This is a genomic window from Polaromonas sp. P4_F4 (genome assembly GCF_056401355.1).
The window spans coordinates 111,639-168,157 of sequence record NZ_JBFUJO010000007.1; the positions used below are offsets into that span (position 1 = coordinate 111,639).

At 60.8% G+C, this 56,519-nt stretch carries 51 protein-coding genes, 1 other RNA gene and 1 pseudogene (2 of these 53 cut by a window edge); 29 read left to right on the forward strand and 24 right to left on the reverse strand.

Annotated features, from left to right (window positions below; genetic code table 11):
• Positions 1-2,764, forward strand: partial view of a hydantoinase B/oxoprolinase family protein gene (locus tag AC1DUR_RS09940; RefSeq protein WP_477718738.1) — the 3' portion only. 872 nt of this gene lie to the left of the window's left edge; only the last 2,764 of its 3,636 coding nucleotides appear in the window; its start codon lies beyond the left edge, outside the window; the stop codon is at positions 2,762-2,764.
• A 65-nt stretch (positions 2,765-2,829) separates the two neighbouring features.
• Complete coding sequence (locus AC1DUR_RS09945) at positions 2,830-3,375, forward strand: DinB family protein (protein ID WP_477718739.1); 546 nt, start codon at positions 2,830-2,832, stop codon at positions 3,373-3,375.
• 99 nt (positions 3,376-3,474) lie between these two features.
• Here the strand turns inward: AC1DUR_RS09945 and AC1DUR_RS09950 are convergent, their stop codons facing one another.
• The 13 genes from AC1DUR_RS09950 to gyrA all read right to left on the reverse strand — a co-directional run bounded on the left by AC1DUR_RS09950 (position 3,475) and on the right by gyrA (position 18,490).
• A complete protein-coding gene (locus AC1DUR_RS09950) occupies positions 3,475-4,020 on the reverse strand; it encodes a ComEA family DNA-binding protein (RefSeq protein ID WP_477718740.1) in 546 nt (181 codons plus the stop codon).
• Between the two features lie 129 nt (positions 4,021-4,149).
• Entirely contained in the window at positions 4,150-5,157 is a 1,008-nt protein-coding gene (gene rfaD / locus AC1DUR_RS09955) for an ADP-glyceromanno-heptose 6-epimerase (protein WP_477718741.1), read from the reverse strand.
• Between the two features lie 52 nt (positions 5,158-5,209).
• A complete protein-coding gene (rfaE1, locus tag AC1DUR_RS09960; RefSeq protein WP_477718742.1) occupies positions 5,210-6,154 on the reverse strand; it encodes a D-glycero-beta-D-manno-heptose-7-phosphate kinase in 945 nt (314 codons plus the stop codon).
• A 167-nt stretch (positions 6,155-6,321) separates the two neighbouring features.
• Positions 6,322-7,467 carry a lipopolysaccharide assembly protein LapB gene (lapB, locus tag AC1DUR_RS09965; RefSeq protein WP_477718743.1) on the reverse strand — a complete coding sequence of 382 codons (1,146 nt, stop codon included), beginning with the start codon at positions 7,465-7,467 and terminating at the stop codon, positions 6,322-6,324.
• A complete protein-coding gene (locus tag AC1DUR_RS09970; RefSeq protein WP_477718744.1) occupies positions 7,457-7,738 on the reverse strand; it encodes a LapA family protein in 282 nt (93 codons plus the stop codon). The genes lapB and AC1DUR_RS09970 overlap by 11 nt, the downstream gene beginning before the upstream one ends.
• Before the next feature lie 60 nt (positions 7,739-7,798).
• Positions 7,799-8,113 (reverse strand): integration host factor subunit beta, encoded by a 315-nt coding sequence (locus AC1DUR_RS09975; RefSeq protein ID WP_011482723.1) that lies wholly within the window; start codon positions 8,111-8,113, stop codon positions 7,799-7,801.
• Positions 8,114-8,176: 63 nt separating this feature from the next.
• Positions 8,177-9,862: a 30S ribosomal protein S1 gene (gene rpsA, locus AC1DUR_RS09980; RefSeq protein WP_477718745.1), complete on the reverse strand. Its 1,686-nt coding sequence runs from the start codon at positions 9,860-9,862 to the stop codon at positions 8,177-8,179.
• A gap of 159 nt (positions 9,863-10,021) precedes the next feature.
• The gene (locus AC1DUR_RS09985) at positions 10,022-12,028 is read right to left on the reverse strand and encodes a bifunctional 3-phosphoshikimate 1-carboxyvinyltransferase/cytidylate kinase (RefSeq protein WP_477718746.1); all 2,007 of its coding nucleotides are present in this window, start codon (positions 12,026-12,028) and stop codon (positions 10,022-10,024) included.
• A 10-nt stretch (positions 12,029-12,038) separates the two neighbouring features.
• Complete coding sequence (locus tag AC1DUR_RS09990; protein WP_477718747.1) at positions 12,039-12,917, reverse strand: prephenate dehydrogenase; 879 nt, start codon at positions 12,915-12,917, stop codon at positions 12,039-12,041.
• 52 nt (positions 12,918-12,969) lie between these two features.
• Complete coding sequence (gene pheA, locus AC1DUR_RS09995; protein WP_011482727.1) at positions 12,970-14,052, reverse strand: prephenate dehydratase; 1,083 nt, start codon at positions 14,050-14,052, stop codon at positions 12,970-12,972.
• Positions 14,053-14,135: 83 nt separating this feature from the next.
• A complete protein-coding gene (serC, locus tag AC1DUR_RS10000) occupies positions 14,136-15,242 on the reverse strand; it encodes a 3-phosphoserine/phosphohydroxythreonine transaminase (RefSeq protein WP_477718748.1) in 1,107 nt (368 codons plus the stop codon).
• A complete protein-coding gene (locus AC1DUR_RS10005; RefSeq protein WP_477718749.1) occupies positions 15,239-15,814 on the reverse strand; it encodes a DUF2059 domain-containing protein in 576 nt (191 codons plus the stop codon). Before AC1DUR_RS10005 ends, serC begins: the two co-directional genes overlap by 4 nt.
• Before the next feature lie 33 nt (positions 15,815-15,847).
• Entirely contained in the window at positions 15,848-18,490 is a 2,643-nt protein-coding gene (gene gyrA / locus AC1DUR_RS10010; protein WP_477718750.1) for a DNA gyrase subunit A, read from the reverse strand.
• Positions 18,491-18,745: 255 nt separating this feature from the next.
• On the opposite strand from gyrA, the gene ompA reads away from it, so the two are divergent.
• From ompA to AC1DUR_RS10040, 6 genes are all read left to right on the forward strand, one after another.
• On the forward strand, positions 18,746-19,390 hold the full coding sequence (gene ompA / locus AC1DUR_RS10015) for an outer membrane protein OmpA (RefSeq protein ID WP_477718751.1): 645 nt from the start codon (positions 18,746-18,748) through the stop codon (positions 19,388-19,390).
• 67 nt (positions 19,391-19,457) lie between these two features.
• Positions 19,458-20,165: a bifunctional 2-polyprenyl-6-hydroxyphenol methylase/3-demethylubiquinol 3-O-methyltransferase UbiG gene (gene ubiG / locus AC1DUR_RS10020; RefSeq protein WP_477718752.1), complete on the forward strand. Its 708-nt coding sequence runs from the start codon at positions 19,458-19,460 to the stop codon at positions 20,163-20,165.
• A gap of 17 nt (positions 20,166-20,182) precedes the next feature.
• Positions 20,183-20,848: an HAD family hydrolase gene (locus tag AC1DUR_RS10025; RefSeq protein ID WP_477718753.1), complete on the forward strand. Its 666-nt coding sequence runs from the start codon at positions 20,183-20,185 to the stop codon at positions 20,846-20,848.
• A 12-nt stretch (positions 20,849-20,860) separates the two neighbouring features.
• Positions 20,861-21,247, forward strand: a transfer-messenger RNA (tmRNA) gene (gene ssrA, locus AC1DUR_RS10030).
• A gap of 268 nt (positions 21,248-21,515) precedes the next feature.
• The gene (locus AC1DUR_RS10035) at positions 21,516-22,118 is read left to right on the forward strand and encodes a DUF4337 domain-containing protein (RefSeq protein ID WP_477718754.1); all 603 of its coding nucleotides are present in this window, start codon (positions 21,516-21,518) and stop codon (positions 22,116-22,118) included.
• Positions 22,119-22,173: 55 nt separating this feature from the next.
• The gene (locus AC1DUR_RS10040) at positions 22,174-22,893 is read left to right on the forward strand and encodes a pseudouridine synthase (protein ID WP_477718843.1); all 720 of its coding nucleotides are present in this window, start codon (positions 22,174-22,176) and stop codon (positions 22,891-22,893) included.
• Between the two features lie 28 nt (positions 22,894-22,921).
• On the opposite strand, the gene AC1DUR_RS10045 is transcribed toward AC1DUR_RS10040, so the two are convergent.
• Entirely contained in the window at positions 22,922-23,638 is a 717-nt protein-coding gene (locus AC1DUR_RS10045; RefSeq protein WP_477718755.1) for a DUF2726 domain-containing protein, read from the reverse strand.
• A gap of 725 nt (positions 23,639-24,363) precedes the next feature.
• Here AC1DUR_RS10045 and AC1DUR_RS10050 point away from each other — a divergent pair.
• The 7 genes and pseudogenes from AC1DUR_RS10050 to ntrC form a co-directional block, all read left to right on the forward strand.
• Positions 24,364-24,465 (forward strand): annotated as a pseudogene (locus AC1DUR_RS10050) (sterol desaturase family protein); the annotation flags it as partial.
• 122 nt (positions 24,466-24,587) lie between these two features.
• On the forward strand, positions 24,588-25,514 hold the full coding sequence (locus AC1DUR_RS10055) for an EI24 domain-containing protein (protein ID WP_477718756.1): 927 nt from the start codon (positions 24,588-24,590) through the stop codon (positions 25,512-25,514).
• A gap of 34 nt (positions 25,515-25,548) precedes the next feature.
• Entirely contained in the window at positions 25,549-26,373 is an 825-nt protein-coding gene (locus tag AC1DUR_RS10060; protein WP_477718757.1) for a competence/damage-inducible protein A, read from the forward strand.
• A gap of 221 nt (positions 26,374-26,594) precedes the next feature.
• Positions 26,595-28,010 (forward strand): type I glutamate--ammonia ligase, encoded by a 1,416-nt coding sequence (gene glnA / locus AC1DUR_RS10065; protein WP_477718758.1) that lies wholly within the window; start codon positions 26,595-26,597, stop codon positions 28,008-28,010.
• A gap of 192 nt (positions 28,011-28,202) precedes the next feature.
• Complete coding sequence (locus AC1DUR_RS10070; RefSeq protein ID WP_477718759.1) at positions 28,203-28,715, forward strand: hypothetical protein; 513 nt, start codon at positions 28,203-28,205, stop codon at positions 28,713-28,715.
• A 29-nt stretch (positions 28,716-28,744) separates the two neighbouring features.
• Positions 28,745-29,845 (forward strand): nitrogen regulation protein NR(II), encoded by a 1,101-nt coding sequence (glnL, locus tag AC1DUR_RS10075; protein ID WP_477718760.1) that lies wholly within the window; start codon positions 28,745-28,747, stop codon positions 29,843-29,845.
• 69 nt (positions 29,846-29,914) lie between these two features.
• Complete coding sequence (ntrC, locus tag AC1DUR_RS10080; RefSeq protein WP_477718761.1) at positions 29,915-31,411, forward strand: nitrogen regulation protein NR(I); 1,497 nt, start codon at positions 29,915-29,917, stop codon at positions 31,409-31,411.
• Positions 31,412-31,602: 191 nt separating this feature from the next.
• On the opposite strand, the gene AC1DUR_RS10085 is transcribed toward ntrC, so the two are convergent.
• Positions 31,603-34,578: an ATP-binding protein gene (locus AC1DUR_RS10085; protein WP_477718762.1), complete on the reverse strand. Its 2,976-nt coding sequence runs from the start codon at positions 34,576-34,578 to the stop codon at positions 31,603-31,605.
• Positions 34,579-34,679: 101 nt separating this feature from the next.
• Positions 34,680-36,365: an ATP-binding protein gene (locus AC1DUR_RS10090; RefSeq protein ID WP_477718763.1), complete on the reverse strand. Its 1,686-nt coding sequence runs from the start codon at positions 36,363-36,365 to the stop codon at positions 34,680-34,682.
• A gap of 359 nt (positions 36,366-36,724) precedes the next feature.
• On the opposite strand from AC1DUR_RS10090, the gene AC1DUR_RS10095 reads away from it, so the two are divergent.
• From AC1DUR_RS10095 to AC1DUR_RS10110, 4 genes are all read left to right on the forward strand, one after another.
• Positions 36,725-37,342 carry a LexA family protein gene (locus tag AC1DUR_RS10095; RefSeq protein ID WP_477718764.1) on the forward strand — a complete coding sequence of 206 codons (618 nt, stop codon included), beginning with the start codon at positions 36,725-36,727 and terminating at the stop codon, positions 37,340-37,342.
• Positions 37,343-37,681: 339 nt separating this feature from the next.
• On the forward strand, positions 37,682-38,638 hold the full coding sequence (locus AC1DUR_RS10100; protein WP_477718765.1) for a LysR family transcriptional regulator: 957 nt from the start codon (positions 37,682-37,684) through the stop codon (positions 38,636-38,638).
• Between the two features lie 189 nt (positions 38,639-38,827).
• Positions 38,828-39,808: a Bug family tripartite tricarboxylate transporter substrate binding protein gene (locus AC1DUR_RS10105; protein WP_477718766.1), complete on the forward strand. Its 981-nt coding sequence runs from the start codon at positions 38,828-38,830 to the stop codon at positions 39,806-39,808.
• A gap of 11 nt (positions 39,809-39,819) precedes the next feature.
• Entirely contained in the window at positions 39,820-41,424 is a 1,605-nt protein-coding gene (locus tag AC1DUR_RS10110; protein WP_477718767.1) for a gamma-glutamyltransferase family protein, read from the forward strand.
• Between the two features lie 268 nt (positions 41,425-41,692).
• On the opposite strand, the gene xth is transcribed toward AC1DUR_RS10110, so the two are convergent.
• From xth to AC1DUR_RS10130, 4 genes are read right to left on the reverse strand one after another with little or no spacing between them, the layout of a single operon-like run.
• Positions 41,693-42,475, reverse strand: coding sequence for an exodeoxyribonuclease III (gene xth / locus AC1DUR_RS10115; protein WP_477718768.1), 783 nt, complete (start codon positions 42,473-42,475; stop codon positions 41,693-41,695).
• 43 nt (positions 42,476-42,518) lie between these two features.
• Positions 42,519-43,115 (reverse strand): DUF4337 domain-containing protein, encoded by a 597-nt coding sequence (locus tag AC1DUR_RS10120; protein ID WP_477718769.1) that lies wholly within the window; start codon positions 43,113-43,115, stop codon positions 42,519-42,521.
• Position 43,116: 1 nt separating this feature from the next.
• On the reverse strand, positions 43,117-43,611 hold the full coding sequence (locus AC1DUR_RS10125) for a dihydrofolate reductase (RefSeq protein ID WP_477718770.1): 495 nt from the start codon (positions 43,609-43,611) through the stop codon (positions 43,117-43,119).
• 3 nt (positions 43,612-43,614) lie between these two features.
• Positions 43,615-44,469, reverse strand: a complete 855-nt coding sequence (locus AC1DUR_RS10130; protein ID WP_477718771.1) for a thymidylate synthase — start codon at positions 44,467-44,469, stop codon at positions 43,615-43,617.
• A gap of 372 nt (positions 44,470-44,841) precedes the next feature.
• Between AC1DUR_RS10130 and AC1DUR_RS10135 the strand changes: the two genes are divergently transcribed.
• The 5 genes from AC1DUR_RS10135 (at position 44,842) to AC1DUR_RS10155 (ending at position 48,649) form a co-directional block, all read left to right on the forward strand.
• Positions 44,842-45,513 (forward strand): dioxygenase family protein, encoded by a 672-nt coding sequence (locus AC1DUR_RS10135; RefSeq protein WP_477718772.1) that lies wholly within the window; start codon positions 44,842-44,844, stop codon positions 45,511-45,513.
• A gap of 134 nt (positions 45,514-45,647) precedes the next feature.
• Entirely contained in the window at positions 45,648-45,995 is a 348-nt protein-coding gene (locus AC1DUR_RS10140) for a hypothetical protein (RefSeq protein ID WP_477718773.1), read from the forward strand.
• A gap of 127 nt (positions 45,996-46,122) precedes the next feature.
• Positions 46,123-46,953, forward strand: a complete 831-nt coding sequence (locus tag AC1DUR_RS10145; RefSeq protein WP_477721532.1) for an alpha/beta hydrolase — start codon at positions 46,123-46,125, stop codon at positions 46,951-46,953.
• Positions 46,954-47,083: 130 nt separating this feature from the next.
• Positions 47,084-47,584: a GFA family protein gene (locus AC1DUR_RS10150; protein WP_477718775.1), complete on the forward strand. Its 501-nt coding sequence runs from the start codon at positions 47,084-47,086 to the stop codon at positions 47,582-47,584.
• A gap of 54 nt (positions 47,585-47,638) precedes the next feature.
• Complete coding sequence (locus tag AC1DUR_RS10155) at positions 47,639-48,649, forward strand: CapA family protein (RefSeq protein ID WP_477718776.1); 1,011 nt, start codon at positions 47,639-47,641, stop codon at positions 48,647-48,649.
• 47 nt (positions 48,650-48,696) lie between these two features.
• Here AC1DUR_RS10155 and AC1DUR_RS10160 read toward each other — a convergent pair whose 3' ends face one another.
• Positions 48,697-50,118, reverse strand: a complete 1,422-nt coding sequence (locus tag AC1DUR_RS10160) for an FAD-binding oxidoreductase (protein WP_477718777.1) — start codon at positions 50,116-50,118, stop codon at positions 48,697-48,699.
• Positions 50,115-50,504 (reverse strand): DUF2069 domain-containing protein, encoded by a 390-nt coding sequence (locus tag AC1DUR_RS10165; RefSeq protein WP_477718778.1) that lies wholly within the window; start codon positions 50,502-50,504, stop codon positions 50,115-50,117. The genes AC1DUR_RS10160 and AC1DUR_RS10165 overlap by 4 nt, the downstream gene beginning before the upstream one ends.
• 93 nt (positions 50,505-50,597) lie before the next feature.
• Between AC1DUR_RS10165 and AC1DUR_RS10170 the strand changes: the two genes are divergently transcribed.
• From AC1DUR_RS10170 to AC1DUR_RS10185, 4 genes are all read left to right on the forward strand, one after another.
• The gene (locus AC1DUR_RS10170) at positions 50,598-51,812 is read left to right on the forward strand and encodes a YihY family inner membrane protein (protein ID WP_477718779.1); all 1,215 of its coding nucleotides are present in this window, start codon (positions 50,598-50,600) and stop codon (positions 51,810-51,812) included.
• A 118-nt stretch (positions 51,813-51,930) separates the two neighbouring features.
• A complete protein-coding gene (locus tag AC1DUR_RS10175; protein WP_477718780.1) occupies positions 51,931-52,167 on the forward strand; it encodes a hypothetical protein in 237 nt (78 codons plus the stop codon).
• A 618-nt stretch (positions 52,168-52,785) separates the two neighbouring features.
• Positions 52,786-52,968 (forward strand): DUF3606 domain-containing protein, encoded by a 183-nt coding sequence (locus AC1DUR_RS10180; RefSeq protein WP_477718781.1) that lies wholly within the window; start codon positions 52,786-52,788, stop codon positions 52,966-52,968.
• 357 nt (positions 52,969-53,325) lie between these two features.
• On the forward strand, positions 53,326-53,736 hold the full coding sequence (locus AC1DUR_RS10185; RefSeq protein ID WP_477718782.1) for a thioredoxin family protein: 411 nt from the start codon (positions 53,326-53,328) through the stop codon (positions 53,734-53,736).
• A gap of 55 nt (positions 53,737-53,791) precedes the next feature.
• Here the strand turns inward: AC1DUR_RS10185 and AC1DUR_RS10190 are convergent, their stop codons facing one another.
• A complete protein-coding gene (locus tag AC1DUR_RS10190; RefSeq protein WP_477718783.1) occupies positions 53,792-54,598 on the reverse strand; it encodes an alpha/beta fold hydrolase in 807 nt (268 codons plus the stop codon).
• Between the two features lie 98 nt (positions 54,599-54,696).
• Entirely contained in the window at positions 54,697-55,998 is a 1,302-nt protein-coding gene (locus tag AC1DUR_RS10195; RefSeq protein WP_477718784.1) for an O-acetylhomoserine aminocarboxypropyltransferase, read from the reverse strand.
• A gap of 176 nt (positions 55,999-56,174) precedes the next feature.
• Here AC1DUR_RS10195 and AC1DUR_RS10200 point away from each other — a divergent pair, with 176 nt between their 5' ends.
• Positions 56,175-56,519 carry the 5' portion of a CBS domain-containing protein gene (locus tag AC1DUR_RS10200; RefSeq protein WP_477718785.1) on the forward strand. 123 nt of this gene lie beyond the right edge of the window, so only the first 345 of its 468 coding nucleotides appear in the window; it begins with the start codon at positions 56,175-56,177; its stop codon lies off the right edge, out of view.

Genomic DNA, 56,519 nt, shown 5'->3' on the forward strand with positions numbered 1-56,519 from the left:
TGACATGGGCGGCACCTCGACCGACGTGTCGCACTACGCGGGCGAGTTTGAGCGCGAGTTTGAAACCCAGGTGGCCGGTGTGCGCATGCGCGCCCCTATGATGAGCATCCACACCGTGGCGGCTGGCGGCGGCTCCATCCTGAAATTTGATGGCGAGCGTTTTCGCGTCGGGCCGCAAAGTGCCGGGGCTAACCCGGGGCCCGCCAGTTACCGGCGCGGCGGGCCGCTGGCCGTAACCGATGCTAATGTGATGGTGGGCAAGATCCAGCCGCGTTACTTTCCAAAAGTGTTCGGTCACCAGGCCAATGAGCCGCTGGATGCCGAGGCGGTGCAGGCGCGGTTCGCCGAACTGGCCGAGCAGACCGGCCGCCCTGTCGAGGTGGTGGCTGAAGGCTTTATCAGCATTGCGGTGCAGCAGATGGCCAATGCTATCAAGAAGATTTCAGTGGCTCGCGGCTATGACGTGACACGCTACACGCTGCAGTGCTTCGGTGGCGCGGGTGGGCAGCATGCCTGCCTGGTGGCCGATGCGCTGGGCATGACACGGGTGTTTGTGCATCCGCTGGCAGGGGTGCTGTCTGCCTACGGCATGGGCCTGGCAGACCAGAACGTGATCCGCGAGCAGGCGGTGGAGCTCAAGCTGACGGAAGCGGCGCTCACAGAGATCGCCAGCAAGCTTCATGGACTGGCCACAATGGCGCAGGCTGAGTTGCAGCGCCAGCAGGTGAGCACCGGCGCCATCACCATGCATCAGCGCGTTCATGTCCGCTATGAGGGCAGCGACTCGGCGCTGGTGGTGCCTTTCGGGACGCTGGACCAGATCGAGACCGGGTTTGAGGCCGCCTACCGGCAGCGTTTTGCCTTTTTGATGCAGGGCAAGGGCCTGGTGGTGGAAGCCGTGTCTGTGGAAGCCGTGGTGGCTGGCGACGCCCCCGCCGAGCCACGGCACGCGACGCATGAGCCGCGCGAAGTGCCGCGTCGCGAGACTGTCAGGATGTATTCGGGCGGACAGTGGCATGACGCTGCGCTGGTCGTGCGCGAAGACCTGCGGCCGGGTGACATCATTTCCGGTCCGGCCATCATTGCCGAAAAGAATGCGACGACCGTGGTGGAGCCCGGCTGGGAAGCCGCCCTGACGGCGCTGGACCACCTTGTGCTGGACCGCCGCGCCGAGCGCTCCATCACCTTTGCGGCGGGCACCACGGTGGACCCGGTGTTGCTGGAGGTGTTCAACAACCTCTTCATGAATATTGCCGAACAGATGGGCCTGCAGCTTCAGAACACCGCTTACTCGGTCAACATCAAGGAGCGGCTGGACTTCAGCTGCGCGTTGTTTGACACTGAAGGCAACCTCATCGCCAACGCGCCGCACATGCCGGTCCACCTGGGCTCCATGGGCGAGAGCATCAAGACGGTGATCCGCGAGAACGCCGGCAAGATGCAGCCGGGCGATGTGTATGTGCTCAACGACCCCTACCATGGCGGTACCCACCTGCCTGACATCACCGTGATCACGCCGGTGTACCTGGGTACGTCAACGCAGCCAACGTTTTACGTCGGTTCGCGGGGACATCATGCGGATATTGGCGGCATCACGCCGGGATCGATGCCGCCTTTCTCGACGTTGATCGAAGAAGAGGGCGTGCAGATCAACAACGTGAAACTGGTCGAACGCGGCGTGTTGCGGGAAGCCGAGATGCTCGCCCTGCTCAAGAGCGGAAAATACCCGAGCCGCAATCCGCAGCAGAACATGGCGGATCTGAAAGCCCAGATTGCCGCCAATGAAAAAGGTGTGCAGGAGCTGCGCAAGATGGTCGACACGTTCAGCCTGGACGTGGTGCTGGCCTACATGCGTCATGTGCAGGACAACGCCGAGGAGTCGGTGCGCCGCGTCATCACGCGCCTGAGCAACGGCGAGTTCACACTGCCGCTGGACAACGGCGCGCAGATCAAGGTGGCGATTCGTGTTAATCCCAAGGGGCGTAGCGCCCAAATTGATTTCACCGGCACCTCGCCGCAGCAGACCAACAACTTCAACGCGCCGACGGCGGTGTGCATGGCGGCCGTGCTGTATGTGTTCCGCACGCTGGTGGACGACGACATTCCGCTCAACGCGGGCTGCCTGAAACCGTTGAAGGTCATCATCCCGCCAGGCTCCATGCTCAATCCGAATCCGCCGGCATCGGTGGTGGCGGGGAACGTGGAAACATCCACCTGCATCACCAATGCGCTTTACGGCGCGCTGGGCGTGATGGCGGCCAGCCAGTGCACCATGAACAACTTTACCTTTGGCAATGCGCGGCACCAGTATTACGAGACCATTTCCGGCGGCTCGGGCGCTGGCGGCGTTACGGATGAGTCAGGCCGCCTGGTTTCGGGCTTTGACGGCACGTCGGTGGTGCAGACCCATATGACCAATTCGCGCCTGACCGATCCCGAAGTACTGGAGTTCCGCTTTCCGGTACGGCTGGAGAGCTACGAGATCCGCCCGGGTTCAGGCGGTGCGGGCCGCTGGCAAGGCGGCAATGGCGGTGTGCGCCGCGTGAGGTTCCTGGAGGCCATGACGGCCAGCATTTTGTCGAATGGACGCAAATATGGCGCCTTTGGCATGGCCGGCGGCGAAGCGGGGCAGGTGGGCCGCAACGTCGTTGTACGGGCCGGTGGCCAGACGGAAACGCTGGACCACATCGGCCAGGCCGAGATGCAGCCGGGAGATGTGTTTGAAATCCATACACCGGGTGGCGGGGGGTTTGGAAAGGCCTGAGATTGTGAAATAAGCAAAGCAGCTATCTAATCAAGGCAGGACTAATCAGGACAGGAGCAACTGCCATGGCGACGGTGTTTTCCGATCATTACCGTTTTTTGGCCCACTACAACCGCTGGATGAACCGGCGTCTGTATGACGCCTGCGAGTCGCTGTCTGATGATGAGCGAAAGCGTGAGCGCGGTGCTTTTTTTGGCTCGATTCACAGGACGCTGAACCACCTGATCGTCGCCGACCAGATCTGGCTACGCCGACTTGCCCAGTGCGGCCTGGACAACGACATCAGGATGGCCAGCCTGAATGCCAGGGTGCTGGACCTGCCCGCCGGTAGCCGCCTGAACACGGTCGTGTTCGACGACTGGAAAGCGCTGCGTGCCAAGCGCGAGCAGCTCGATGCCGCCATCGAGAACTGGGTGGTGGAGATGCCCGATGTTTTCCTGCAGCTCACCATGCGCTATGGCAACAGCAGTGGCGTTGAGCGCACGCATCCGGTCTGGCAGGCGATGACGCATTTTTTTAACCACCAGACGCATCATCGCGGGCAGGTCAGCACGCTGCTCATGCAGGCCGGTGTCGATGTTGGCGTGACCGACCTGATTGCGCTGGCCTAGGCATCATGGTCGCCAAATACTGACAAGGGGCGGAGAGAGCAAAAAGGCATCAAAAAACCCGCCAGAGGGCGGGTTTTTTGGGCCGGTAGACTTTGAAGGTTACTTCTTGGCAGCGCTGGCAGCAGGCTTGGCAGGCTCAGCCTTGGCTGCTGCTTTGGTTTCGGCCTTGGCTTCGACTTTTGCGTCGGCTTTGGGTGTCACGGCGGCCTTGGCGTCTTTGGCGGTTTCTTTCACAGCTTCCTTGGTGGCGACAGCGGCGCCCTTGACGGTTTCCTTAGTGGCCACTGCAGCGTCCTTGGCTTTTTCGGTCATGGGCTTGTCAGTTTTCTTGGCATCGGCTTTGGCTTTGGCGTCAGCCTTGGCTTCGGCGGCGCTGGCACCCTTGTAAGCTGCGCCACCAACTGTAAGGCCTTCAGCGGAAAACTTGGCGGCGCTTTTGTCGCCTACGCCTTTGACGCGTGCGATGAAGTCGTCCCAATTCTTGAACTCGCCTTTTTTACGCTCGGAAATAATCAGCTTGGTGGTGACAGGACCGATGCCCTTGATGCCGTCGAGTTCGGCTTCAGTGGCTTTGTTGACATCGACCGCCGCAAACGCTGCGACGAGGGACATCGCGGCAAGAAAAGCCAGCAATTTCTTGAACATGAGAAAACTCCTCAAAGATTGAATTGAACCAGACGCGTGATCCACCCTTGTGAACAAGGATGTCCTGTTCAATAACGTGCGGTTTCGGGCCGGGTTGACCTGCCCAAGGCGTTTTCGCTCGGGGAAACCCTAGATTTTTGTGCTGCCCAGCCATTGCATGTAGGCCGCCACACCGGTCTGCACGTCGGCAAAGGCATGCTGGCAGCCGGCAGCGCGCAAGGCGTGCAGGTCGGCCTGGGTATAGCTCTGGTACTTGCCCACCAAGGCGGGGGGAAAGGAAATGTAGTCAATCAGCCCGCCGCGCACCGCGTCTTCGAGGCTCAGGGCCGCCGCGTTTTGGCCCTGGCGCAAGGTGTTGACGACGGCCAGGGCCACATCGTTGAAGGGCTGCGCCCTTCCGGTGCCCAGGTTGAAAATGCCGGACTTTTCCGGGTGGTCCAGAAACCAGAGATTGACGGCGACCACGTCGTCGATGAAAACAAAGTCGCGCATCTGGCCGCCAGCCTGGTATCCGCCGTAGTCGCCAAACAGCTTGACCTTGCCCTCGGTCTGGAACTGGTTGAACTGGTGAAAGGCGACGCTGGCCATGCGACCCTTGTGCTGCTCTCGCGGGCCGTAGACATTGAAGTACCTGAAGCCGGCGACCTGGGTGGCGGCGTTTTCAAGCCGGGGGCCAAGTTCGCGCCGCATCCGCTGGTCAAACAGCAGCTTGGAATAGCCGTACACATTGAGCGGGCGCTCGAACTCGGGGGATTCGCTGAAGGTGTCGGAGCCGCCATAGGTGGCGGCCGAGGAGGCGTACAACAGGCGCGTGCCCTGCTCCTGGCAGGCATGGAACAACTCGCATGACAGCGTGTAGTTGTTGTCCATCATGTACTTGCCATCGGACTCCATGGTGTCGCTGCAGGCGCCTTCGTGGAACACCGCTTCGACCGGGCCAAAAGCGCCTTCGGCAAACAGGTCATAAAAGTCGTCGGCATCGACGTAGTCGGCAATTTTCAGGTCGGCCAGGTTGCGGAACTTGTCGCCGTGGGTCAGGTCGTCGACGGCAATGATGTCGTCAATGCCGCGGTCGTTGAGTCCCTTCACGAGGTTGCTGCCGATGAAGCCGGCGGCGCCGGTGACTACGATTTTCATGGGGAAATTCCTCGGTTTCAGTGCGCTAACGGCGTTAATGGCGCTAATGGCTTCAAGAGGCGGCAAAGAGTTCGTTGTAGTTCACGGTGGCGGTACCGAACTTGCCCACCACGATGCCGCCGGCACGGTTGGCAATAGGCACCGCCTCACGCAGGCTCAGGCCGGCAGCCAGCATGGCGGCGAGCGTGGCAATGACGGTGTCACCCGCACCGGTGACGTCGAACACTTCGCGGGCCACCGCCGGGACGTGAAGTTCACCTTGCTCATCAAACAGGGTCATGCCTTCCTCGCTGCGGGTCAGCAGCAGAGCCTGTAGTTTGAGCGAGGTGCGCAGGTTATGCGCTTTGACCCGCAAATCGGCCTCATTGTTCCAGGGGCCAATCACATGCTCCAGCTCGGCGCGGTTGGGAGTGATGACGCTGGCGTTCTTGTAGCGTTTATAGTCCGAACCCTTGGGGTCGACCAGCACGATCTTGCCGGCAGCGCGCGCCTGGGTAATCATCAGGACGATGTGCGCCAGTCCACCCTTGCCGTAGTCTGAAAACAGCACGGCTTCGTGCTGCAGGTGCAGTTTTTCAAACGTGGCGGATTGCGACGCCAGCACTTCGTTTTCCGGTATGTTCTCAAAATCGAGGCGCAGCAGTTGCTGCTGGCGCCCGATCACGCGCAGCTTGACGGTGGTTTTAAGTTTCGCATCGCGGCCAAAGTAGGGCGTGATGCCGGTTTGGGCCACCAGTGCTTCGAGGTGGTGGCTGGCTTCATCATCGCCCACCACGCTCAGCAGCGAAGCCTGCGCGCCCAGCGTGACGATGTTGTAGGCCACGTTGGCGGCCGCACCAATGCGCTCTTCCGTGCGGGTCACGCGAACAACAGGAACCGGTGCCTCCGGTGAAATACGGTCCACGGCACCGTACCAGTAGCGGTCCAGCATGGCGTCACCCACGACCAGCACGCGGGCCTTGGCGATTTTTTCAGGGGATAGGGAAAGTGTTGTCATGTCTGTTTGTTTTCAAGCCGGATCAACGCTCAGTGACCGCTTTTCTTTTCCAGCGGACACCACGGAACCGGCTTTGCCGGGCCGCAGGTGTCGCCCCCTGCAAGGGGGAGGGAGGCATAGCCTCCACGGGGGTGTGCCAAAAACTCTCCACGGGGGTGTTCATAGCTTCATAACTCTTCAATGCGGCGTGTCGGGTAACTGTCCCAAGCCTGACAGCCCGGGCAGTGCCAGAAATGCTGGGTTGCCTCGAAGCCGCAGGCAGCGCAGCGGTAGCGCATCAGCGGCTTGGTGGCTTGGTCCAGGGTGCGTTGCACCAGCGCGTGCTGGTGTTCATTTTCGAGCTTTTCACCAGCAATCCATTTACCGGCCGCCACCAGGGAGGTCTGGTGCTCGAGATGTCGCACATACCACTGGCGGGCCGCCACCGGGTCTGTTTCAAGCTTGACGATTGCCTCAATCACGTCGATGGACGGCATTTGCGCATAGCTGGCCTCCAGCAGCGCCCGGGCCGCGGGTTGCTGGCCACTGCTTTGCGCCATGTTGGCCAGCAGGCCGGCGGCCAGCGGCAGGCCCTGCGGTGCGGTTTTCTGCAGCTTCAGCAGCGTCTGCATGGCGTCCTGCGGTTGGCTCAGCTGGTTTTGCAGCTTGGCCAGCTCCATCAGCGGGCGCACCGATGCAGGGGCCATGGCCGCGGCTTCATGCAGGGCGCTCAATGCCTTGGCGGTATCGCCGGCAGCCGTGCTGGCGTTGGCCTGCTCGCACAGGTAGTGCGCTTGCCGGGTGCTGAAATTGCCATGGCTGGAACTGTCCAGCCGCGCGGCGATTTCGGTGGCGTTGGCCCAGTCGCGTGAACGCTCATAAATGGACAGCAAGGCGAGCCGCGCCTCTTCTTCAAACGGAGTGCCCTCGAGTTTGCGCAGGGCGATCTCGGCGCGGTCCAGCAAGCCGGCTTTCAGGAAATCCAGCGCCAGCGCGTGTTGCGCGCGGTCGCGTTCCGGCTGGGTCAGGTCGCCGCGCGACATCAGGTGCTCATGCACCCGTACGGCGCGCTCGTATTCGCCGCGCCGGCGAAACAGGTTGCCCAGCGCGAAGTGCAGCTCCGAGGTGTCGGGATCGTTCTGGACGGCCTCAATGAACGCATCGATGGCCTGGTCCTGCTGTTCGTTCAGCAGGAAGTTGAGGCCCTTGAAATAGGCCTTGGGGGCCTGGCGGTTTTCTATACGCAGTTGCCGCAAATCCAGCCGTGATGCCAGCCAGCCCAGTGTGAAGGCGATCGGAAACCCGAGCAGAACCCAGGTGAAGTCAAATTCCATGGTGAAGCGTGGAAGCGTCGTCAGTCAAATTGGTGGAGGCCCCGAAGGAGGGGTGGCGTGCCGCTTTGCGTCTTTTCCACCAGCGCGGCATCATGACCAGAATACCCAGCGCCAGGCCGCAAGCGAAGGCGGCCAGAACAACCAGCACCAGAGGCGCCTGCCACAAGGTGCCAAAAAAGAAATGCACCGCAACCGTCTGCTGGTTGTTCAGTGCAAAAGCAAAGAGCGTAAAAAAAATGGCTGCCTTGAGCAGCCACATCAGGTATTTCACTGGCAATCCCCCTAGTGGTCTGGCGATTGTAGCCAGCCCACCGTGGGAAAACCTGAAACCTTATCTGGAGTCCGTGACCGTCAGCAATTCCTCGGTTCGTGCATCCACGGCTTCCCGCAACGCCTTGCCCGGTTTGAAATGAGGTACCCGCTTTTCCGGAATGGCCACACTTTCCCCGGACCGGGGGTTGCGACCCATACGGGGCGGACGCCGGTTGATGGAGAAACTGCCAAAGCCCCTGATCTCAATCCGGTGGCCGCGCACCAGCGCGTCGCTCATCGCATCAAGAATGGTCTTGACGGCATATTCGGCGTCGCGGTGCGTCAGCTGGCTGAATCGGGCTGCCAGTTCTTCTACGAGGTCGCTTCGGGTCATGGATGAAGATGCTGTGCAGCGATGCGACCCGCCTGGGGCGCATCACACCGCTGCGCGGTCGCTTTACTTCTCGTTGTTTTCCATCTTGGCGCGCAGCAGGGCGCCCAGGTTGGTCAAGCCGGCGTTTTCACGCGAGGACTGCTGGCTCAGGTTGGCCATGGCCTCCTGCTGGTCTGCATTGTCCTTGGCTTTGACCGACAGCTGGATGTTGCGGGTCTTGCGATCCACGTTCACCACCACGGCGGAGACTTCGTCGCCTTCCTTCAGTACGTTGCGCGCGTCTTCAACGCGGTCACGGCTGATTTCGCTGGCGCGCAGGTAGCCAATGATGTCTTCGCCCAGATCGATCTCGGCGCCTTTGGCGTCAACGGTCTTGACCTTGCCGGTCACGATAGCGCCCTTGTCGTTGATCGACACGAACGTGGTGAACGGGTCGGAGTCCAGCTGCTTGATGCCCAGGGAGATGCGCTCGCGGTCGACGTCGACTGCCAGCACGATGGCTTCAACTTCCTGGCCTTTTTTGTAGTTGCGAACAGCGGCTTCGCCGGGTTCGTTCCACGAGAGGTCAGACAGGTGCACCAGGCCGTCGATGCCGGCAGCCAGGCCCACAAAGACGCCGAAGTCGGTGATCGACTTGATCGGGCCCTTGACGCGGTCGCCGCGCTTGGTGTCCTGGGCAAACTCTTGCCACGGGTTGGCCTTGCACTGCTTCATGCCCAGGCTGATACGGCGCTTGTCTTCGTCGATCTCGAGGACCATGACTTCGACTTCGTCGCCCAGCGCCACGAGCTTGCTCGGTGCTACGTTCTTGTTGGTCCAGTCCATTTCGGACACGTGGACCAGGCCTTCGATGCCGGGTTCGAGTTCCACAAACGCGCCGTAGTCGGCGATGTTGGTGATCTTGCCGAACAGGCGTGTGCCTTGCGGGTAGCGGCGGTTCACACCCATCCATGGGTCGTCGCCCATCTGCTTCAGGCCGAGGGACACGCGGTTTTTCTCGGTGTCGAACTTCAGGATCTTGGCCACGATTTCCTGGCCAGCCGTCACCACTTCGCTTGGGTGACGCACGCGGCGCCATGCCATGTCGGTGATGTGCAGCAGGCCGTCAATGCCGCCCAGGTCAACGAACGCACCGTATTCGGTGATGTTCTTGACGATGCCCTTGACTGCAGTGCCTTCTTTCAGGGTTTCCATCAGCTTGGCGCGCTCTTCGCCCATGCTGGCTTCCACCACGGCGCGGCGGCTCAGCACCACGTTGTTGCGCTTGCGGTCGAGCTTGATGACCTTGAATTCCATGGTCTTGTTCTCGTACGGAGACAAGTCCTTGATGGGGCGGGTGTCGATGAGCGAGCCGGGCAGGAAGGCGCGGATGCCGTTAACGAGGACGGTGAGGCCGCCCTTGACCTTGCCGCTGGTCTGGCCGGTGACGAACTCGCCGGATTCCAGGGCTTTTTCCAGGCTCATCCACGATGCCAGGCGCTTGGCCTTGTCGCGGCTCAGCAGGGTGTCGCCATAGCCGTTTTCGACGGAGTCGATGGCCACGGACACGAAGTCGCCGACCTGGACTTCAAGTTCGCCCTGGTCGTTTTTGAATTCTTCGAGGGGGACATAGGCCTCGGATTTGAGTCCGGCGTTCACAACCACGTGGTTGTGATCGATGCGCACTACTTCAGCAGTAATGACTTCACCGGAACGCATTTCGGAGCGTTGCAGTGATTCGTTGAATAGATCGGCAAAAGATTCAGACATGATTTTCCTAATCCACAGAACAGGGTTCCAATAGCGGGATTGCTATTGTTTTTATAGCTGCTTGCGGCGGTTTTGTGCGGCCAAACGTCTAATAAGGCCGCGGGTTGCGTTAATGAACCTGCTGACCAGTGCGTCGTGATGAGGTGAGCGCGTCGGGGGTCAGAAGGGCCGGCTGCCTTCCCACCAGTCAATCACCTGATCTACCGATTTTTCGATCGACAGATAGGAGTTATCCAGCGGGCGGGCGTCATCAGCAGGTTTCAAAGGGGCGACTTGCCTGGACATGTCACGGGCGTCCCGAGCCTCTAAATCTTGCTGAATCCCGGCGATTGTAGCCGAAATTCCCTTTGAAATCAATTGCTTATGCCTGCGTTCAGCCCGGTGCAGGGCGCTTGCAGTCAGGTAAACCTTCAATGGCGCCTCGGGAAATATGACGGTTCCCATGTCCCGGCCATCCGCCACCAGCCCCGGCAGGCGCCGAAAGCTGTGCTGGAGTTCCAGCAGGGCGCTACGCACCTCGGGGTGGGCCGACACTTTGGAGGCGGCCATGCCCGCAGCCTCGGTGCGGATGGCTTCGGATACGTCTTCGGCACCCAGGAATATCCGGTCGCCCCGAAAGCGGACCGGCAGCGTCCGGGCGATGCGCGCCACACCGGCACCATCCTCCAGCGGCACGCCGGCGCGCGTGGCGGCAAAGGCGCTTAAACGGTACAGGGCGCCGGAATCGAGGTAGTGGTAGCCAAGCCGGTGGGCGGCCAGTGCAGCCAGCGTACCCTTGCCCGAGGCCGTCGGGCCGTCGATGCAGATGACGGGGATGTGCGCGGTTGCGGCTTCGGACACGGCAAACAGGGCCTCGAAATAATCGGGGAAGGTCTTGGCGACGCACTTGGGGTCGAGAATCCGTACCGGCAACTGGGCCGGATTGAAGGCCGCCAGCGAAAAGCACATGGCGATGCGGTGGTCGTCGTAGGTGTGGATGGCCGCGGTTTTCCACACCAGGGGCGGCGTGATCTTGAGGTAGTCCGCGCCTTCCTCCACCGTGGCGCCGAGCTTTTGCAGCTCGCAGGCCATGGCTGCAATGCGGTCGGTTTCCTTGACGCGCCAGCTTGCGATGTTGCGCAGCGTGGTCGTGCCATCCGCGTAAAGCGCCATGACGGCCAGCGTCATGGCGGCATCGGGGATATGGTTGCAGTCCAGGTCGATGGCCTTGAGCGGCCATCCTTCGCCGGGTTTACCGCGCGAGATCCGCAGCGAGTTGGGCGTGCTCTCAATCTGCGCGCCCATCATTCGGGCGGCTTCAATAAAGCGGATGTCCCCCTGGATCGAGTCGGCGCCCACACCCAGAATTTCTATATTATTTTGCCCTGCGGTCGGCTCGGAAATTGCACCGAGTGCTATGAAATAGCTGGCGGACGAGGCATCCCCCTCAACATGGATTTCACCGGGCGACTGGTACTGGCTGCCGGCCGGGATAGTAAACCGCTGCCAGTTGTCGGCGCCCAGCGGCCGCTGGACGTGAATGCCGAAGCGTTTGAGCAGGTTGAGGGTGATCTCGATGTAGGGGCGGGAAATCAGTTCGCCCACCACTTCAATGTGGATGTCCTGTCTGGCCACCAGCGGCAAAGCCATCAGCAGCGCTGTCAGGAACTGGCTGGAAACATCGCCCCGCACCCGGATGGGCTCTTCGAGCTTTAGCTGGGCGGGACGCAGACGCAGCGGCGGGTAGCCCTCATTGCCGAGGTACTCGATGGAGCAGCCCAGTTGCCTGAGCGCATCGACCAGATCGCCGATGGGTCTTTCGTGCATGCGGGCAACGCCCGAGAGTTCGAACTCGCCACCGAGCAGCGCCAGGGCGGCCGTCAGGGGGCGCATCGCGGTGCCGGCGTTGCCCATGAAAAGCGTGGCTTTGGCCTGTCCGACCTGGCCACCAAGCCCGTCGATGACGGCGGTGGTTCCATGCTGTTCCACGCTGCAGCCCAGCTGTTTCAGGGCCGCCAGCATCACGGCGGTGTCGTCAGAGGCCAGCAGGTCGTGCACCGTGGTCTGTCCCCGGCTCAGTGCGGCCAGCAGCAGGACGCGATTGGAAATGCTTTTGGAGCCGGGCAGGCGGACTGTTCCTCCCGCCCGGGCCAGTGGCGGAATATCCAGGTACTCAATATCGAACATGGACCAGGACTTATTTATGGGATTTGTGCGAGGACATGCGCCAGTTGGCGCGCGTTTCGCTGGCTTGCTCGATCAGCACCTCCAGCACATCACCACTGCCACCGGAAATCAGCTGCTCCAGTGATTGCAGGGTGTCCTGGAAGATTTTGGACTGCGCCAGCAGTTCTTCGCGGTTGGCAATCAGGATGTCGCGCCACATTTTGGGGTCGCTGGCCGCAATCCGCGTGAAGTCGCGAAAGCCGGGCCCCGCCAGGGACAGGTAGTCCTTGCCTTCCTGCTGGCCCGAGATGCCGTTCATCAGGGCAAAAGCGATCAGGTGGGGCAGGTGGCTGACCGCTGCGTAGGCCGCATCATGGGCCTGCGGCGACATCTTCAACACATGGCATCCCAGGGCGGTCCACACCTCGGTGGCCTTTTGCAGCTGGACGGTGAAAGTCCGCTCGATGGGCGTCAGGATGACCTGCTTGCCGCTGTACAGGTCCGCGTCCGCATGCTCGACGCCGGAGACTTCCTTGCCGGTGATGGGGTGGCAGGGAACAAAGGCGCCGACGTTGTCGCGCAGGACGCGGCGCGCCGCATCCACCACATCCCGTTTGGTCGAGCCCACGTCCATGATCAGCGTGCTGGGCCCCACCAGATGCCGGATGGCCTTGAAGGTCGCTTCGGTGGCGGAAACCGGTACGGCCAGCAGCACGATATCGGCGCCCGAGACTGCGAGCAGGGCGGAAGGCGCTTCCACGTCGATCACCCCCATCTGGCGGGCGCGCTCGGTGGTGGAGGGGGATTTGCTGTAGCCAACGATGCGCTTGACCAGGCCGGCACGTTTGAGCGCGAGCGCGAAGGAACCGCCCATGAGGCCGCATCCGATGAGACCTAACTGTTCAAACATGAAGCGGTACCGGAAATTTTTGTAATTCTTGCATGGAGCTCTTGCTTGCGCCTCAATCGCTGACGGGGTAGGTGCCGAGAACCTTGTAAAACGCGCACAGTTGCTGCAAATCAGCCAGCGCTGCCTTGACGTGGGGCTGGGACGGGTGGCCTTGCAGGTCAATGTAGAAATAGTATTCCCACTGGCCCGATCGTGCCGGACGTGACTCGAAGCGGGTCATCGAAACCCCGTGGGTTTTCAGCGGCACCAGGATGTCGTGCACGGCACCCGGGCGGTTGGGCACTGACACCACCAGGCTGACGCAGTCCTTGCCGGAAGCGGGTGGGGAGGGCAGTGTTTGCGGCAGGCAAACCACGGCAAAACGGGTGCGGTTGAAGGCGTCGTCCTGGATAGCGTGGGCCGCCGTGTGCAGGCCGAATTGCGCTGCCGCCCGATCGCTGGCGATGCCGGCCCACGCCGGATTGGTCGAGGCCAGGCGTGCACCTTCTGCGTTGCTCGACGCGGCCCGGCGTTCCGCATTGGGCAGGTGGGTGGTCAGCCAGCCCTGGCACTGTGCCAGGGCCTGAGGATGTGCATACACGGCCTCGATGTCGTCCAGGGAGTCAGACAGCCGCAGCAGGTTGTGCCGCACCATCAGGCTGATCTCGCCGACGATGTGCAGCGGCGAGTTCAGGAAGAGGTCAAGGGAGCGCGACACTACGCCTTCGGTGGAGTTCTCAACCGGCACCACGCCATAACCGGCACTGCCCGCCGCCGTGGCACGAAACACTTCATCAATGCTGATGCAGGGCACGTGTTCAATGCTGGCGCCAAAAAATTGAAGGGCCGCCTGTTCGCTGAACGTGCCGGCAGGCCCCAGGTAGGCAACGCGCACCGGCGATTCGAGGGCCAGGCAGGCCGACATGATTTCGCGCCAGACGGCTGCAACATGTTCGTTCTTGAGCGGACCGGTGTTGGCTTGCTGGATCTGCTCAATGACCTGGGCAACCCGGTCAGGCCGGAAAAAGGGCGTACCTTCGAGCTTTTTGACATCTCCCACCTGCTCGGCAACTTGCGCGCGGCGGTTCAGGAGTGCCAGCAATTCCTTGTCTATGGCGTCAATCTGGACGCGCAAATCGGCGAGGTTGGCTGTCATATCGGTGCCCGCCCGGCCGTCTGAGCGGCACTGGATGCCCCGTCAAGGGGCTGCGAACAAATGGAGCGTGGAGGCATGTCGTCCTAGGCGTGTTTTTGTTCGAATTCTCGCATGTAGCCGATCAGCGCCTCGATGCCGGCCAGCGGCATGGCGTTGTAAATGCTGGCACGCATGCCGCCGACGGACTTGTGGCCCTTCAGTTGCAGCAGGCCGCGGGCTTTGGCACCGGCCAGGAAAGCCTCGTTGCGCGACTCGTCCCGCAGCAGAAATGGCACATTCATGCGCGAGCGGCACTCGCTGCCGACGCGATTGAAGTACAGCTGGGAACGGTCGATGGCGTCGTAAAGCAGTTGCGCCTTGGCAAGGTTGCGCTTTTCCATGGCGGCAATGCCCGTCACGTCGCCTTCTTTCTGGCGTTTGAGCCATTGAAAAGTCAGGCCTGCAATATAAATCGCATAGGTTGGCGGCGTGTTGTACATCGAGTGGTTGTCCGCCACCGTCTTGTAGTCAAAGGCGCTTGGGCACGCCGGCAGGGCGTGCCCCATCAAATCTTCGCGGACGACCACCAGCGTGACGCCGGCGGGCCCGAGGTTTTTCTGCGCTCCGCCGAAAGCCAGCCCGACCCTGGACCAGTCCACCGGCCGCGAGGCCACATGGGATGAAAAGTCGATGACCAGCGGCGCATCACTTCCCAGGGCTTTGATATCGGGTAGCTCCTGAAATTCCACGCCGTGGATGGTCTCGTTGGTGCAAACATGCACATAGCTGGCGTCGCGCCGCAAATTCCAGCTCGCAGGCGGCGGCAACTGGGTATGGTCGCTGCCTGCATTTGTGGCGGCAATCTGCACGTCGCAGTATTTACGTGCTTCTTTCTGGGACTTGTCGCTCCAGCTGCCAGTCACGACAAAATCTGCCGAGGCACCGCGTGAGAGGTTCAGCGGAACAATGGCGTTTTCCGCCAGGCCGCCTCCCTGCATGAACAGGATTTTGAAGTTGGCCGGAACGGCCATCAACTCACGGAAATCGGCTTCAGCATTTTCGTAAATGGAAATGAACTCCTTGCCACGATGGCTCATCTCCATGACGCTCATGCCACTGCCGTGCCAGTCCAGCATTTCGGCGGCGGCCTGCTGCAAAACCTCTTCAGGCAAATTCGCGGGGCCGGCGGAAAAATTGAAGGGCCGGGTCATTTTTTGGCAGGTGGCTTGCTCGCCCCTGGCGCCGCAGGCGCGGAGCCGACAATTTTCAGTGCGGCATCATCAAACTGCTTGACGCGGGCGACCACATCGGCGCGCGATGCTTCGACCAGCTTCTTTATGAAGATATTGCCCAGCTCCGGTGTGCTGGCCTGGTATTTTTTGATGGCAGGGGATTCAAAAAAGGCAGCGATCTGCTTGAGCTCGTCCACCGTAAAACGCTCCGCATAAGCCGGTACCAGGACGTCGCTGCTGACTTTGCTGACCTGTTTGCCAATCAGCTTGTTGGTGTCTTCGGCATACTTTTTGAGTTCTGCATTGAGATCATCCGACGCTTTTTGCTGTTTGGCCTTGGGTACATTTGCCTCCAGCTTGGGGCCCCAATTGGCGATCAGTTCCTGGGCCGTACTGCCCGCAAGCTGAGCTACGAGCCGGTCAAGCTCTGGGCCTTGCTGCAGGGCGACAACTTTGGTGGCCCATTCGGTTTTCGGGTCTGGCGTTTGCGCATGAATGGCGGTGGAGCAGGCAAGGCCGGCCATCGCCAGAGTGGTGATCAGTTTTTTCATGAATAGCTTCCGGATTGGGATGGATTAAGGTGGTTAGAGCGGAGTGGCGGCGTCTTTGCCTGCGTCGTTCTCCACGTCGTTGTCGTCAAGCGTGGCATCGTTTTCGACGATTCGCTGGAGACCACTCAATTGTGAGCCCTCATCAAGGCCAATAAGCGTAACACCCTGTGTAGCCCTTCCCATCTCCCGGATTTCACTGACCCGCGTGCGCACCAGCACCCCCTTGTCGGTGATCAGCATGATTTCATCGTCGACATGAACCAGCGTCGCGGCAACCACCTTGCCGTTGCGCTCGCTTTGCTGGATCGCGATCATGCCCTTGGTGCCGCGGCCATGACGGGTGTACTCGGTGATGGAGGTGCGCTTGCCATAGCCGTTTTGGGTGGCCGTGAGCACGCTCTGTTGCTCGTCCTCGGCGACCAGCATCGCAATCACGCCCTGGCCCTCTTCGAGTGTCATGCCGCGCACGCCGCGCGCGTTGCGGCCCATGGGGCGCACATCGTTCTCGTCAAAGCGCACGGCCTTGCCGCCGTCGCTGAACAGCATCACGTCGTGTTTGCCGTCGGTCAGGGAGGCGCCGATCAAATAGTCGCCGTCGTCCAGGTCCACGGCGATGATGCCGGCCTTGCGCGGGTTGCTGAATTCGTCCAGCGTCGTCTTCTTGACGGTTCCCATGGAGGTGGCCATAAACACATACTGGTCGGCCGGGAAGCTGCGCTTTTCGCCGGTCAGCGGCAGGACCACCGTGATTTTTTCACCTTCCTGCAGCGGGAACATGTTGACGATGGGTCGACCGCGCGAGCCGCGCGAGCCGGCCGGCACTTCCCATACCTTGAGCCAGTAGAGCCGGCCGCGGTTGGAAAAGCACAGGATGTAGTCGTGCGTATTGGCGATAAACAGCTGGTCGACCCAGTCATCTTCCTTGGTCGCAGTGGCCTGCTTGCCACGGCCCCCGCGTTTTTGGGCGCGGTATTCGGACAGAGGCTGGCTCTTGATGTAGCCGGAGTGCGACAGGGTCACCACCATGTCGGTCGGCGTGATCAGGTCTTCGGTGCTGAGATCGAACGAGCTGTGCTCGATCTGGCTGCGCCGCGCGCCGAGCTTGGTCTGGCCGAACTCCAGCTTGATCGCGGACAGCTCTTCGCCAATGATGATGGAGACCCGCTCGGGCTTGGCCAGAATATCGAGCAGATCGTCGATTTCGGCCATGACTTCCTTGTACTCGGCCACGATCTTGTCTTGCTCAAGGCCGGTCAGGCGTTGCAGGCGCATCTGCAGGATTTCCTGGGCTTGCGTCTCGGACAGGCGGTACAGTCCGTCGCTGCCCATGCCAAAGGCCTTCTCCAGTCCGTCGGGGCGATAGTCGTCGGCATTGACCACGCCGCCATCGGCGCGGGTGCGGGTAAGCATTTCCCGCACCAGGCTGCTGTCCCATGGGCGCAACATCAGTTCGGCCTTGGCCACCGGCGGCGTGGGTGCATTGCGGATGATGGCAATGAAGTCGTCGATGTTGGCCAGCGCAACCGCCAGGCCTTCCAGTACATGGCCCCGTTCGCGCGCCTTGCGCAAGGTGAACACGGTGCGGCGCGTCACCACTTCGCGGCGATGCGAAAGGAAGACCTGGATCAGGTCTTTCAGGTTGCAGAGCTTGGGCTGGCCATTGACCAGCGCCACCATGTTGATACCGAAGGTGTCCTGCAGCTGCGTCTGTTTGTACAGGTTGTTCAGCACCACTTCGGGCACTTCACCGCGCTTGAGTTCAATCACCAGGCGCATGCCCGACTTGTCGCTCTCGTCCTGGATATGGCTGATGCCTTCGATCTTTTTCTCGTGAACCAGTTCGGCCATGCGCTCCTGCAGCGTCTTCTTGTTGACCTGGTAGGGCAGTTCGTCCACGATGATGGACTGGCGCTGGCCCTTGTCGATGTCTTCAAAGTGGCATTTGGCGCGCATGACCACCTTGCCGCGCCCGGTGCGGTAGCCATCCTTGACACCATTGATGCCATAAATAATGCCGCCGGTGGGGAAGTCAGGTGCCGGCACGATCTCCATCAACTCGTCAATCGAGGCTTCCGGATTCTTCAGCATGTGCAGGCACGCGTCGACCACCTCGTTGAGGTTGTGGGGCGGAATGTTGGTGGCCATGCCCACCGCGATGCCGCCGGAACCATTGACCAGCAGATTGGGCAGCCGGGTTGGCATGACCAGCGGCTCCTGCTCACTGCCGTCGTAGTTGGGGCCGAAGTCGACGGTTTCCTTGTCGAGGTCAGCCAGCAATTCGTGGGCAATTTTGGACAGGCGGATTTCGGTGTAACGCATGGCCGCAGCGTTGTCACCGTCGACCGAACCGAAGTTGCCCTGGCCGTCGACCAGCAGATGGCGCAGCGAAAAATCCTGCGCCATGCGCACGATGGTGTCGTAGACCGACTGGTCGCCGTGCGGATGGTATTTACCAATCACGTCACCGACAATACGGGCGGATTTCTTGTAGGGCCTGTTCCAGTCGTTGTTCAACTCGTGCATGGCAAACAGCACGCGCCGATGCACCGGCTTGAGGCCATCCCGCGCATCGGGCAGTGCGCGGCCCACAATTACGCTCATCGCGTAATCGAGATAGCTTCGTCGCATTTCCTCTTCAAGACTGATGGGCAGGGTTTCTTTGGCGAACTGGGTCATGAGAGGCCTGGTTGGGATTTTTCAAGATTCTTGAGGGGAATCCGCAATTTTAAGGCTTGAGTTTATAGCGCCCCGTTTGTGGTGAGTCAGCAACAAATGATTAAGAATCTAATTTCCGTGTCGGATGAAGCCGATAGCTTGCTTGAAGCTTAGAGTAGCTGTGGCACAATCGTTGTAACGCTTTGAGTGATGGTCACTCACGGCGTGTAAATCACTAATCGCAGCAAGTCTGCGGCTTTTCTCTAGAGGAGAACCATGAAGAAACTCAACAAAGTGGCAATGTTGTTTGCTTCCGCAGCGCTTGTTACCGCCGCTGGTGCACAAACGATCGACAACTGGAAAAATGGCAACGGTGAACTGGTCTGGAAAAACGGTACCAATGAACTGTGCTGGCGCGATGCCAACTGGACGCCTGCTACTGCAGCTCCTGGCTGCGATGGCGCTATTGTTCCGCCTGCTCCGGCTCCTGCTCCTGTCGCTGCTCCCGCTGCTCCTGCTCCTGCAGCAGCTCCGGCACCAGCCCCAGTTGCTCCTCCTGCCGCGACCAAAGTTACTTACGCCGCTGATGCATTCTTCGACTTCGACAAGTCCGTTCTCAAGCCAGAAGGCAAAGCCAAGCTGGACGACCTGGTCGGCAAGATCAAGGACATCAATCTGGAAGTGATCATTGCTGTGGGTCACACCGACTCCGTCGGCAGCGATGCATACAACCAGAAGCTGTCGGTTCGCCGTTCGGAAGCTGTCAAGGCTTACCTGGTGTCCAAAGGCATTGAGAAAAACCGCGTTTACACCGAAGGCAAAGGCGAGAAACAGCCTGTTGCTGACAACAAGACCGCCGAAGGCCGCGCGAAAAACCGTCGCGTGGAAATCGAAGTTGTTGGTACCCGCGCCAACAAGTAATCCTCTCGGGATCGCTTGAAAACCGCGCTTCGGCGCGGTTTTTTTATGCCTCAACGATAATTGCGACATGCCTACAAGCCAAAACTTTGACCCCGCCGAACTGGCCAAATTCTCTGATCTGGCCCATCGCTGGTGGGACACCGAGAGCGAATTCCGTCCCTTGCATCAGATCAACCCCTTGCGGCTGGGCTGGATTGAGGAGCTGGCCCCGTTGACCGGCCGTCGTGTACTGGATGTGGGCTGCGGCGGCGGCATTCTGGCCGATGCCATGGCCCGCAGGGGCGCCGAGGTGCTCGGGATTGATCTGGCAACCAAAGCACTCAAGGTTGCCCAGCTTCATGCCCTGGAGGCCCAGACCGAGGGAGTCGAGTACCGCGAAATCAGCGCCGAGGCGCTGGCTGCGGAGCAACCCGCCAGTTTTGACGTGGTGACCTGCATGGAAATGCTTGAGCATGTACCGGATCCGGCGTCCATTGTGAAGGCCTGTGCCACCCTGGTCAAACCTGGAGGGCATGTGTTTTTCTCGACCATCAACCGCAATGCGAAGGCCTTTCTGTTTGCCATCGTCGGTGCGGAGTATGTGCTGAACCTGCTACCGCGTGGAACCCATGAATACGCCAAACTGATCAAACCCAGCGAACTGGCTGGCTATTGCCGGACCAACGAACTGACGTTGCAGCAGACCAGAGGCATGGAGTACAACCCTTTGACCCGGCATTACTGGCTCAGCGCCGACACCAGCGTCAATTACCTGCTGGCGACCCAGAAAATCTGAGCGAAACCGTGACACCCATGTTCAATGATATTGATGCCGTGCTGTTTGACCTGGACGGTACCCTGATTGATAGCGCACCCGACCTGGGTGCCGCGGCCGACAAGATGCGCACCGACCGGGGGCTGGTCTCGCTACCTTTGTCGCAATATCGGCCCATGGCGGGCGCGGGGGCCCGCGGCATGATTGGCGTCGCATTTGGCCTGACGCCCGACGATGCCGATTTTCCCGCATTGAGAGAAGAATTCTTTGCCAACTACGAAGCCTGCATGACCGAGCGCACCTACGCGTTTGACGGCGTAGCCGAGCTGATTGAAAAAATTGACCAGGCGGGCCTCAAGTGGGGAGTGGTCACCAACAAGTCCGCGCGCTTCACGCTGCCCCTGACGCAGGCCATGCCGCTCTTTGGTAGCGCCCAGGTCATCGTCAGCGGGGATACCACGCCGCATGCCAAACCGCATCCTGCACCTTTGCTGGAAGCGGCGCGCCGGCTCATGGTGGCGCCCGGGCGCTGTATCTATGTGGGCGACGACGAACGCGACATGATCGCCGGCCGGGCTGCCGGCATGCCCACAGTGGCTGCCGCCTATGGTTATCTGGGCGCTACCGCCGATATGCAAGGCTGGATGGCTGACGCCACCATCACAAAACCCACGTTGCTCTTGAATTTGCTGCGGATGCCTTAAACTATCTGTCTTGGGGCTGCACTGGTTTCGACGCGGGTACGGACGCGCAGTGGGGCATGCCGAGCTTAGTGTGCTCGTAAAACAGACTAAAACAAACTAACTGCAAACGACGAACGTTTCGCACTCGCTGCTTAATAACCAGTGAGCCCTACAACAGCAGGCCGATGGGCTGGGCAAGGGGTCTTTAGCGCAAGTTGAAGGCTCCCGGCTGTAGGGTCATACACATCGGCTGGCTTGGTACCGGGCACCTTGGTATCAGGCGAGACAATAGGATGCTGGCAACCTGTATAGCGTGCTGCTGCGCGATATGGGAAGTGAGACTCAAATCAGACGGCTAAGCATGTAGAACTACGCGAAGAAGGCTTGCGGACGGGGGTTCAAATCCCCCCAGCTCCACCATTCAAACAGCCCCCGCCAGTGGAATACCACTGGCGGGGGTTTTTTCAAACCATCTTCTTCGGCCGTTAATTGACGTTGAATTCGCGCGTCATTCGTACGCAGGCTGGGGCGCTTGCTATGACCTGGGCAGACATAAAAATAAGCGGAAAATTCTGGGCTTGCCGACTCGGCGCCTATCTGCTGCTGAACTTCGTTGACGACCCGGCATGGCTGGCGCTGATGTTTTGCTAGGTGTCGCCTTTTCTCATCAATCCCGGTATCAAATCGTATGGAAATAGATCCCAAGGACATCGTCACAGCGGCTGCTGAGACCTCAAGAGACGCGAAGTCGTCACGCCTGAATCCGGCCGTGGCGATCGCCGTCGCCCTGCTGGCCACCTTCATGGGCATCTGCAAGGTCAAGGATGACAATATCGTGCAGGCCATGCAGCAGGCGCAGGCCGACAAGATCGATCATTGGGCCTTTTACCAGGCGAGAAACCTGCGCGAGGAGGTAGCCAAGGCGACGCTGATGCAGTTGCGTCTGCAGGCAGCCGATAAACCCGTGGAAAGACAAGCGGCCTATCAGGAAACCATCGCCCAGTACGAGAAACTGGCGAAGGAGCAGGCGACAAAGAAAGAGGAACTCAGGCTTCAGGCCTTGGCGGACCAGGCCAATTACGATGCATTGAATTTTCACGACGACCAATTTGATCTGTCTGATGCGTTGATCGCGATTGCGATCTCCCTGCTGGCCATCACTTCACTCACGCAGCTGTGGTGGCTTTACGGCTTGAGCCTGGTACCGGCGGGCTTTGGCGTTTTGATGGGCCTTGCCGGGCTGACCGGCTGGACACTTCATCCGACCTTGCTGATCAAGCTGTTAAGTTAGTGCCGACCTCGCTGGCTCGGGGTTTTCGCCCGGCGACAATAGCGTCATGGCGACCATGCAATTACAGGACATTCTTTTCTCCCAGGGCTTTGGCACGCGGCGCGTTTGTGCGGGCCTGATTCAACAGGGTTTTGTGGCCGTAGCCGGTATCCCCTGTACGGAACCGGCCATGGAGTTTGTTGCGGAAAACCTTCGCTTCACGGTGCAGGGGGTGGCGTGGGAGTACCACGAAAAAGCCTACCTGATGCTGCACAAGCCGGCCGGTTATGAGTGTTCGCAGAAGCCCAGTACTTACCCCAGTATTTACACCTTGCTGCCGTCACCGATTCGCCAGCGTGGTGGTGGCGCTGCAGCGGGTGTGCAGGCGGTAGGAAGGCTGGACCAGGACACGACTGGCTTGCTGCTGCTGTCGGACGATGGCAAGTTCATTCACCGCATGAGCTCCCCGAGGCACCATGTACCCAAGGTCTATGAAGTGACGGCAAAGCACGCGGTGGACGACAAACAGGTTCAGAAACTGCTGGCAGGCGTGGTGCTTGATGACGACCCCAAGCCGGTCCGGGCCGCTGCCTGCGAAAAAACCGGCGAACTGCAGTTAAGCCTGACGCTGACCGAGGGAAAATACCACCAGGTCAAACGCATGATTGCGGCCGTGGGCAACCGGGTGGAAGGCCTGCACCGCTCGCAACTCGGGGGGCTGATGCTGCCTGAAGACCTCAAGCCCGGGCAGTGGCGCTGGCTCACCGTGCAGGATCTGGCCAGCATTTCGGCCTGACGCCTGCTTGCGCGGTTGCCCTTCAGCTTCAGGCTACCTGGCGCCCGTCAGTGTGCCTCAACTCACTCGGCATACTGTTGGACTGGATGAGAAATGAATCGTGCCAGTCTGTGGGCATGCTGCTGCTGGTGCTGTCCCGATAGTCATGGGGCGCGTGGCGTTGGCGCATATCGCGTTGCTGAACCAGCGTCTTTTGCAGGTTGGCGCGGGCGGCCGCCACCGCGGCTTGCTCGCGCTTCAGATCCCGGCTTTTCGCGGCCGCTTCCCCGAGGAAGTCATTGCGGAGCTCATCCGGGTTTGGCAGCTTTGATGCGTTGATCACGACATAGGCAATACCGCATTGCGCCAGCAAATTGTGCTTCACATTTTTCGCCTTCTGAGACAGTCCGGAAGACTTGGGCACATCGACACAGCCAACAATCTGGCCATCCAGGGAACACACGGAAAATGTACAGCTGGTGTTTTTGAGCAGGCTGTACCAGTACAGCCCATTTTCACTGGCGTTAGGCCGGACGAAGCGGGTGACCGGCACCTTGATCATGATGTGATGGTCATCAAAAGTCTCGGCCAGCCAGCGCCAGAGTTGCAATTCCTCGCTGTTCACCAACGGCCGCGCATGCAAGGGCCAATGCCTGGGGATGCGACGTTTCTCCTTCGCAATCCAGCGCAATCGCAGCCAGTACCAAAGGGTGAGCACGCCCATCAAGGGCAGCCCCGCCATCAGTAGTTCTGGATTTTTTGTCATTTACGGCTCCCGGTTTGTCACCAATGCTTACAAGTTACGCTCAACAGGAGTAATTGGGTAGGAAAATAATCACACAATTTTAAAAATGTTACTAAAGTTGTCCGATTCTGTGAATTTCGTGATTTAAGTAACGAAAAACGAGTACTTCCCGTCACACTTCAGCAAAATGGCCAGCTACTAATCTTGCCAGAGGTGTCTTTTTGGGGTAGCCCAAGCCTGCGGGTGGCTAGGGTTGACAACCAGGCGACGGGCTTTCTGCGCACTTTTATGGCTTGTGCCACACACATTTGTTGTATGGCAGCCATTAAATGCCGTTTCATTCGTTTCATTGTGTATGTTAGCCGGACGCTCGATAACGTGCCAGACCATTTGGAACGTCTGGGCCTCCTCTGGTCGACTCTGGTCGGTCTGCGGGCGTAGCAGGGACTGACCTCCGCTATTGCACTATTTTGCGCTATTGGTTTTCCGGTCAGGCCTTCCGCCAAAAGAACGCAATGACCCGCAGTGATCCATGGCCATGGGCACTGCTGTAAAACCAGCGCATCCGGTGCTATCAGGAGGCATTGCTGGGCACCGGAAAACCGGTGATCGCTTCAATGGTTTTTTCGGCCTGCACAAGAACACGACGGGAACCAGGTGCGGAGAGCCGACCATAGGCTGCATTTCCAGCCGGTTGCCTTGATATCCGGCGAATTCATTGCCGCAGCCTGAGGGCTTCAAGGATCCCTACGGGCGTGCGTGACCAGGTCGAAAATAACCGTGACTATGGGCGCGGCTTCTGGTCGCAGCAGTGGATGGGCTTGAAGCGGCTGGCCGGCCGCGCATGAGATGTCCCGGCGCTTTTCACATCGTGTGATGCGCCGATTCACGAGGTGGCCGTTTCACGGTGGGTGGCCCGGCGGAACATGCCGTCCCGAAGGCTGCCATGCATTGGCGTTATCCTAGCTCCATGAGCAAGCTTTTAGACTCCTTCTGGCGGGCCGCCATGTACTGCCTGCATCCCCGGGTCATCGCCCTGTCGGTCCTTCCCCTGGTGATCATGGCTGTCATCTCACTCGGCCTGGGCTACTTTTTCTGGGAAGGCGCGCTGGCCGCGGTGCGCAGCAACCTTGAAAGCTATGAACTGGTGGACATGATGGTCCGCTGGCTGGAAGGGCTGGGGCTGAGCGACCTTCGTGTGGTGCTGGCGCCTGTATTGCTGCTGTTCCTGGCCATTCCCGTCATTGTGATTGCCTCGCTGCTGTTTGTGGCAATGTTCATGACACCCGCCATGGTGGCCCTGGTGGCCGAACGACGGTTTCCGCAACTGGAGCGCAAGCGGGGCGGCTCCTTGGTTGCCAGCCTGTTCTGGTCGCTGGGCTCCACCCTGCTCGCTGTGATTGCACTGGTATTGTCGATTCCCTTGTGGCTGATTCCCCCGTTGATCCTGATCCTGCCGCCGCTGATCTGGGGCTGGCTCACCTACCGCGTCATGTCGTATGACGCCCTGGTGGACCACGCGAGCAGTGAGGAGCGGCGCCAGATTTTCCGGGAGAACCGTGCCGTGCTGCTGGGCATCGGGGTGCTCAGCGGCTACCTCGGTGCCGCGCCCAGCCTGATCTGGGCTTCGGGCGCCATGTTCGTGGCGATGGCGCCTATCCTCGTGCCGGTGGCCATCTGGCTATACACCCTGGTGTTTGCTTTTTCGTCGCTCTGGTTTGCCCACTACACGCTCGCCGCCCTGGAGCAGCTGCGCAAGAAAAACAACGCGCTGGCCCCCCATCCGCTCGCGCAGGAGGCTATTAAATCAATCGCGAACGAATTGGCGCCGACTGCTTCCGAGGGGCCGGCGCCCAGCTTCGGCTCGCTGGGCGGCAATCCCCCTGTCCGGCCTTGATGACTGTCCTGCCGCAACCTCACGACTGCCCTGTATGACCACAAACTTTGGACTCGTCATTGTTGGCGATGAAATTCTCTCGGGCAAACGTGCCGACAAGCACCTGCCCAAAACCATCGAGCTGCTGGGTGCCCGCGGCATGCAGCTTGGCTACGCCGACTACGTGGGCGACGACCCGGCCCGCATCACCGCCACCCTGGCGCGCGCCTTTGCGGCGGCGCGTACGTCTGGCGATGTGGTGTTTTCCTGCGGCGGCATTGGCGCCACACCGGACGACCACACCCGGCAATGCGCGGCCAAGGCCCTGGGCGTGGAACTGGCCCTCCACCCCGAAGCCAAAACGCTGATCATGGAGCGCATGCAGGACGTGGCGAAAGAGCAGGGGCTGCCCTATGAGCCCGACCGCGAGGACAACATCCACCGCCTGAATATGGGTGTGTTCCCGGTGGGCGCCCAGATCATTCCCAACCCCTACAACAAGATCCCCGGTTTTAGCTGCCAGGCCGGTGAGGGCGCGGTGCACTTTGTTCCGGGCTTCCCGGTCATGGCCTGGCCCATGATGGAGTGGGTGCTCGACCAGCGCTATCCCCATCTACATCAGAAATCCGCCTACATCGAAAAGTCGGTGATTGTGTTTGGCTCCATGGAGGCCACGCTGACCCCCCTGATGCTCGCTATTGAGGCAGCGCACGTGGGGGTGAAAGTGTTCAGTCTGCCCAGCGTGGATCACCCCGATTACGGCCGCCACATCGAATTGGGCGTCAAGGGCGCGCCGCAGGCGGTGAGCCTGGCTTATCCCGCCTTGCTGGCGGGCTTGCAGAAATTCCAGGTCAAATTAGGCCCTGAGTTGGTGCGCTGAGAGATTGCACCGATATGGTGCATTGATGTGATGAGCCATCTTGGTGCAAAAGCGGCGTACCTCTTTTTGAGATTCTGACTTCGCAACGACAGAATCCGCGCCAGATAACGGCACAATCAGGGGTTTGGCGAAAACCGATCAGCCATCCGCTGTGGCACAAAAAGTGCATTCACCATCCGAAGACAATTTTTTAACAACCATCCAAGCAACAGGAGATTTTGATGGCAAAGACCGTCGCAGACGTCATGAAAATGGTCAAGGAAAACGAAGTCAAGTTTGTTGACTTCCGTTTTACCGACACTCGGGGCAAAGAGCAGCACGTGACGGTGCCTGTCTCCCACTTTGACGAAGACAAGTTCACCTCGGGCCACGCGTTTGACGGTTCATCGATTGCCGGCTGGAAGGGCATTGAAGCCTCCGACATGCAGTTGATGCCTGATCCCAACACCGCGAACATTGACCCGTTCTTCGAAGAAACGACGCTGTTCATGAGCTGCGACGTGCTGGAGCCCAGCGACGGCAAGTCGTATGACCGCGACCCGCGCTCCATCGCCAAGCGCGCCGAAGCCTACCTCAAGGCTTCCGGCCTGGGCGACACCGCCTACTTCGGACCTGAGCCAGAGTTTTTCATCTTTGACGACGTGCGCTGGAACACCGACATGTCGGGCACCTTCTTCAAAATCGAAGAATACGAAGCCCCCTGGAATTCTGGCGCCAAGCTCGAAGGCGGCAACCGTGGCCACCGTCCCACCGTCAAGGGCGGCTACTTTCCCGTGCCACCGGTCGACAGCACGCAGGACATGCGCGCCGAGATGTCCCTGATCCTCGAATCGCTGGGCATTCCGGTCGAAGTGTTCCACCACGAAGTGGCTGGCGCCGGCCAGAATGAAATCGGCACCCGCTTCAGCACGCTGGTGCAGCGCGCCGACTGGACCCAGATGCTGAAATACGTGGTGCAGAACGTGGCCAATGCCTACGGCAAAACCGCGACCTTCATGCCCAAGCCCATCGTGGGCGACAACGGCTCCGGCATGCACGTTCACCAGTCCATCTGGAAAGACGGCAAAAACCTGTTTGCCGGCGACGGCTATGCGGGTCTGTCCGATTTCGCCCTGTACTACATCGGCGGCATCATCAAGCACGCCCGTGCCCTGAATGCGATCACCAACCCCGGCACCAACAGCTACAAGCGCCTGGTTCCCGGCTACGAAGCACCGGTCAAGCTGGCCTATTCGGCCAAAAACCGCTCGGCTTCGATCCGCATTCCATATGTGGCGAATCCCAAGGGCCGCCGCATTGAAGCGCGCTTCCCCGATCCACTGGCCAACCCTTACCTGTGCTTCTCCGCACTGATGATGGCCGGCCTCGACGGCGTCGAGAACAAGATCCACCCGGGCGAAGCCGCGACCAAGGACCTCTACCATCTGCCGCCCGAGGAAGATGCAAAAGTGCCAACCGTCTGCCACAGCCTGGACCAGGCGCTGGACTGCCTCAATGCGGATCGCGGCTTCCTGACCAAGGGCGGTGTGTTCACCGACAGCATGCTGGACGCCTACATTGAGTTGAAGATGGGTGAAGTGACGCGTCTGCGCATGGCCACGCACCCCATCGAGTTCGAGATGTATTACTCCCTGTAAATCAGCTCCCTGCAATCAGGGCTGCAGACTCCCGGCCACTTACTGTTGCTTACGGTTTGTGGCCAAAAAAGGACGGCAAATGCCGTCCTTTTTTATGGCTGGTGGGTAATGGGGGCGCTGACTTTGTGTTTTTACCGCTTTGCAGCATACTGATAGACCGTCCTTTGCCCTTGCGGGCATCTGGAGTTCCGAATGAAAAACACTTTATCGCTGTCCCTCTTGTCCATGCTGCTGGCCGGTGCGGGAAATACCGCATGGGCCCAGCAGGTTTACCGTTGCGTTGCCGCCAATGGTGGCGTGCCCGAGTACATCAACAACACCAAGGATGCCCAGAACCGTAATTGCAAGCTGCTGTCGGGGGGCAATGTCACTGTGGTGCAGGGCAACCCGGTGCCCAGGGCGCCTGTGCGTGTTGCTGCGGCGGCGGCTTCAGGCGGTCCGCGAACCGATGGCAGCCCGGAGCAGCGTGCGCGCGACAGTGATTCGCGCGCCATTCTGGAGTCCGAGCTGAAAAAGGCCGAAGCCCGATTGGCCGAGCAGCAAAAAGAGTACAACAACGGCGAACCGGAAAAGCAGGGCATCGAAGGACGCAACTACCAGCGCTACCTGGACCGCGTGGCTGAACTCAAGGAAAGCATCGCCCGCAACCAGAGCGATATTGCCGGCATCAAGCGCGAGATTTCGCGTCTCCCGGCCGCAAATTAAGCGTTTATCTCCACCGCTTATGGGCCAAAATGGACGGCTTGAACAAGCCACATTTACCCCCTATTTCACTCCCCGTCCCAGCGTCCCCGCGCTTTCAATCGTTTGATCTGCTGGCCACGCTCGTGGCCGTGGTGCGTACCAATGGGGTGGTGGTGTTCGCCAACGCAGCGCTCGAAGACGCGCTGGGCACCTCACGCCGCACCATTGAAGGCTCGCAGCTCCCCGAGTGTTTTACCGAACCGCTGATTCTGCAAAATGCGCTGGAGGGCGCCGGCAGCAATGAGTTTGCAGCCCTGCGCTATGACGCATGGCTCAGGCGCCTGAACCACGAGCCGATGCCGGTCCATGTGGTGGTGGCGCAAACCGATACGCCGGGCGAAGCGATTGTGGAGTTGCTGCCGTTGGAGCAGCAGGCCAAGCAGGACCGCGAGGAACGCCTGATTGACCAGGCGCAGGCCAACAAGGAACTGATCCGCAACCTGGCCCACGAAATCAAGAATCCGCTCGGCGGCATTCGCGGCGCGGCGCAATTGCTGCAAATGGAAATCGACAAGGAGCTGACCGAGTACACACAGGTCATCATTCATGAGGCGGATCGTCTGCAAACGCTGGTCGATCGCCTGCTTGCGCCGCATCGGCGACCGCATCTGGTGGGCGATGTGAATATTCACGAAGTGTGTGAACGTGTGCGCTCGCTGATCCTTGCCGAGTTTCCCAAGGGGCTGCGTGTGACGCGGGACTATGACATTTCGATTCCCGGCTTCCGCGGCGACCGCGAGCAGCTGATCCAGGCGGTACTCAATATCGCCCACAACGCGGCTCAGGCGCTCGCAGAGCGCATGGTGGCAGGCGATGCGCAGATCACTTTCAGGACCCGAATCGCCCGGCAGGTAACTTTCGGCAAGCAGCGCTATCGCTTGGCACTGGAATTGCATGTCATTGACAATGGACCGGGCGTGCCGGACTCCATCAAAGACCGTATCTTCTATCCGCTGGTATCAGGGCGCGAGGGCGGTTCGGGGCTGGGGCTGACATTGGCGCAAACCTTTGTTCAGCAACACCACGGTTTGATTGAGTGCGACAGTGTGCCGGGCCGGACAGATTTCAAGCTGCTGATACCGCTGCCTTGAGGTATGTCTTCCTCCATGGTTTGATAAATAAACGCGATAACGCGAATGGCACGAAAGGGACTGCACAACATGAAACCGATTTGGATCGTTGATGATGACCAGTCCATCCGGTTTGTTCTGGAGAAGGCCCTGCTTCGTGAGGACCTTCCTACGCGCAGTTTCACCAACCCCCGTGAAGTTCTCCTGGCGCTGGAAAACGCGACAGAGGAAGAGGGCCCGCAAGTCCTGGTGAGCGACATTCGCATGCCTGGCGGGTCGGGGCTGGATCTGCTGGAGAAGGTCAAGCAAAAGCTGCCTGGCCTGCCCGTCATCATCATGACGGCGTTCTCCGATCTCGATAGCGCTGTTTCCGCCTTTCAGGGCGGCGCGTTCGAATACCTGCCCAAACCCTTTGACCTCCCAAAGGCGGTGGAACTCATACGCCGTGCTGTGGAAGAAAGCCAGCGCGAGGAGGTGGCCGAAGAGCGCATGGCGGCCGCGCCGGAAATGCTCGGCCAGGCGCCAGCGATGCAGGACGTGTTCCGTGCCATTGGCCGCTTGAGCCAGAGCATGGTGACGGTGATGATCACCGGCGAATCGGGGTCGGGCAAGGAACTGGTGGCGCGCGCGCTGCACAAGCACTCACCGCGCGCCAACGGGCCCTTTGTGGCCATCAACACGGCAGCCATTCCCAAAGACCTGCTCGAGAGCGAACTCTTCGGTCATGAGCGCGGCGCCTTCACCGGCGCGCAGACCATGCGGCGCGGCCGCTTTGAGCAGGCCGAGGGCGGTACGCTGTTCCTCGATGAAATCGGCGACATGCCTTTTGACTTGCAGACCCGCCTGCTCAGGGTGCTGAGCGACGGTCACTTTTACCGCGTTGGCGGACACAACGCCGTCAAGGCCAATGTGCGCGTGATTGCCGCCACGCACCAGGACCTTGAACAGCGCGTCAAGGAAGGGGGGTTTCGCGAAGACCTCTTCCATCGCCTGAACGTGATTCGGCTGCGTCTGCCCGCGTTGCGCGAACGGCGCGAAGATGTGTTCATGCTAACCCGCCATTTTCTGCAGCAAAGCGCCAAGCAGCTGGGTGTGGAACCCAAGCGTATCTCCGATGCGGCGCTGCAGCAGCTGAGCAACTTCGGTTTTCCCGGCAATGTGCGCCAGCTGGAAAACATCTGCCACTGGCTCACCGTGATGGCGCCTGCTCAGGTCATTGAAGCCAAGGATCTGCCACCTGAAGTGCTGGGCGTGCCGCACGAACCAGCGCCGGGGGCGGGCGATAAAGCGCCTCTGGCGTCCGTCCCGCCCACCACGCATGGTTCCGAGCCTGTTGTTCCGGCGGCGCAGTTTTCCACGGTGCCCGCTGGCGAGCAGAATTGGGAAAGCGGGCTTGAAGCTGAAGCCCTGGCGCTGCTGGCGGCGGGTCGCAGCGATGTGTGGGATGTGCTGACACGCCGTTTTGAGTCCAGGCTGATCCAGACGGCCCTGCTCAATACGCGCGGGCGCCGGATTGAAGCCGCCCAGAAGCTGGGTATTGGCCGCAATACCATCACACGCAAAATCCAGGAGCTGCACCTGGAGTAGGAACGGCTGCACTCCATGAGTTTCCATGGGGTGCTGTCCCAGGTTCCAGTGCGTTTTTTCCAGTTTCTGGTTTCCGTCGTCAGTTTCCATCGCAATCGGATTGGCAGGGCTGCTTGGTCGATGGCTGCGGGAATGGCACGTCCGATGAGGGCCGCCGTGCGACACGGACCCGCCAGTATGCTGGCCGGCACTCAAGAGGTGGCGGATCCCTGAACCTCGGCCAGGTAGCGGTTTAGCTCCGTCAATTCCTGCTCGAATTCGATCATGCTGACCACGATGGTCTTCCAGTCGCCATCGCGGCTGGCCCGCTCGATACGTTCACAGACGTTGGCCAGCGCGAGGGCGCCGACCATGGCGCAACCGCCTTTGATGAGATGGGCCAGCCGTTTGACCTGGGCGGAGTCGTCGTCGGTCACTGCCTGTCTCAAGAGCGCGGCGTCTCCCTCATTGGCCCGTTGAAACTCGATGAAAATGTCGCGCTCGACGGCCGCATCGCCCGCAGACACCCTGGCCAGCGCCACATGGTCAATGGGCGTCCTCGCCCGCCGTGCCGCAGGAAAATAGGTGGGCGGTGTGATGGGGGCCGCGGGGATGGGCAGCCAGCGCTCCAGTTTGGCCAGCAGTTTTTTTAGCTCCACCGGCTTGACAAGGTAGTCGTCCATACCCGCAGCGAGGCAAATTTCCGCCTCGCCGCCCATGGCATTGGCTGTGCAGGCAATGATGGGGTAGTGGCGGGAGTCTGTGGCTGCTTCGCGCTCGCGTATGGTCTTGGCCAGTTCGTAGCCATCCATTTCGGGCATGTTGCAGTCTGTCAGGAGCAGCGAAAATCGGCCCGACTTCCACAGGCTCAGGGCTTCGACACCGTTTCTGGCGCTCTCCGCTGCATAGCCGAGCAGGTTCACCTGGCGCATCAACAGCGAGCGGTTGGTGGGATGGTCATCGGCCAGCAGGATGAGTGTGCCCTCTGCCTCGGCCTGTGCCACGTCGGGCGCCGTCCTGCGCGTCTCCAGACTTGCGGAAAACGAGGCCGGGACATCCGGGTTGTCTTCCGGAAGCAATGCGGGGTCCGCGATGGGCAGCGACAGGTCAAGGGTCATGGTGGTCCCTGCGCCCGGCGCGCTCACCATGGTGATGGAGCCGCCCATCAGGGCTGCCAGTCGCCGGCAAATAACGAGGCCGAGGCCGGTGCCCCCAAAACGATGAGTTGTGCTCGACTCGGCCTGGGCAAAGGGCTGAAACAGCAGCCGTTGATGCTCTTCGGAAATGCCGATCCCGGTGTCTTTCACGCTGAACCTCACCCGGTCTTCACCGTCTTGACGCTCGATCAGGTCCGCCGTGATCTCGACCCGGCCATGAGATGTGAATTTGATCGCGTTGCTGACAAAGTTGCCGAGTATCTGCCGCAGCCGTAGCGGGTCCACTGTCAGGGCAGGGCTGAGCGCCGTATCGACGCGATGGGTGACCAGCAAGCGTTTGCTGCTGGCATTGCCAGAGTAAACGTGGTGGACATCTTCGACCAGATCCTTCAGGGATACGATTTCGGGATGAATGTCCAGCTTTTGCGCTTCAATTTTCGAGAAATCCAGGATGTCGTCGATGATCCGCATCAATGACCGGCCGGATTCCCGTATGGCCTTGAGGGTGGTGTATTGGGTTCCGTTGAGCGGGGTGAGGCTGAGCAGCTCCACCATGCCCAGCACACCGTTCATCGGTGTCCTGATTTCATGGCTCATGGTGGCCAGGAAGGCGCTCTTGGCGCGGTTGGCTGCGTCGGCCTCTTGGTGGGCAAGTTCTGCCGCATTCTTGGCGCTGACGATTGCCTGGTCGGCCAGTTGCCGCGCCAGGTTTTCGCGACGAATTTCGCGGTACAAGGCAATAAAAATACAGGCCGCGACCACCATGGTCAGCAGCATGGAGGTCAGCATATAGCGCTGAAAGCGTGTCGAAGCCGCTTCGCGTTTGACCAGCAAAGCCTCTTCCTCGGCGTCCATGTTCTGGATCACCGAGAGAATGGATCGCATCGCGTTCAGGCTCCGCCCCGAGTCAATCAGGGTTTTGGCTGCACCAAACCCCTGGGTCTGGTACAGCTCGATCCCCTGGTCCAGCAGGTCGTGTATGTGGTCGATCAGCGGCTGAAGGGGCGCCAGGTTTTTAACCTGGCGGGCGTTGTCACTGATGAGAAAACCTATTGATTCGGTTTGGGCGGCTATGTTTGAGACCAGATGCCGGTATAGATCGAGTTGCTGGGTCTGGCCGGTAATCAGGTAGTTGCGCTGTGCGAAGCCCGCTTCAGAGATATCACCGTAAAGACGGCTCAGTGCGGCGCGCACCTGCTGCGTGTGGGCTACCTGCTGTGCCGAGTTTGCAAAAACCGTGGTGGCCTTGTAGGTAAGCCCTCCCCCGATCGCCAGCAGCAAAAAAGCGCCGGCAAAGCCGGTGAGGATTTTTCCTTCGATTGATGTGATCGTGAAGGAAGAGGCCGTTTGTTGTGCCATGCGCTTGTGGATTGCCAGCAGTGTGCCCGTGCTGAGAAAAATGAGGGCCACCGCCGTGTTCACCGCTACCGGCGGCAGCACAACATCCGTTGTGAGTTCGCTGGCGTTCCAGGCGTAGCCGATCGCCGAAAGCGTGCCAATGATCAGCGTCACCGCCGTTGCCAAAAATGCCGGCGTGCGCAGGCCGGATCGCGGCAGGATCAGCAAGGCCAGTCCGATGCAGGCGAAAGCCGCGGCGCTGTAAGGCGACATGCGGCCGCGAATCGCGTTGTACGCGCCCTGGCGGTCGAGGAACAGCAACTCGTCAATGCCCAGGCGCCAGCCGAACAGATACTGCCCCAAGGTGGCCAGGCCCAACATGCCGACAAGAAGCGCCAGTGCCTGCGCCCCCTGCTGAAAAAATGCCGTTCGCTGGAGGTCCAGCAACCACAGGGCAGCGCCCGCCGCGATCAGGCCCAGCGCCGTATTGGCTTTCATGTCCACCGCACCCGGCAGCACGCTCTTGAGGAGGGACACTTCCCATACCCAACCCGCCAGGACCGACAGGCCGGTGAGGAGGGTTGCACTGGCGGCCAGCCTGATGATCAGCGTGATCAGCTGTACGGCAGCACCCGGTCTGCCGGTGTCATCTCCCCGGTCACCCTGGCTGGGTTCATGCAAGGTGCTGGACATGGACTGAGCCTTGAAGTGATTCGGGCAGTGAAAAATCCTTCCGTGAGCGATGAGCCGCAAGACCGCTCAGGCCCTGAGGGCGGAGGTGAGGGCGAATGACGTTAAACAGGCAGCGCAAAATGAAACACCGCGCCCTGACCTACCTTGCCCTCGGCCCACACGCGACCGCCATGTCGGGTCACCACGCGGTGGACGATGGGCAAGCCCACCCCGGTCCCTTCAAACTCGTCATCACTGTGCAGCCGCTGAAAAATCTCGAAGAGCTTGTCATACTGGTCCATGCTGAAGCCAGCGCCGTTGTCGCGCACCGAATACACCGCTTCCCCACCGTCAAGGCGGCCACTGACTTCAATCAGGGGGCTGGGGGCACGGCTGCTGTATTTCACGGCATTGGACAGCAGATTCACCCAGACCTGGCGCAGCAGCGCAGCGTCTGCCGGAGCCGGCGGCAGCGAATCCAGCACGATGCGTGGCTTATTGCCTTCCGGATGGCGTTGCAGGATCTCGTCGATGACCTGTTGGGCCAGTCCCTGCATGTTCACGCTGGCTTTGCTGATCTCGCTCCGGCCCAGCTTGGAAAAAGCCAGAAGGTCGTCGATCAGTTTGGCCATGCTTTTGATGTTGTCCCGGATGACCGACACATAGCGCCGACCCTTTTCGTCCAGTCGGCTGGCGTAATTCTTTTCCAGCAGGCCGGCATAGCCGCCAATGACACTCAGCGGTGAGCGAAGGTCATGGGTCGCCGCGGACGTGAAGCTTTCCAGGCTTTTGTGGCTGGCTTCCAGTTCTTCAGCCCGTGCCTTCAGCGCCGCATTGAGGTCGAGGATCTCCGTTTCCATTTCTTTTTGCTGGGTGACATCCTCGGAAATTCCCAGGAGGTGAGTCGCTACGCCGTGCTCGTCCAGCACCGCCACCTTCTTGGTGCGAAGCAGGCGGACTCCCTGGTTGGCCGTCTGCAGGGGCTCTTCAGCGACTTCCATGATTCCGCCGCTGGTCAGGACTTCGCGGTCCTTGGCTACAAAATGATCGCTTTCGTCCTGGGGGAAGAAGTCATGGTCACTTTTTCCGAGCAACTGGTCGCGCGAATATCCGAGCAAGTCCTCGCCTGCCCGATTGAGCCTTACAAACTTCAATTCGGCCGCATCCTTGATGAAGATCATGTTCGGAATGTTCTCGATGATCGAGTCAAGAAAACGGTTCGCCGCCAGCAGCTCAGCAGTGCGTTCGGCCAGCTGTTCACGGCTTTCGTGAAGTTCCCTGTTGCGCTGTGCGGTTGCGTCGTAAGTCGACATCAGCAGATTGAGGATTTGCGCACGGCTGGCCGTAATCTGGTGCGTCTGGCCATGGAAGAAGATGTCCACCCCCGGGCCCTTTTCTGCCTCGGTGCGAAGGCGCTGGTTGCTGAGCGCATGCTGTACGCGTGCCAGCATATGGGTTTTGTCGTAGGGTTTGATGACAAAGCTGTCGGCGCCACTTTTGAGCCCGAGCAACACGTCATCGGGGTCCGACAGGTTGGTCACCAGAATCACCGGAATATGACAAAGATCGGGGTTGGCCTTGATCTGCCGGCACAGTTCATAGCCGCTCATCTCGGGCATGTTGACGTCGCTGACAACCAGTGCGGGTCGTATCTGCGTCGCCAATTCCAGTGCGAGCCGGCCGTTGTTCGCGACGCTGGTCTTGTGCCCCTCTTGTTCGAGGATGCGGCGCAACATGTAGGCCTGCACGCCGCTGTCTTCTGCGATCAGGATATGCGCGGGTGAAGTGGCAGGTTCAGCAGAATTCATGGTGCCACTTCCTGGGTTACTGGTAACCCGTGTATGCGAGTGGCAATTCGCCCTGAATGATGCTTGCTGTCGTGCTGTGAAAGGCGGGCGCGGCCGTGGTACTGACGTGCCGGCAGTTTTGCGAATGAGGCTGGAGGTGTCGCGTCTGGTTAATTGTTTCCATCAATTAAGCCTGCTTCCCTTGGCACAGCTCCAAAGACCATGGGGTCATCGATGGGGCTTGTGCGTGTCAGTTATTTTTGGGCTAGTTTAACTAGCATTCTTTTATCGTACAAGCAATCAGGGGTATTGCATTTCGGGGAAAGTTTAACTATCCATGAATATTTTTCTATCTTGTCGTGGGAATACCCTCATATTCCATGAGCATCCACACATTAATCCGCGAAAAACGCCGGCTGTTAGGGCTGAGCGAGCAACAATTCGCTGATGCGGTGGGCGTCAGCCGCGGTGCCGTACAACAATGGGAAAAACCAGACGGAACGGCGCCCAAGCGCGCCAATCAGCCGAGAGTAGCCGAACTCCTGGGGATTTCGGTGGCCGAGCTCGTGTCCGGCGACTCCCGCATGAGCCTGGGCCTCGATGTGCGGGCTGAAATACCTCTGATTTCCGAAGTGGAGGCGGGCAACTACACGGTCATCGACAATTTCAAGCCCCGGGGCGGCTTTGAGACGGTGCCTGTCACCGTGCCGGTCAAACGCCACACTTTTGCCCTGCGTGTGCATGGTGACAGCATGGTGGGCAGCACCGGCGACTCTTTTCCCGAAGGTTCCATCCTGGTGGTGGAGCCCGAATTGACGGCCGAGCCCGGTGACTACGTGATCGTGCTGAACAGCAAAAACCAGACCACGTTCAAGCAACTGGTCAAGGACGGCGCTGATTATTACCTCAAGCCCCTGAATACCCGTTACCCAGTCAAACCTCTGGGTAGCGCCGAAATCATCGGCGTGGTGCGCGAGTTCACCAAACGTTTTCGTTAGAGCGCCAGTGGTCAGCGGTTAGTGCTTGGTGAGGCGGCGGGCCTGAAGCCTTTGGCTGGCCTGTATGACGGCGCATTGGTTCAGGACAGTTCAAGCCCGGCCAGCACCGGCGCATGGTCGCCAGGGCGCTCGGTTTTACGCGGCTGCTCAAATAGGCGCAAAGGCATCCGGCAGCCCCAAGTCGAGCGGCGCAGTGAACGTGCTGGCGTTCTTCCAGGGTGCGGTGGTGATTCCTCGTCCTTGCGTTTTCGCAAAAATTACAGCGCTCGCATTCGCGTCATATAGTTGCCGAATCAAAAAACCATCAAAAAACCATCAAAAAACCATCAAAGGACCATCATGAGTCTTTCCGCGGCCGACATGCGGGCGCGCTGCCTGCAGGAAACGGCGCTGCGTTATTTCTTCGAGGTGGCGCGCTGCGGCTCACTGACTGAGGCCTCGGAACGGCTTCACGTGGCGACTTCGGCGATCAGCCGCCAGATTGCCGGGCTGGAACAGGCGCTGGGTACGGCGCTCTTTGAGCGGCATCCGCGTGGCATGGTGCTGAACGCGGCCGGCGAGATACTGGCAACGCACGCGCGCCGGGCGAGCCTGGATGCGGAAAGAGCTATCCATGAGATCCTTGCCTTGCAAGGCCTGCGCTCGGGCAAGGTGCGAATCGCCGCATCAGAGGCTTTTGCCAACGAATTCCTGCCGCCGCTGATCATCGCATTCAGAGCCGGGAACGAGGGCATCGTTTTCGAGTTGAATGTCGAGCCACCGGTCCAGGTTTCGGTGCGCGTTCGCGACGGCGATGCAGACATCGGATTGAGATTCAGCCGTGCCCCGGACAAGGAGATCAAGGTCGAGTACCGCCAGCCGGCGCCCGTTCTGGCGCTGATGCGCCACGATCATCCCCTGGCCCAGTCCCGGTCGGTCACGCTGGCACAGATGTGCGCCTATCCGATGGTGCTGCCTGCGCCGGACACGACGGTGCGCCAGATGATCGATATGGAGTGCAGCCGCCAGCAATTGCTGATGGAGTCCGTGCTGACCAGCAACAGCATGACGACGCAGCACAACTTTGTCGTGCATGGCGGCGGTATCACCGTCTGTGGGGAGGTGTCGGTGCGGCACCTGGTTGCTGCCGGCACGCTGGTGGTGATTCCGATCCGCGATCACGGCATGGGTTTGCGCTACATCGAGGTGCAAACGCTGGCCGGCCGCAGCTTGCCGCAAGCGGTACAGTCCTTTCTCGACTATCTCAAGCAACGCCTGTCCGAGCAGCCACAGACGGGTTGCGGCTTCGGGCTTTGATGTCACGCCGCTAGCCGTTTGATTCCGTCCGATGAGCGATAAGTCCTTGCAGTTTGCGTGCCCGGGTTTGCCGTTTCGGCAACCAAACATTGCAAATTCTCTTATTGTGGTAATGCTGAAGTCTTCCTAAGATGCCGTCGGAGCTGACTTTCCTGGCATCGCTCGCCCACAACTCAAGGAAAATTTCACATGCGTTATCTGTCTAGCTGCCTCCGCATGCTCGGAGTCGCCTCGCTCATTGCCGCAGTCGCAGCCGCCCAAGCCCAAGCTTGGCCCGAGCGGCCGGTGCGACTGGTGGTGCCGTTTCCCGCCGGCGGCGCAACCGACCTGGTTGCCAGGGTTATTGCTCAGCGCGTGTCAAGAGACATCGGGCAGCAGGTCATCGTTGACAACAAGGCCGGTGCGGGCGGCACGATAGGTTCGGCCGAGGCCGCAAAGGCGACGGCCGATGCCTATACCCTGCTATTGACGACGAGCAGCACGCATGCCATCTCGCCGCACCTCATGCCCAGGCTGCCCTACGATCCCATCAAGGATTTCACGCCGATTGCGCACCTGGCCGACGCCGCTAGCGTGCTGCTAGTGACACTGTCGCTGCCTGTGAAAACGGTGCCCGAGTTGATCGCATACGCCAAAAAGCATCCCGGCCAACTCAATTACGCCAGCAGCGGTAATGGCACCATCGTGCATTTGACGACCGAAGCCTTCAAGGCCCAGGCTGGCATTTTTATCACCCACGTGCCTTACAAGGGCACGGCATTGGCCATTCCCGATGTCATTGCCGGCTCGGTGCCGGTGCTGATCGACTCCATCCCGTCCGGCATGCCGCATGTCAAGAGTGGTCGCCTGCGTGCCTTGGCCGTTACCGGAGACAAGCGCTCCGCACTGGCGCCCGAGCTGCCGACCGTGGCCGAGGCGGGTCTTCCTGGTTTTTCATCCGTGACCTGGTTTGGGTTGTATGCACCGCGCGGCATGAAAGCTGATCTGGTGGGGCGTGTGCATGAGGCCTTCGCGAAAGCGGCCCACGCGCCCGAAGTGGTGGAAAGCCTGGCCAAACTCGGCGTTGAACCCGCCCCACTGGGCACGCCCGCACAGTTCGCCGAGATGGTGTCTGCCGACAGTCAGCGCTGGGCACGCATCATTCGCGAACGCAAGATCACCCTCGAATGAAATACGCACCCATGCCCATTCCATCCGCCATGGACTTCGCGAATCCCTATGCCTCGGCCCGTTCTGCCGTGCTGGGGCGCAACGTTGTCAGTACCTCGCAGCCACTCGCTGCACAGGCTGGCCTGCGCATGCTTCTTGCCGGAGGCAATGCCGTTGACGCCGCCATCGCCACGGCGATGGCGTTGACGGTTGTCGAGCCGACCGGCTGCGGCCTCGGCAGCGATGGCTTCGCGATTGTCTGGGATGGCAAGGAGTTGCACGGTCTGAACGCCTCCGGCCGTTCGCCCGCGGCCTGGTCAGCCGACCGTTTTGCTGGCCACGGTGCAATGCCCGACAAAGGCTGGGAGGCCGTCACGGTGCCTGGTGCTGTTTCGGCCTGGAGCGCACTGTCGCGCCGTTTCGGCCGCCTGCCGTTCACCGCCCTGGCCGCGCCTGCCATTGATTACGCACGCAACGGCTTTGCGGTATCGCCAGTCATCGCGCATTTATGGGCGCTGGGCGGTGTGCGGCTGGGCGAGCAGCCTGGCTTTGCCGAATGCTTTCTCCCCGATGGCCGCGCCCCGCGCGCGGGTGAATTGTTTCGCAGCGAGGCTCATGCGAGCACGCTGGAGGCTATTGCCGAAAGCCATGGCGAGGCGTTTTACCGCGGCGCGGTGGCCAAGCGCATCGCGGCCCATGCCAAAGCCCATGGCGCGGCGCTGACGGAGGATGATCTGGCCAACCACAGCGCCGACTGGTGCGGCACGCTGGCGCAGCCCTTCGCTGGTTCCATGGTGCACGAACTGCCGCCGAATGGGCAGGGCATTGCAGCCTTGATGGCGCTGGGCATGATGGAGGCATTGGGGATTGGCAACCAGCCGCCTGACCATGTTGATACGGTGCACCTGTCGATTGAGGCAATGAAACTCGCGCTGGCAGACCTGCATCAATACAACGCCGACATTGACGCCATGCAGATCCCGCCCTGCGCGCTGCTGGCCCCAGCCTACCTGGCCGAGCGAGCCAGGCTGATTGACCGTCACCGGGCTGCCGACCCCGGCCATGGTGCGCCCAAGCCGGGCGGCACCGTCTATGTGGCAACGGCGGATGCCTCCGGCATGATGGTCTCCTTCATCCAGTCCAACTACATGGGATTTGGCTCGGGCGTTGTTGTGCCAGGCACCGGCGTCAGCCTGCAGAACCGAGGCCATGGCTTTTCCCTGCAGCAGGGACATGCCAATCAGGTAGGGCCTGCCAAGCGCCCTTCGCACACCATCATTCCGGCGTTCGCCATGCATGCCGACGGCACGCCGCAAATGGCCTTCGGTGTGATGGGGGGGCCGATGCAGTCACAAGGCCATGTGCAAATGGCCTTGCGCGTGCTCCACTACGGGCAGAATCCGCAAGCCGCGGCCGATGCGCCACGCTGGCGAGTGACGGGCGGACGCAAGGTGGCCGTTGAACCGAACTTTGACGCGGACGTGGTTCGCGAGCTTGCTGCGCGCGGGCATGAGGTCACTGTAGAGCGCGGTGATGGTGTTTTTGCCTTTGGCGGCGCGCAGCTGGTGTACAGGCGTGGCGACAGCTACGTCGCCGGCTCCGACCCGCGCAAGGACGGCCAGGCCGTGGCATTCTGATTTACCGGTTGCTCCCGCTGGGCTGCGTTGGCGACTGCCTGGCTGGCTGCCGGGCATAGGCGGCGGTATGTTGTTTGTGTTGGCGGCCTATATGGCGAGCAAGGTTTTTGCGGCCTGCCTGCATTGGCGCGGCGTCATAAAAACGAGGCAGCCAGCGGGCCAACTGGCGGAGTCGGACGCGCGCCGACCCGGTGCGAGGGACAGGGCCTGGGTTTTAAATAAATAATGGCCATATCCATTGTTAGATGGCTCATTATTGATATTATTTTTATAGCCAATCGAGTTCCGCCACGACCGGCGCGTGGTCGCTCGGGCGCTCGTTTTTGCGTGGCAGCTTGTCGATCAAGCAGCTTTTTACGGCTGGCATGAGTGCATTGCTCACCAGGATGTAGTCAATGCGCAGGCCGCGATTCCTGCGAAACGCGAACTCCCGGTAGTCCCACCATGAGTAGGTTTTTTCCGGCTGCTCGAACAGGCGGAACGCATCGTGCAGGCCGAGCCCGAACAGTCCCTGCAGGTGTTGCCGTTCGTCGGTGGTGTGATGAATCGTTTCGTGCAGGCCTTGCGCGTCATACGTGTCGCGGTCGTCTGCGGTGATGTTGAAGTCACCCAGCAGCACCAGCTTCGGGTGCCGGACGAGTTCTTCGCGCAGCCACGCGCGCAGGCCGTCGAGCCAGCGCATCTTGTATTCAAACTTCTCGGTGCCCGGTGCCTGGCCGTTGACAAAATAGCCGTTGACAACGCGCACCTCGCCGCTCGGTGTGTCCAGCGTCGCAACAATCACGCGCGACTGCTCATCCGTGAAGCCGGCTATGTTCTTCACGATGTTACGTGCCGGCGTGCGACTCAAAATGGCCACGCCGTTGTAGGTCTTCTGGCCGAACACCGCACTCTGGTAGCCCACATCGGCCAGTGCCTGCAGCGGAAACTTGTCGTCGGAAAGTTTGAGTTCCTGCAGGCACAGCACATCCACCGGATTCGCCACCAGCCAGTCAAGGACCTGCGGCAGCCGCACGGCCAGCGAGTTGACGTTCCAGGTGGCGATTTTCATGGTTTTGGAGCTCCAGGGCAAGCAAGATAAGGAGGAGATGCTATTAAATATGCAGCAAGGCGAGCGCGCCGACCGCCATGCCCACGCCGGCCAGTGCGAACATGCCGTATTCCAGCCAACGCTTGCGTGTCAGCAGGGCAATGGCCGCCAGCGCGATGGAGACCTGCAGCACCGTGGTGGCCTGCGCCCAGCGGTGGTGCTGATGCATCTGGTTGTCCGACGACTTGTCCCAGGTGGCAGCTTCAGCCTCCAGTTTCTCGGCTGCTGTCTTGATTTCGTTCTTCTCTTTTTCGTAGCGCTCGATCTTGCTCTGGTAGGCGACCTTCCTGTCTTCAGGCGCCAGATCGCGGGCGAATTCGGCGAGTGACTGCTTGGTGCTCTTGGCCTGAAAGTAATTCCACTGGTTGGAGGCTTCGGTTTTTTTGATGGCGGCGTTATTTTTATACAGGCCTGCATTGGCCTGGGTCGCACCGCCCATGTAGGCAAAAATGGCCCCCACGGTCGCAATGATGGCCGTCACGACGGCGATCTGCGCGATCATGCCGCCGCCGCTGTCGTGTGCTGCGCCATGAGCGCCCTGGGCGGCATGCTCCAGCTCGTGGTCGTGCGGCCCGTGGACGTGAAATCCGGCTCCTGACATGTCAATTCCCCTTGTGTTTGTCGTAAGTGATAAAACTGAATTTCAGCCCATTGGAGGAGATGTGATCCTCACGCGCAGCTTCAATCCATTCGGAACCCAGCGGGGGCGCAAAGGCATCCCCTTCAAAGTCCTGGGCAATTTCGGTGACTTCGATGCGCTGCGCCAGGGGCTCGGCTTGCGCGTAAATTTGCGCGCCACCGATGACCCAGACTTCTTCAGACTGCCCGCAAAGGCTCAAAGCGTCGGCCAGGCTGGAAGCGGGCTCGGCGCCATCTTCTTTCCAACCCTGCTGCCGCGTGATGACCACGTTGCGGCGGCCGGGCAGGGGGCGGAATTTGGGCGGCAGTGAGTCCCAGGTCTTTCGCCCCATGATGACGGGCCAGCCCTGGGTCAGGCGCTTGAAGTGGGCCATGTCTTCCGGCAGATGCCAGGGCATGCGATTGTTGTTGCCGATCACGCCGTTGGCGGCGCGGGCAAAAATCATGTTGATGCGCATGAACTACACCGCTACCGGCGCCTTGATGGCCGCATGGTGCTGGTAGTCCAGGAACTCGAAGTCGTCAAACTGGTAGTCGAAGATCGACTCGGGCTTGCGCTTGATGTGGAGTGTCGGATAAGGGAAGGGGGCGCGGCTCAATTGCAGGGCCACCTGCTCGGCGTGGTTGCTGTAGATGTGGCAGTCGCCGCCCGTCCAGATGAAGTCGCCCACGTCCAGGTCGCACTGCTGCGCCACCATGTGCGTGAGCAGCGCGTAGCTGGCAATGTTGAAGGGCACGCCGAGGAAGATGTCGGCGCTGCGCTGGTAGAGCTGGCAACTGAGCTTGCCTTTACCGCCAGCTTCCGTGGCAGGCGCGACGTAGAACTGAAAAAATGCGTGGCAAGGCATCAGCGCCATCTTGGAGAGGTCAGCCACGTTCCAGGCGCTCACGATGATGCGGCGCGAGTCGGGGTTGGTCTTCAGCGTCTTGATGACTTCGCTGATCTGGTCAATATGCCCGCCGTCAGGCGTCGGCCAACTGCGCCATTGCACGCCATAGACCGGGCCCAGGTCACCGTCTTCGCGGGCCCACTCATCCCAAATTGTCACGCCGCGCTCTTTCAGCCAGTTGTTGTCGCTGCTGCCGGTTAGAAACCACAGCAGCTCCTGCACGATGGATTTGAGGTGAACCTTTTTGGTCGTCACCAACGGAAAACCTTCGTTCAGGTCAAAACGCATCTGGTAACCAAACACGCTCTTGGTGCCAGTGCCCGTGCGGTCGGCCTTGAAGACACCGTGCGTGTCGACGTGGCGCATGAAGTCTTCGTACTGGGAGCGGATGGGGCGGTCAGGGCGGTTTTCGGGAGGGGTGTTCATGGATAGCCAACAGCTTGATGATTTTGAGTGCCTTGCCCCGCTGCAGCAGCAACTTTTCCAGGCCGGGGATGGCAGATTTTATGCGGACTGGCGTTGTCTGCTGGTTTCCTGCGCTGGACAATCCTTGGGTTTGACGGGCTAATTGGACGCTGACCCCAGTTACTCAGTGCCTCCGCAGCCATGGGGTCTCGCCTTCCCCTACCGCGCGTCCGCCGCTGCTTGCTTTCCGCCGACCGGCACGCTAGGCTAATCCTGCGCTCAACCTGGCCCGAGCAAGCGGCGCGTCGCACCGCCTACTCGGGCCGGTCAGCGTTGACGTCAGGCGTGTCTTTATGTCTACAGCGAGTGTAAACATCCAGAAGGGCAGCAAACATGGACAAGCATCAATTTCCGAGGGCTGGCTTGGGCTTCTCACGACGAATCCTCTTACACAAGAGTGCCGTGATACTTGGGGGCGGGCTTCTGGCCGGCCCCGCTTTTGCTGCCAGGCAAGGCTGTCGGCCCACCGAGTCCGAAGTCCTCGGTCCGTTCTATCGGTTCGGCGCGCCATCTCACTCCCGGCTGGCAGGTCCTGACGAGCCCGGTGACAGGCTTGTTCTGACCGGCACAGTGTTCAGTTCAGACTGCCGTACACCTCTCCCGGGGGCCTTGATCGAGGTGTGGCAAGCGAATCACGCTGGCTTATACGACACCAACAAGCCAGGCAACTTCACCGAGGCCGGCACTTTCCACTTGCGGGGGATGCTGTATACGAATGAAAAGGGGCAATACGAGATTGAGACGATTGTGCCGGGCCGATACCCTATTCCGCCAAATCTCCCGGGGCTCGAGAAATATGGGGGGCTGACGCGACCTGCGCATATTCACTTTCGGGTCATGGAATCGCTGCATGTTCCGGTGACAACGCAGCTCTATTTCAAGGGCGACCCCTTCATTGCCAAAGATCCGTGGGCCGGCCGCAAGCCATCGTTGGCCATTGATTTAAAGCAGGACGGCAAGCTACGCCGCAGTGTTTTTGACTTTGTACTCGCCAGGGGCTTGTAGAAAGCAAAGGCGCGCCTGACAGACGGCTGCACCTCAGCGTCAGGCCGATCGTCAGGCCGCTCAAGGAATGCGACCATCCATCGTGCCTGACCACTACCCTGCCGCGTCGCGCACATGTTGAGCTGGAGACCGCCATGCCGGAGCAACTCACCAAGCATCCCGAGGTGACCCTGCAGGTCCTGCGCAGCGCGGGCGCCAAGTGCGCTGAGGGCGCTCCCCAGGACATACTCACCAGCTGCCCCACCGAGCGTTTTTGCAAACTGTCGGGCGGTGAGATCTGCGTCTTCGGCTTGAACGATGCCTCGAAAATGACACAGATTACGTCGATCGAGTGGAGAGCTCTATTGCCGTCTGTCCTGCCCGAACCACCGTCTACGTCCGGATTGTTCGCGAGCGAAGCGCTGCTGAGCGGCGGTTTGGGCCTGCTGGCCGGCGTGGCCATAGGTCTGGTCGTCTCGCATTTGCGCCGCCGGCACTCCTGAGGCGACGAGCGGTACGGTCAAGCCTGCGAGCCAGCATGTCAACACAACAGACGCTCCCGTCCAGACAGCGGCCTGGCTACAAGGGCGTCCCCTTTTTTCGGTGCGGACGATGGATGTCTTGCTAAAAATGTTGACCGTGGGCGGTGCGGCGTATGCCGTGTTGTTGGCCATCGTGTTTGTGCTGCAGGGACACCTTCTTTACTTCCCCGATGCGGGGCGGCAGATTCTGCAGACGCCCAAGGATGCCGGGCTCGACTATGAGGCGGTGTGGTTGTCGACGGAAGACGGAGTCCGGATCGAGGCCTGGTACGTCCCCGCGCCGGCGGCGCGCGGCGCGGTGCTGCTCGCCCACGGCAACGCCGGCAACATATCGCACCGGCTGGACTACGCCCGCATGTTCCACCGCCTCGGCTACTCGTTGCTGTTGCTCGAATACCGCGGCTACGGCCGCAGCGAAGGCAAACCAAGCGAGGAGGGCACCTACGCCGATGCCCGCGCCGCCTGGCGCCACCTCGTGGCGGAGCGGGGATTTCCGTCCGGTCGCATCGTGCTGGTGGGCGAGTCCCTGGGCGGCGCCGTCGTCGCCCGGCTTGCTGCCTCCGAGCGCCCCGGGGCGCTGGTGCTCGCGTCATGCTTCGTCTCGGTGCCCGAGCTGGCGGCAGAGCTCTATCCCTGGCTGCCGGCGCGGTGGCTGGCGCGCTACCGCTACGACACGCTGGAGGCCCTCGGGCGCGTCTCGAGCCCGGTGTTCATTGCCCATAGCCGGCAGGACGACATCGTGCCGTTTCGCCACGGCGAGCGGCTGTTTGCCGCCGCCCGGGAGCCAAAAGCGTTTTTGGAGCTGGCCGGTGGCCATAACTACGGTTTTCTGTTCACGCGTGAGGCATGGCGTGAGGCGTTGGGGCGCTTCCTGGCACAGCATCTCCCGGCGGACGCCATGGGGCCTGTTCCACGGTAAAAAGTTCGGGTACAGTATTTTTATCGGGGCTGTTGCTACCCGGCTTGATGGCTGTATTGCGCATCATTTCCTTTCTTGCAGGGACATGCCCCGCCGGCGCTTTCCAATCCGACGTTGACAAGAGATGCCTGTGACCACTGACGAACCAGTTCTCTTCTTTGAAGGCGGTTGTACCTGCCGCCTGGTGCGCTACCGCATGACGACGAAGCCAATGTTCGTTCACTGCTGTCATTGCCGCTGGTGCCAGCGTGAAACCGGAAGCTCTTTTGCGCTCAACGCACTGATCGAAGCCGATCGCGTGGAGTTGTTGCAAGGCGAGGTCGAACTGGTCGATACGCCGTCGAACAGCGGCAAAGGCCAGAAGATCGCGCGTTGTCCCAGGTGCCGCATCGCCGTCTGGAGCAACTACGCCGGCGCAGGCGACCTGATGCGCTTTGTCCGCGTCGGAACACTGGACGAGCCCGACCGTCTGCCGCCCGACATTCATATTTTCACTTCATCGAAACAGCCCTGGGTGGTGCTGGCGCCGACGACCCCCGCAGTTGCCGAGTACTACAAGGCCAGGGACCATTGGACCCCGGCGAGCCTCGAGCGGCGTGCTGCCTTGCTGGCCGCCAAAGCCCGGCAGTAGTTTCACTGCGCGCAGCCATCGAACGAGGTGCCTGGAATCCATGAGGAGGGGAACGTGACCACTTTGGCTTTGGCGGGCGACGTGATGCTCGGGCGGCTCGTCAACGACGCCGTACGGCGAAAGCCGGCGGCAAAACCCTGGGGCGATGTGCTGCCCGTCATGGCGGCGGCCGACGCCCGCATCGTCAATCTCGAGTGCGCCATCACGACCCACACCGAACGGTGGACGCGCACGGAAAAAGTGTTCCATTTTCGCGCCGCCCCGGGGGCCGTCAAGGTATTGCGTGCCGCGCGGATCGACGCGGTATCGCTCGCCAATAACCACGTGCTCGACTTTAACGAGGTGGGCCTGCTCGATACCCTGCATCACCTGGACCACGCCGGTATTGCGCATGCCGGCGCCGGACACGACCTGGGCGAGGCCAGGCGTCCTGCTTTCATTCACGCGGACGGAACCCGCATCGCGCTCATCGCGCTGACGGACAACGAAGCGGCGTTTGCGGCCACCGCCACGCGTCCGGGCACCTACTATCTACCGGTCTCGACTGACGCCGACACGCTGGCGCAGATCGGCGCCAGCATCCAGGCGGCGCGCTCCGCCGGCGCCGACATCGTCGTGCTCTCCAACCATTGGGGGCCAAATATGACCCTGTACCCACCGCGCCATTTTCGCGACTTTGCACACGCAGCGATCGAGCTGGGGGCGGACGTGTACTTCGGGCATAGCGCCCACCTGTTTCACGGGGTCGAGATCTACAAGGACAAGCCGATTCTCTACGACACGGGTGACTTCATCGACGACTATGCCGTCGACCCCTGGCTGCGCAATGACTGGTCCTTCCTGTTTCTTGTCACGCTCGAAGCAGGCAGGCTGGTTCGCCTCGAGTGCGTACCCGTGATATTGAGGCTTGCCGAAGTCCGCCTGGCCCAGGAGCCCTTGTGTGCCCAGCTGTGCCGCCGCATGCGGGCCCTGTCCGAAGAGTTCGGGACGCGCCTCAGGGAAAGCGGCGAGCGCCTGGTGTGGGAGCCAGGCCGGGACGGCGGTGGTGGTGGTGCGAGCTGTTGATTGCCGGGCCAGTTTGACCCTTCGTGGCCTGCACCCGGACGGCAAATCTATATTCGCAGCACTCGCCCTGGATTCATCAGATTCTGCGGGTCCAGCGCCCGCTTGATGGCCCGCATCATGCTAAGGGCCACCGGTGATTTGTGCTGCTCCAGCTTGTCGAGTTTCAAGCTGCCGACACCGTGCTCGGCAGAAATCGAACCGCCGAATTTTGTCACCGAGTCGTAGACCAAGGCATTGACTTCTTCCTCGTGATCGCGCAAAAACGCTGCGGCATCGCCGCTGGCGGGCGCCTGCACGTTGTAGTGCAGGTTGCCGTCGCCCAGATGGCCAAAATTCACCAGCCGCACGCCCGGGATGGCTTGCATCAGCAGGGCATCGGTGACCTCCACAAACTCCGGAATGCGCGAAACGGCCACCGAGATGTCGTGCTTGATGTTCAGTCCTTCCTCGGCCTGGGCCAGCGGAATGCTTTCACGGATGTGCCAGAGCTGGTGGGCCTGGGCCAGATTTTCAGCGACCACCGCATCTGTCACGCAGCCCTGCTCTAGCGCGGTCTCCAGCAGCTTTTCGAACTGCGCGCGGGCATGGGTTTCCGATTCCTGATCGGAGTTTTCGAGCAGCACGCAGAACGCGGTTTCTTCATGAAGCGGTACCCGTAGCTGCTTGAAGTTTTTGGCGACCAGGCTCAGGGCAAACTGCCCCATGACCTCAAAGCCGGTCAGGCCGGCGCCCAGGTGCTGGTGGGCCAGCGCAAGAAGGCTCACGGCATCCTGCATCGAGGGCACGGCCGCCCATGCGGTCAGCTGGACGGCGGGCTGCGGATAGAGCTTGAGTGTGGCGGCGGTGATGATTCCGAGCGTGCCTTCGCTGCCGATGAACAGGTCTCGCAGGTCGTAGCCCGTGTTGTCCTTGCGCAGGCCGGACAGGCCGTTCCAGATGTCACCCTGAGCCGTCACGACTTCCAGCCCCAGGCACAAATCACGCGCATTGCCGTAGCGCACCACCTGCGTGCCGCCGGCATTCGTCGCCAGGTTGCCGCCAATGGTGCAGCTGCCTTCGGCGGCGAGGCTTAAGGGGAAAAGAAAACCGGCCTTGTCGGCAGCCTCCTGCAGCGTTTGCAAAATGCAGCCGGCTTCCACGGTGACGGTGAGATTTGCCGCATCGATCTGGCGCACGGCGTTCATGCGCTGCAGGCTGAGCACCACCTGCCGGCCTGACTCGTCGGGGATGGAGCCGACCGTCAGCCCGGTGTTGCCGCCCTGCGTGACGATGCTCACGCCAGCCGCCGCGCAGGCCTTGACGATGGCGGCCACTTCCGCGGTGATGGCGGGCCTGACCACGGCCAGAGCCTTGCCGCGCGAGCGCTTTCGCCAGTCGAGTTCCCAGGCCGTCAGGTCGCCGTCACTGAGTACCTGGCCGGGGCCGGCGATCTGCCTCAGGGTTTCCAGTAAATCAGGGTGAGTGCTCATGCTGTCTTTTCTCCGGTGGCGGCGGCTGGCACCGCATTTTTCAGTCGTACCCGTACATGCAGCGCACAGGCCGCAAAAAGCACCAGGCACAGCAGGACCTCGAGCATGGCCAGGTAGTTGCCCGGCGCGCGGTCGCTCCAGGCCCGCACCGCGCCCTCGGTGAAGTAAATCCACACCAGCAGGCTGACCCAGCGGTAGGTGTACATGCGGTTTTTCAGGATGCCGGCCAGTGGAACGCACAGCGGCAGGACCTTGAGCGCAAGCAGGGAGCCGCCGGGCCTGATGGGCGCCAGCCAGAGTTCCCAGGCCAGGCCCAGCACAATCAGGCCGGCCACGCTGCCCAGGGCCAGCCATCGCGTGATGTCAATTTGGGTTGCTTTGTTCATGAAGTGGAGTGTCATCAATCGGGTGGATCCGCGTCATCCGCTGAATCACCGATCGGTCGATTTTCTGATTTGCCGTCAGGCATGATACCGGGGATGAAATTCCAGCAATCCCTGCAGGCGTTGTTAAGCGACCTGTCCCATTTTCCGTGGCGCCACACCGCCCTCACGCTTCGCGACCGTTTCCGCGAAGACCACATGGGCCTGACGGCCAGCAGCCTGACCTTCACCACCTCGATTGCCCTGGTGCCTTTCTTCACCGTTGCGCTGGCCATTTTTACGGCATTCCCCATGTTTGCCAAACTGCAGGGCGCCTTGCAGGCCTGGCTGGTTCAAAGCCTGATTCCCGACAACATCGCCCGGCAGGTACTGGGTTATTTGACCCAGTTCAGCCGGCAAGCCAACAAGCTGGGTATCGCCGGACTGGTGCTGCTGCTGGTGACTGCCATTGCGCTGATTTTGACGATAGACCGTACCCTCAACGGGATCTGGCGTGTCAGAAAGGCCAGGCCGCTGGCGCAGCGCGTGCTGATTTACTGGGCTGCCATTACCCTGGGGCCGTTGTTGCTGGCGGCCAGCCTGGCGGTGACCTCCTATGTGCTGTCGGCCTCCCGGGGCTTGGTGGGCGTGATGCCCATCAGCCTGCGTTTCCTGCTGGACGTCCTCCAGTTCTTCCTGATGGCTGGCGGCATGGCGGCGCTGTACCGTTACGTGCCCAATACCTACGTGAAATGGTCCCATGCCTGGATGGGGGGGCTGTTCGTGGCCGCGGGCCTGGAGCTGGGCAAGCGGGTCGTCAGCCTGTACCTCAGTTCGGTGCCGACCTACTCGCTGGTTTACGGTGCATTCGCCACCTTGCCTATCCTGCTGGTGTGGATTTACCTCTCCTGGGTCATCGTTCTGATGGGGGCGGTCATCGCCGCCTACCTGCCCAGCCTGCTGGCCGGCGTAGCGCGCCGGGGCAGCGCGCACGGCTGGTATTTTCAACTGGCCATCGAGGTGCTGCAGCAATTGAACCTGGTGCGCATCACCGCGCGCAAGGGGGTGAGTGCCTCCCAGCTGGCCGAACAGCTGGAGGTCGACGTGCTGCAGCTCGAGCCTGTGCTGGAAACCCTGGTGGGGCTGGACTGGGTGGGGCAGCTCAACGAGGCGGAAGGTGCGGTGGAGTCCCGCTACCTGCTACTGGCCGACCCGGACACCACGCCGCTGGAGCCGCTGATGCAGTTGCTGCTGCTGGACAAGGCGGATTCGGTCAAAAAATTATGGGAAAAAGCCCGATGGCCGGCTATTAATCTGCGTGATGCGCTATAAGAAATATAGCGTAACGAGCAACGGGTCATATCGGTTCCCTGCGGGTGCGACGGTAAAGCGCTTGCTTATTTTGAGGCATGTGTAACAAAATATCTTATTCAGTCTTTAAGGCGTACCGATGTCCGAAGAAAAAAACCCCAGGGAAAAGCTGCAGGAAGCCATTACTGACGAACGAGCAGCCTCCCTGGAGGCAGAGCGAATCTACGAGCAGCTCACCGCGAAAATGCAGGCTTACCAGATGGGCCGCGGACCAGCACCCACCAACGAGGACTTTTTGCTGTGGAGTCGGGCCGTTGAGCGACGCATCAAGATGAAGGAGATCGGCATTGAACTGGATGGCGCGCAGCGCAGATAGCCTTCTACCCCCTGCCAAAGCTTCCATCGCATTTTCGGGCCTGAGCCACCCGTGCCGTTGCCTCCTCCGGCTTCCAGTCTGACAGTTCGCACAGCCCGCGCAGGCATAGGCCCATGCGCCGGGCCTTCGTACCATCTCCCGTGACTGGCGCCAGGGGTGCGCTGCGGTGTTTCGACTGCATACCCGCAGACCTCTTGCACCGTCAATGTCACTGTCATTGACTCACGGAGGTTTCCATGCTCAAGAAATTGATTGTTCTCGCCATCACGTCCGGCCTTGCTGCCAGGTTATACAAGACCTATGCCCATAAAAAGGAGGCCGGGGGGCCTACGACTAGCAACAGCAACAGCAACCGCAACAGCACGCCCGCGCCCCGGCAGTCCTCGGGTCCGACTGCAGCCCACGCGAATGAGTGAAGGCCGCGAATAGCGGCATGGTGGCGCAACTTTCGGGCAGTCTTGCTGCCTCTTTGCCGCCCCTGTTTTTTCGCCCGCGCCTTCAAGCGCACGGGTGAAATTCTTACAAGGCACGTCAAACCAGCACGGGAAGATTTCACCGAGTCGAACATTTCACTACCGGAGAAACAACGTGACTTCCCCTTTGCCTTTGAGAACACCTTTGAGTGAGCAACAACCCGATCTTCGTGCGCTGAAAAACGAGCCGATCAACATCAACGAAGAAGCCTCGGTGAATTTCTGGGTGGCCGCGCTGGGTTGCAGCGAGGCGGCATTGCGTCTGGCAGTCGCCGAGGTTGGCCCTGCGGCACAGGATGTGGGCAACGAACTCGGTGTAGCGGTATGAGCGTGCCGTCAACAAGCCTCTCGGGTCCGCTCTCTGTCAGGGTAAAGGAGCCGTCAGACGGCCTTTTTTACTGGGTGGTCACCCAGCTGTCGGCAGAAGAGCATAGGGCTGACATTCCCATCGATACGTCAGACCATCCGTATCCGACCCATGAAGCCGCCCTGAGTGCAGGTGTAGCCAGCCTCAAGGTGCTCAAGAGCGGGGTTTTCAAGGCGCTTCCCGGTCACGATTCCAGGTAGCGAATCCAGCCATTCGACCCACTATCGAATAACCAACGGATCGACGTACCGGATCAACGCTCGAATCCGAAAATTACAGAGTGCCGCCCGGACTTCCATAAAACGGTAAAGTGGCTGCGTGAGCAACACTACATCCCTGCCGTCACACCCTCCGTCCGCGCCGGAGGTCCACTCACGGGTTCGCTGGGTCATCTGCCTGTGCGCCGACTGGTGCGGCCTGTGCCGCGATTACAGCGACGTGTTTGCACAGATGGCGGCGCGTTACCCCTCCAGCCGCTTCGTCTGGCTGGATATTGAAGACCAGGCCGATCTGGTTGGCGATATGGAGGTGGAGACCTTCCCGACGCTGCTGATCGCCGAGGCGGAGGGCATGCAGTTTATGGGCCCCTTGCTGCCGCATGCAGAGACGCTGTCGCGTCTGCTGGACTCGTTGCAGGGCTCTGATGTGAAGCTCACGCCCCATTTGCTGGTCACACAACAACTGCTGCAGGCTGTTCAGCACACGCCCGAGCACTGGATTCGCCCCTGATGAAGGGGGCTGGCCATCGAAGAGCGCCCGCAGGAAGCCCCTGAACCGTCAGGCGTCATGGCTGCAGAAAATCCCTCAGTGCGAACAGCACCGCATCAGGCGCCTCGGTCATCAGCTGGTGGCCCGCTTCCAGCGTCACGACCTTGCCTTTGGCGGCTTTGCCGATCAGTCCCCGTGCGGCTTTGGGCATCGTCATCTGGTCATTGCGGCCAAGGACGAAAAGCACTTCGCAGCGGGTGCGCTCCATGGCTGATTCGCCAGTGGTGTAGTCATCACAAGCCTTGAAGCCGGTGTGAAACAGGTTGACGGCCGGATTGCTGAACAACACCCGCCGCATCAGCGCCTTCGACCCGCCGTACAACCAGGTTCCGGGGCCGAGCGAAGAGGGCGGTGGGGCCAGCATGGAGTGCGAAAACATGTTGACCATGTCGATGGCTTTCATCGGCTGGTTCAGCGACGTGTCGAGCAGGGCGGGCGAGACTTTCATCGGGAACGCGGTGCCCACCATCACCAGCTGGCTGACCCGCTCGGGCGCGCCGCCTGCCACCTCCAGCGCGATCAGCGAACCCAGGCTGTGGCCGACCAGCGCAGCCTTGGGAACACCCGCCACATCCAGCAGGTCCGTGATGAAGCGGGCGGCTTCTTCCACGGATTTTGGAGGAGCACCTTCGCTTTTGCAGTGGCCCGGCAAGTCGGGCGCCAGCACGTTCCAGCCGTGGTGGGCGAAGTAGCGCGTCTGCAAAATCCACACGCTGTGGTCGTTGAGCACGCCGTGGATGAAGACGACGGTGGGCCTGGCCGCATCAAAGGGCTTGCCGCCGGTGTAGCAATAGGTCTTGTGGCCGTTGACGGTGAGGTACATGATCAAGACTCCCGACGGGCCGCCCCTAGGGAGGCGATGGCCCCCTCGGGGGACGGCGAAAACACGAAGTGGTGAGTGTGGGGGTGGGGGTGCAACATTCAGGCCCCCGCTTTCTCGGCAGCCTTGAGGGCCCGCTTCAGGTCATCCATCAGGTCGTCCGGGTCTTCCAGCCCGATCGACAGACGGATCGTGCCCTGCGTGATGCCGGCGCCCAGCAAAGCTTCATCGCTCATGCGAAAGTGCGTGGTGCTGGCGGGGTGAATCACCAGGCTGCGGCAGTCGCCCACGTTGGCCAGGTGGCTGAACACCTTGAGTGCCTCAATAAAGGCCTTGCCCTGTGCGCGGTTGCCCTTGATATCGAAGCTGAACACCGAACCGGCGCCGCGCGGCAGCAGTTTTTTGGCCAGTGTGTGGCTGGGGTGGGTTTCCAGCAGGGGATGGCCAACGCGCGACACCAGCGCATGGCTGGCGAGGAAGTCCACCACTTTTTCGGTGTTGCTCATGTGGCGCGCCATGCGCAGCGGCAGGGTTTCGATGCCCTGCAAAATCAGCCAGGCGGTGTGCGGGCTCATACAGGCGCCAAAGTCGCGCAGGCCTTCGCGGCGCGCGCGCAGCAAGAAGGCGCCCACGGTGCTTTCCTCGCTGAACACCATGTTGTGAAAGCCCTCGTAGGCCTCGGTCAGTTCGGCAAACTTGCCCGACTTTTCCCAGTCAAACGAGCCGCCGTCGACGACAACGCCGCCGATGACCGTGCCGTGGCCGCTCAAAAACTTGGTCGCGGAGTGGTACACCAAATCGGCGCCGTGGTCGAAAGGCTTGATCAACCAGGGCGAGGTCAGGGTGGAATCGACCAGCAGCGGCACGCCGGTTTCATGGGCAATGGCGGCCACGGCGGAAATGTCCAGCACGTCCAGCCCCGGATTGCCCACGGTCTCACCAAAAAAGAGCTTGGTGTTGGGGCGCACGGCGGCACGCCAGCCGTCCAGGTCGCCGGGTTTCACAAAGGTGGTTTCAATGCCGAAGCGGCGCAGCGTGTAGTGCAGCAGGTTTTGCGAGCCGCCATACAGGGCGGTGCTGGCCACAATGTGCGAGCCGGCGCCCATCAGCGTGGCAATCGACAGGTGCAGGGCGGCTTGCCCGCTGGCGGTGGCAATGGCGCCAATACCGCCTTCCAGCGCCGCTACGCGCTGCTCCAGCACCGCATTGGTGGGGTTGCTGATGCGCGAATAAACATGGCCCGCGCGTTCCAGGTTAAAGAGGCTGGCGGCGTGGTCGCTCGACTCGAAGACAAAGGAAGTCGTGAGGTGAATCGGCACCGCGCGGGCGCCCGTGGCGGGGTCGGGTGCCGCACCCGCGTGCAGCGCCAGGGTGTCAAAACCGGGGTCGGAGTAGCCGGGCATGGGAAGTCTCCAATAGAAAAATGCGTAAGCTGCAGGCGGCACCTGGCTGGACGGCCAGCGAAATCGTTATAGCCCGCTGTTTGATTGTGGGCTATATTTAAACCGAATTCCCCGGCGCGGCCTGGCTGTAATGCCAGTTGCGGTGGGACAATGAAAGACCAACCGAGGAGAAAGCGATGAAGGTTCTTGACATCCTGCGCGTTAAAGGCAACACGCTTTACACCGTTCAGCCTGATGAGCCACTGGCCAAGGCGACCCAGATCATGGCGGACAAGGACATCGGATCGCTGGTCGTCATGGAGCATGGCGACCTGGTGGGCATGCTGACCTTCCGCGAGGTGATCGTCTGCATCGTCAAAAATGGTGGCGAGATCGGCAACACCCTGGTACGCACGGCCATGGACGACCATCCGTTAACCTGCACGTCAGAAACCGAGCTCGACGAAGTTCGCCGCATGATGCTGGATCGCCACGCGCGCTACATGCCCGTGATGAACCAGAAAATGCTGATGGGTGTGATC

Excerpts from the sequence above, each read along its gene's own strand:
- AC1DUR_RS09945 (WP_477718739.1), top strand. The coding sequence starts at position 2,830 with ATGGCGACGGTGTTTTCCGATCATTACCGTTTTTTGGCCCACTACAAC.
- AC1DUR_RS09950 (WP_477718740.1), bottom strand. The coding sequence starts at position 4,020 with ATGTTCAAGAAATTGCTGGCTTTTCTTGCCGCGATGTCCCTCGTCGCA.
- rfaD (WP_477718741.1), bottom strand. The coding sequence starts at position 5,157 with ATGAAAATCGTAGTCACCGGCGCCGCCGGCTTCATCGGCAGCAACCTC.
- rfaE1 (WP_477718742.1), bottom strand. The coding sequence starts at position 6,154 with ATGACAACACTTTCCCTATCCCCTGAAAAAATCGCCAAGGCCCGCGTG.
- lapB (WP_477718743.1), bottom strand. The coding sequence starts at position 7,467 with ATGGAATTTGACTTCACCTGGGTTCTGCTCGGGTTTCCGATCGCCTTC.
- AC1DUR_RS09975 (WP_011482723.1), bottom strand. The coding sequence starts at position 8,113 with ATGACCCGAAGCGACCTCGTAGAAGAACTGGCAGCCCGATTCAGCCAG.
- rpsA (WP_477718745.1), bottom strand. The coding sequence starts at position 9,862 with ATGTCTGAATCTTTTGCCGATCTATTCAACGAATCACTGCAACGCTCC.
- AC1DUR_RS09985 (WP_477718746.1), bottom strand. The coding sequence starts at position 12,028 with ATGTTCGATATTGAGTACCTGGATATTCCGCCACTGGCCCGGGCGGGA.
- AC1DUR_RS09990 (WP_477718747.1), bottom strand. The coding sequence starts at position 12,917 with ATGTTTGAACAGTTAGGTCTCATCGGATGCGGCCTCATGGGCGGTTCC.
- pheA (WP_011482727.1), bottom strand. The coding sequence starts at position 14,052 with ATGACAGCCAACCTCGCCGATTTGCGCGTCCAGATTGACGCCATAGAC.
- serC (WP_477718748.1), bottom strand. The coding sequence starts at position 15,242 with ATGACCCGGCCCTTCAATTTTTCCGCCGGCCCCGCGAATTTGCCTGAA.
- AC1DUR_RS10005 (WP_477718749.1), bottom strand. The coding sequence starts at position 15,814 with ATGAAAAAACTGATCACCACTCTGGCGATGGCCGGCCTTGCCTGCTCC.
- gyrA (WP_477718750.1), bottom strand. The coding sequence starts at position 18,490 with ATGACCCAGTTCGCCAAAGAAACCCTGCCCATCAGTCTTGAAGAGGAA.
- ompA (WP_477718751.1), top strand. The coding sequence starts at position 18,746 with ATGAAGAAACTCAACAAAGTGGCAATGTTGTTTGCTTCCGCAGCGCTT.
- ubiG (WP_477718752.1), top strand. The coding sequence starts at position 19,458 with ATGCCTACAAGCCAAAACTTTGACCCCGCCGAACTGGCCAAATTCTCT.
- AC1DUR_RS10025 (WP_477718753.1), top strand. The coding sequence starts at position 20,183 with ATGTTCAATGATATTGATGCCGTGCTGTTTGACCTGGACGGTACCCTG.
- AC1DUR_RS10035 (WP_477718754.1), top strand. The coding sequence starts at position 21,516 with ATGGAAATAGATCCCAAGGACATCGTCACAGCGGCTGCTGAGACCTCA.
- AC1DUR_RS10040 (WP_477718843.1), top strand. The coding sequence starts at position 22,174 with ATGCAATTACAGGACATTCTTTTCTCCCAGGGCTTTGGCACGCGGCGC.
- AC1DUR_RS10045 (WP_477718755.1), bottom strand. The coding sequence starts at position 23,638 with ATGACAAAAAATCCAGAACTACTGATGGCGGGGCTGCCCTTGATGGGC.
- AC1DUR_RS10055 (WP_477718756.1), top strand. The coding sequence starts at position 24,588 with ATGAGCAAGCTTTTAGACTCCTTCTGGCGGGCCGCCATGTACTGCCTG.
- AC1DUR_RS10060 (WP_477718757.1), top strand. The coding sequence starts at position 25,549 with ATGACCACAAACTTTGGACTCGTCATTGTTGGCGATGAAATTCTCTCG.
- glnA (WP_477718758.1), top strand. The coding sequence starts at position 26,595 with ATGGCAAAGACCGTCGCAGACGTCATGAAAATGGTCAAGGAAAACGAA.
- AC1DUR_RS10070 (WP_477718759.1), top strand. The coding sequence starts at position 28,203 with ATGAAAAACACTTTATCGCTGTCCCTCTTGTCCATGCTGCTGGCCGGT.
- glnL (WP_477718760.1), top strand. The coding sequence starts at position 28,745 with ATGGACGGCTTGAACAAGCCACATTTACCCCCTATTTCACTCCCCGTC.
- ntrC (WP_477718761.1), top strand. The coding sequence starts at position 29,915 with ATGAAACCGATTTGGATCGTTGATGATGACCAGTCCATCCGGTTTGTT.
- AC1DUR_RS10085 (WP_477718762.1), bottom strand. The coding sequence starts at position 34,578 with ATGTCCAGCACCTTGCATGAACCCAGCCAGGGTGACCGGGGAGATGAC.
- AC1DUR_RS10090 (WP_477718763.1), bottom strand. The coding sequence starts at position 36,365 with ATGAATTCTGCTGAACCTGCCACTTCACCCGCGCATATCCTGATCGCA.
- AC1DUR_RS10095 (WP_477718764.1), top strand. The coding sequence starts at position 36,725 with ATGAGCATCCACACATTAATCCGCGAAAAACGCCGGCTGTTAGGGCTG.
- AC1DUR_RS10100 (WP_477718765.1), top strand. The coding sequence starts at position 37,682 with ATGAGTCTTTCCGCGGCCGACATGCGGGCGCGCTGCCTGCAGGAAACG.
- AC1DUR_RS10105 (WP_477718766.1), top strand. The coding sequence starts at position 38,828 with ATGCGTTATCTGTCTAGCTGCCTCCGCATGCTCGGAGTCGCCTCGCTC.
- AC1DUR_RS10110 (WP_477718767.1), top strand. The coding sequence starts at position 39,820 with ATGCCCATTCCATCCGCCATGGACTTCGCGAATCCCTATGCCTCGGCC.
- xth (WP_477718768.1), bottom strand. The coding sequence starts at position 42,475 with ATGAAAATCGCCACCTGGAACGTCAACTCGCTGGCCGTGCGGCTGCCG.
- AC1DUR_RS10120 (WP_477718769.1), bottom strand. The coding sequence starts at position 43,115 with ATGTCAGGAGCCGGATTTCACGTCCACGGGCCGCACGACCACGAGCTG.
- AC1DUR_RS10125 (WP_477718770.1), bottom strand. The coding sequence starts at position 43,611 with ATGCGCATCAACATGATTTTTGCCCGCGCCGCCAACGGCGTGATCGGC.
- AC1DUR_RS10130 (WP_477718771.1), bottom strand. The coding sequence starts at position 44,469 with ATGAACACCCCTCCCGAAAACCGCCCTGACCGCCCCATCCGCTCCCAG.
- AC1DUR_RS10135 (WP_477718772.1), top strand. The coding sequence starts at position 44,842 with ATGGACAAGCATCAATTTCCGAGGGCTGGCTTGGGCTTCTCACGACGA.
- AC1DUR_RS10140 (WP_477718773.1), top strand. The coding sequence starts at position 45,648 with ATGCCGGAGCAACTCACCAAGCATCCCGAGGTGACCCTGCAGGTCCTG.
- AC1DUR_RS10145 (WP_477721532.1), top strand. The coding sequence starts at position 46,123 with ATGTTGACCGTGGGCGGTGCGGCGTATGCCGTGTTGTTGGCCATCGTG.
- AC1DUR_RS10160 (WP_477718777.1), bottom strand. The coding sequence starts at position 50,118 with ATGAGCACTCACCCTGATTTACTGGAAACCCTGAGGCAGATCGCCGGC.
- AC1DUR_RS10165 (WP_477718778.1), bottom strand. The coding sequence starts at position 50,504 with ATGAACAAAGCAACCCAAATTGACATCACGCGATGGCTGGCCCTGGGC.
- AC1DUR_RS10170 (WP_477718779.1), top strand. The coding sequence starts at position 50,598 with ATGAAATTCCAGCAATCCCTGCAGGCGTTGTTAAGCGACCTGTCCCAT.
- AC1DUR_RS10175 (WP_477718780.1), top strand. The coding sequence starts at position 51,931 with ATGTCCGAAGAAAAAAACCCCAGGGAAAAGCTGCAGGAAGCCATTACT.
- AC1DUR_RS10190 (WP_477718783.1), bottom strand. The coding sequence starts at position 54,598 with ATGTACCTCACCGTCAACGGCCACAAGACCTATTGCTACACCGGCGGC.
- AC1DUR_RS10195 (WP_477718784.1), bottom strand. The coding sequence starts at position 55,998 with ATGCCCGGCTACTCCGACCCCGGTTTTGACACCCTGGCGCTGCACGCG.